39 protein-coding genes are annotated in these 41957 nt (G+C 60.5%); 31 read left to right on the plus strand and 8 right to left on the minus strand.

Annotated elements, in window-relative coordinates:
• The first annotated feature begins 214 nt into the window (after positions 1 to 214).
• From sppA to QD461_RS13850, 3 genes are all read left to right on the plus strand, one after another.
• Positions 215 to 1171 carry a signal peptide peptidase SppA gene (sppA, locus tag QD461_RS13840; RefSeq protein WP_414088309.1) on the plus strand — a complete coding sequence of 319 codons (957 nt, stop codon included), beginning with the start codon at positions 215 to 217 and terminating at the stop codon, positions 1169 to 1171.
• A gap of 27 nt (positions 1172 to 1198) precedes the next feature.
• Complete coding sequence (locus QD461_RS13845; RefSeq protein ID WP_007695350.1) at positions 1199 to 1507, plus strand: integration host factor subunit beta; 309 nt, start codon at positions 1199 to 1201, stop codon at positions 1505 to 1507.
• 157 nt (positions 1508 to 1664) lie between these two features.
• Complete coding sequence (locus tag QD461_RS13850) at positions 1665 to 1997, plus strand: LapA family protein (protein ID WP_414088279.1); 333 nt, start codon at positions 1665 to 1667, stop codon at positions 1995 to 1997.
• On the opposite strand, the gene QD461_RS13855 is transcribed toward QD461_RS13850, so the two are convergent.
• Both QD461_RS13855 and QD461_RS13860 read right to left on the minus strand, forming a co-directional pair.
• Entirely contained in the window at positions 1989 to 2447 is a 459-nt protein-coding gene (locus QD461_RS13855) for an N-acetyltransferase family protein (RefSeq protein ID WP_414088280.1), read from the minus strand. The genes QD461_RS13850 and QD461_RS13855 overlap by 9 nt on opposite strands.
• Positions 2448 to 2482: 35 nt before the next feature.
• A complete protein-coding gene (locus tag QD461_RS13860; RefSeq protein WP_184706461.1) occupies positions 2483 to 2935 on the minus strand; it encodes an SRPBCC family protein in 453 nt (150 codons plus the stop codon).
• A gap of 115 nt (positions 2936 to 3050) precedes the next feature.
• Between QD461_RS13860 and QD461_RS13865 the strand changes: the two genes are divergently transcribed.
• The 5 genes from QD461_RS13865 (at position 3051) to QD461_RS13885 (ending at position 9005) form a co-directional block, all read left to right on the plus strand.
• Positions 3051 to 4178 (plus strand): class I SAM-dependent methyltransferase, encoded by a 1128-nt coding sequence (locus QD461_RS13865; RefSeq protein WP_414088310.1) that lies wholly within the window; start codon positions 3051 to 3053, stop codon positions 4176 to 4178.
• Positions 4175 to 5035 carry a TrmH family RNA methyltransferase gene (locus QD461_RS13870; RefSeq protein WP_414088281.1) on the plus strand — a complete coding sequence of 287 codons (861 nt, stop codon included), beginning with the start codon at positions 4175 to 4177 and terminating at the stop codon, positions 5033 to 5035. The genes QD461_RS13865 and QD461_RS13870 overlap by 4 nt, the downstream gene beginning before the upstream one ends.
• Positions 5032 to 5550 carry a signal peptidase II gene (lspA, locus tag QD461_RS13875; RefSeq protein ID WP_414088282.1) on the plus strand — a complete coding sequence of 173 codons (519 nt, stop codon included), beginning with the start codon at positions 5032 to 5034 and terminating at the stop codon, positions 5548 to 5550. The genes QD461_RS13870 and lspA overlap by 4 nt, the downstream gene beginning before the upstream one ends.
• A gap of 55 nt (positions 5551 to 5605) precedes the next feature.
• A complete protein-coding gene (locus tag QD461_RS13880; protein WP_414088283.1) occupies positions 5606 to 7897 on the plus strand; it encodes a hybrid sensor histidine kinase/response regulator in 2292 nt (763 codons plus the stop codon).
• A gap of 229 nt (positions 7898 to 8126) precedes the next feature.
• Positions 8127 to 9005 (plus strand): GNAT family N-acetyltransferase, encoded by an 879-nt coding sequence (locus QD461_RS13885; protein ID WP_414088284.1) that lies wholly within the window; start codon positions 8127 to 8129, stop codon positions 9003 to 9005.
• 69 nt (positions 9006 to 9074) lie between these two features.
• Here QD461_RS13885 and QD461_RS13890 read toward each other — a convergent pair whose 3' ends face one another.
• Both QD461_RS13890 and QD461_RS13895 read right to left on the minus strand, forming a co-directional pair.
• Positions 9075 to 10484: an adenylate/guanylate cyclase domain-containing protein gene (locus QD461_RS13890; protein ID WP_414088285.1), complete on the minus strand. Its 1410-nt coding sequence runs from the start codon at positions 10482 to 10484 to the stop codon at positions 9075 to 9077.
• A 69-nt stretch (positions 10485 to 10553) separates the two neighbouring features.
• The gene (locus tag QD461_RS13895) at positions 10554 to 12842 is read right to left on the minus strand and encodes an NADP-dependent malic enzyme (protein ID WP_414088286.1); all 2289 of its coding nucleotides are present in this window, start codon (positions 12840 to 12842) and stop codon (positions 10554 to 10556) included.
• Positions 12843 to 12954: 112 nt separating this feature from the next.
• Here QD461_RS13895 and mutS point away from each other — a divergent pair, with 112 nt between their 5' ends.
• From mutS to trmB, 22 genes are all read left to right on the plus strand, one after another.
• Positions 12955 to 15696: a DNA mismatch repair protein MutS gene (gene mutS / locus QD461_RS13900; RefSeq protein ID WP_414088287.1), complete on the plus strand. Its 2742-nt coding sequence runs from the start codon at positions 12955 to 12957 to the stop codon at positions 15694 to 15696.
• Between the two features lie 27 nt (positions 15697 to 15723).
• On the plus strand, positions 15724 to 16029 hold the full coding sequence (locus tag QD461_RS13905; protein ID WP_414088288.1) for a hypothetical protein: 306 nt from the start codon (positions 15724 to 15726) through the stop codon (positions 16027 to 16029).
• 211 nt (positions 16030 to 16240) lie between these two features.
• Complete coding sequence (locus QD461_RS13910; protein ID WP_414088289.1) at positions 16241 to 19156, plus strand: [protein-PII] uridylyltransferase; 2916 nt, start codon at positions 16241 to 16243, stop codon at positions 19154 to 19156.
• Complete coding sequence (gene murJ / locus QD461_RS13915) at positions 19153 to 20757, plus strand: murein biosynthesis integral membrane protein MurJ (RefSeq protein ID WP_414088290.1); 1605 nt, start codon at positions 19153 to 19155, stop codon at positions 20755 to 20757. The genes QD461_RS13910 and murJ overlap by 4 nt, the downstream gene beginning before the upstream one ends.
• A gap of 58 nt (positions 20758 to 20815) precedes the next feature.
• Positions 20816 to 21274 carry a GNAT family N-acetyltransferase gene (locus QD461_RS13920; protein ID WP_414088311.1) on the plus strand — a complete coding sequence of 153 codons (459 nt, stop codon included), beginning with the start codon at positions 20816 to 20818 and terminating at the stop codon, positions 21272 to 21274.
• Positions 21275 to 21456: 182 nt separating this feature from the next.
• Positions 21457 to 21849, plus strand: a complete 393-nt coding sequence (locus QD461_RS13925; RefSeq protein WP_414088291.1) for a VOC family protein — start codon at positions 21457 to 21459, stop codon at positions 21847 to 21849.
• A gap of 110 nt (positions 21850 to 21959) precedes the next feature.
• Entirely contained in the window at positions 21960 to 23024 is a 1065-nt protein-coding gene (trpS, locus tag QD461_RS13930) for a tryptophan--tRNA ligase (RefSeq protein ID WP_184706498.1), read from the plus strand.
• A gap of 72 nt (positions 23025 to 23096) precedes the next feature.
• On the plus strand, positions 23097 to 23930 hold the full coding sequence (locus tag QD461_RS13935) for a PhzF family phenazine biosynthesis protein (protein ID WP_414088292.1): 834 nt from the start codon (positions 23097 to 23099) through the stop codon (positions 23928 to 23930).
• Positions 23931 to 24006: 76 nt separating this feature from the next.
• A complete protein-coding gene (locus tag QD461_RS13940) occupies positions 24007 to 24498 on the plus strand; it encodes a universal stress protein (RefSeq protein ID WP_184706502.1) in 492 nt (163 codons plus the stop codon).
• A 116-nt stretch (positions 24499 to 24614) separates the two neighbouring features.
• Positions 24615 to 25181 (plus strand): NifU family protein, encoded by a 567-nt coding sequence (locus tag QD461_RS13945; protein ID WP_184706504.1) that lies wholly within the window; start codon positions 24615 to 24617, stop codon positions 25179 to 25181.
• Positions 25182 to 25304: 123 nt separating this feature from the next.
• Complete coding sequence (tsaB, locus tag QD461_RS13950; RefSeq protein WP_414088293.1) at positions 25305 to 25961, plus strand: tRNA (adenosine(37)-N6)-threonylcarbamoyltransferase complex dimerization subunit type 1 TsaB; 657 nt, start codon at positions 25305 to 25307, stop codon at positions 25959 to 25961.
• 2 nt (positions 25962 to 25963) lie between these two features.
• On the plus strand, positions 25964 to 26458 hold the full coding sequence (locus tag QD461_RS13955) for a GNAT family N-acetyltransferase (protein ID WP_414088294.1): 495 nt from the start codon (positions 25964 to 25966) through the stop codon (positions 26456 to 26458).
• A gap of 120 nt (positions 26459 to 26578) precedes the next feature.
• Positions 26579 to 27007 carry a Fur family transcriptional regulator gene (locus QD461_RS13960; protein ID WP_037152890.1) on the plus strand — a complete coding sequence of 143 codons (429 nt, stop codon included), beginning with the start codon at positions 26579 to 26581 and terminating at the stop codon, positions 27005 to 27007.
• 30 nt (positions 27008 to 27037) lie between these two features.
• Entirely contained in the window at positions 27038 to 27835 is a 798-nt protein-coding gene (locus QD461_RS13965; protein WP_414088295.1) for a lysophospholipid acyltransferase family protein, read from the plus strand.
• A 61-nt stretch (positions 27836 to 27896) separates the two neighbouring features.
• On the plus strand, positions 27897 to 29309 hold the full coding sequence (miaB, locus tag QD461_RS13970; RefSeq protein WP_414088296.1) for a tRNA (N6-isopentenyl adenosine(37)-C2)-methylthiotransferase MiaB: 1413 nt from the start codon (positions 27897 to 27899) through the stop codon (positions 29307 to 29309).
• A gap of 30 nt (positions 29310 to 29339) precedes the next feature.
• A complete protein-coding gene (locus QD461_RS13975; protein ID WP_414088297.1) occupies positions 29340 to 30392 on the plus strand; it encodes a PhoH family protein in 1053 nt (350 codons plus the stop codon).
• Positions 30393 to 30409: 17 nt separating this feature from the next.
• The gene (gene ybeY / locus QD461_RS13980; protein WP_414088298.1) at positions 30410 to 30916 is read left to right on the plus strand and encodes an rRNA maturation RNase YbeY; all 507 of its coding nucleotides are present in this window, start codon (positions 30410 to 30412) and stop codon (positions 30914 to 30916) included.
• A 25-nt stretch (positions 30917 to 30941) separates the two neighbouring features.
• A complete protein-coding gene (locus QD461_RS13985) occupies positions 30942 to 32114 on the plus strand; it encodes a hemolysin family protein (protein ID WP_414088299.1) in 1173 nt (390 codons plus the stop codon).
• 78 nt (positions 32115 to 32192) lie between these two features.
• Positions 32193 to 33794 (plus strand): apolipoprotein N-acyltransferase, encoded by a 1602-nt coding sequence (gene lnt / locus QD461_RS13990; RefSeq protein WP_414088300.1) that lies wholly within the window; start codon positions 32193 to 32195, stop codon positions 33792 to 33794.
• Positions 33795 to 33945: 151 nt separating this feature from the next.
• On the plus strand, positions 33946 to 34365 hold the full coding sequence (locus QD461_RS13995) for a helix-turn-helix domain-containing protein (RefSeq protein WP_184706522.1): 420 nt from the start codon (positions 33946 to 33948) through the stop codon (positions 34363 to 34365).
• Positions 34366 to 34555: 190 nt separating this feature from the next.
• Positions 34556 to 35809 carry a methionine adenosyltransferase gene (gene metK / locus QD461_RS14000; protein ID WP_184706524.1) on the plus strand — a complete coding sequence of 418 codons (1254 nt, stop codon included), beginning with the start codon at positions 34556 to 34558 and terminating at the stop codon, positions 35807 to 35809.
• Entirely contained in the window at positions 35806 to 36507 is a 702-nt protein-coding gene (gene trmB / locus QD461_RS14005) for a tRNA (guanine(46)-N(7))-methyltransferase TrmB (RefSeq protein WP_414088301.1), read from the plus strand. Before metK ends, trmB begins: the two co-directional genes overlap by 4 nt.
• 157 nt (positions 36508 to 36664) lie before the next feature.
• Here trmB and QD461_RS14010 read toward each other — a convergent pair whose 3' ends face one another.
• Both QD461_RS14010 and QD461_RS14015 read right to left on the minus strand, forming a co-directional pair.
• Entirely contained in the window at positions 36665 to 36922 is a 258-nt protein-coding gene (locus tag QD461_RS14010) for a DUF1150 family protein (RefSeq protein WP_184706528.1), read from the minus strand.
• Between the two features lie 157 nt (positions 36923 to 37079).
• Entirely contained in the window at positions 37080 to 37511 is a 432-nt protein-coding gene (locus QD461_RS14015; RefSeq protein WP_004120834.1) for an Hsp20 family protein, read from the minus strand.
• 225 nt (positions 37512 to 37736) lie between these two features.
• Between QD461_RS14015 and QD461_RS14020 the strand changes: the two genes are divergently transcribed.
• A complete protein-coding gene (locus QD461_RS14020) occupies positions 37737 to 38681 on the plus strand; it encodes a nucleoside hydrolase (RefSeq protein ID WP_414088302.1) in 945 nt (314 codons plus the stop codon).
• A 69-nt stretch (positions 38682 to 38750) separates the two neighbouring features.
• Here QD461_RS14020 and QD461_RS14025 read toward each other — a convergent pair whose 3' ends face one another.
• Positions 38751 to 41096 carry a methyl-accepting chemotaxis protein gene (locus QD461_RS14025; RefSeq protein ID WP_414088303.1) on the minus strand — a complete coding sequence of 782 codons (2346 nt, stop codon included), beginning with the start codon at positions 41094 to 41096 and terminating at the stop codon, positions 38751 to 38753.
• A gap of 192 nt (positions 41097 to 41288) precedes the next feature.
• A partial coding sequence (locus QD461_RS14030; RefSeq protein ID WP_414088304.1) for a PfkB family carbohydrate kinase occupies positions 41289 to 41957 on the minus strand: 669 nt, incomplete at its 5' end.

A 41957-nucleotide genomic window follows, 5' to 3' on the forward strand; every position in this document is an offset into this window, starting at 1 on the left:
TTTTTTTCCGCAGCCAGAGAAATTTGGCGGGAAAATATGCCATAAATCAGTTTCATCCGATGGGACGATATCCTATCTGATGAACCAGCAGAGCGACGTCCCGCCGGCGACATCGAAAATCGAGACGGCTTTTCTCTAAGGATTGTGCCAGTTTCAAGGTGTTGTAATCCGGTTGGTGTCGTATTCAGTTTATTTCAGGGAGAAATAAGGCGTGATGGACAGTTCTGCAATCGCGGATCGGCGACAATTGCGCCGCAAGCTTGGTTTCTGGCGCATTATTGCCGTTTTGCTACTCGTGATGCTCGGTTTTGCGTTCTATCGATTCTTTGCGAGCGACCTGCCGGATACGCGCGGCCCGCAAATCGCCCGCGTCACGATTTCCGGGCTCATCCAGGACGATCCGGAGCTTCTCGATCGGCTGAAAAAGATCCACGACAATGATCAGGTCAAGGCGCTGGTCGTATCCATCTCCTCGACCGGCGGGACGACCTATGGCGGCGAGCGCATTTTCAAGGCGATCCGCGCTGTTGCGGCCAACAAGCCTGTTGTGTCCGATATCCGCACCGTCGCCGCTTCCGCCGGCTATATGATTGCGGCTGCCGGCGATAATATCGTTGCCGGCGATACCTCGATCACCGGTTCGATCGGCGTCATCTTCCAATATCCGCAGCTCAAGGATCTGCTCGACAAGGTCGGCGTTTCCCTCGACGAGATCAAGTCGACGCCGCTGAAGGCCGAGCCGTCCCCCTTCCATCCGGCCAGCGAAGACGCCAAGAACATGATCCGCAACATGGTCATGGACAGCTACGGCTGGTTCGTCGATCTCGTCGCCGATCGGCGCAAGCTGCCGCGCGAGCAGGTATTGAAGCTTGCCGACGGCAGCATTTTCACCGGTCGTCAGGCGCTTCAGAACAAGCTGATCGATACTTTGGGTGGCGAAGACGAGATCCGCGCCTACCTCGAAACGCGTAAGATCAAGAAGGATCTGCCGATCGTCGATTGGAAGCCGGAAGACAAGGCTTCATCCTTCTTTTGGCCGGCTGCGGCTTCCCGATTGCTCAACATGCTGGGTTATGATCCTTTAATTAAAGGAGATGCTCTCCAGAAGATCATGACAGAGAAGTTGTTTCTTGACGGCCTGCTTTCTGTTTGGCAGGGTGCAGCCGATTAATAAATCAATGATTTAAAGGGGGTAGCCGTGATCAAATCGGAATTGGTGCAGATTGTTGCCGCCCGCAACCCGCATCTCTATCACCGCGACGTCGAAAATATCGTCAACGCTGTCCTCGATGAGATCACCGATGCGCTCGCAGCCGGAAATCGGGTCGAACTTCGCGGCTTTGGCGCCTTCTCCGTCAAGAACCGGCCTTCGCGCTCCGGCCGCAACCCGCGCACCGGCGACACGGTCTTCGTCGAGGAAAAATGGGTGCCCTTCTTCAAGACCGGCAAGGAGCTGCGCGAGCGGCTGAATCCGGGCGCAGGCGACGAAGACGACGACGACAATTGATCGGCCGTTTCGACCGGATTTTTCCGTCCATGCCCCTTTGGACATGATTGTGCCGCGACGCCGTGGCACTTGAATTCATCAGCCTCTTTTCTATTCTGCGGCTGAGAGCAGCATGCTTGCAGCCGCAGGGATGCTTGCGATGATGAGGAGCTGCGCAATGGCCAAGAAGATCGTCAATCTACTGATATTGCTGCCGCTCGGCATCATTCTGATCGTATTCTGCGTGGCCAACCGGCAATCCGTGACGCTTGCGCTCAACCCCTTCAGGCCGGACGATCAGGTGCTGTCGCTGAATGCACCGCTGTTCGTATTGCTGTTTGCAGCGTTGATCCTCGGCATGGTCGTCGGAGCCGCCGTGACCTGGTTCAATCAGGGGAAGCATCGCAAGCGCGCCCGCAATCAGACCCAGGAAGCCGTGCGCTGGCAGGCGGAAGCCGACAAGCATCGGACACGCGCCGAACAGATTGCTGGCCAGCTTCCCTCACAATGAGTTGAGGTCGGCAAGCCGCATCTCCTTGTAATCGCCCTCCGGCGAGGCGCCGTTGCCGATGATCTCGAAACCGAGAGTCTCATAAAAGGATACGGCGCGCGCATTCTTGACCAGGCATTTCAGCCGGTAGCGGCGTGTCGGCCAATCCGGCAGCGCGGCAAGCAAGGCTTTGCCCGCGCCGCGCCCCTGAAAAGCGGGCAGAATATAGAGCATATGGATGAAGTCATCCGGCTCCCAGATGGCCGCAAACCCCGCGATCGTTCCATGCCGGTCTTCGCAAACGGATAAGCGCTCGCCATCCGTATGAATGGCGAAATCTTCCAGAGTGAAGTGATCGGGATTGACCCAGGAGAATGTTTGCCGCCGGACGTCGAGATAGATCTCGGCAAGGCGCTGCATATCCTGTTCGCGTGCTGGCCGGATCGACCAGATATCGGATTCCAATGTCATGTCTTTCATATGGGCGCGAAATGCCTTGACGGCAATCAGGCGCTTGCTCGGCCGTTGATCGCGGCGGTGAAATCAGCAAAGAACTGTTGGGCGAGCTTCTTTGCACTGGAATCCACCAGGCGGGAACCGAGCTGCGCAATCTTGCCGCCGACCTGCGCCTTGGCTTCGTATTGTAGGATCGTATCGTTGCCGTCTTCCTTGAGCACGACATCGGCACCGCCCTTGGCGAAGCCGGCAATTCCGCCCTTTCCTTCGCCCGATATCGTGTAGCTTTCCGGTGCATTGATATTGGAAAGCGTGACCTCGCCGTTAAAGGATGCGGAAACCGGGCCGATCTTCAATTTCACGGTCGCGGTCAATTCCGTCGGAGAAATCCTCTCGAGACTTTGACAGCCGGGAATGCATTGCTTGAGGATTTCGGGATCGTTCAGTGCCGCCCAAACGGCGTCCCTGGGCGCTGCGATCCGCTCTTCGCCGGTCATATCCATACGCAATCCTCCCAATGTGACATTTTGTGTATGGATCATCGCAGATCGGAAAGCGCTTTGCCAAGTGGCGGCCAGATGCTATTTGCACGCACATATCAATTTTGAGACAAGCATGGTGAAACATAGGGAAAGCCGGTCCAGCCAGAAAGCTGCGGGCGGTCCAGGGGCAAAACCCCGGCGTGATATGCCCGGCAAGCCACCGGCAAAGCCTGCGCGTGATTCAAGGCCAGCCAAGCCTTCGCGCGATTATGGCGAGCGCGTTGCCGAGCCGCGCACCGTTGCGCCTGCGGCCGCTACGCCCGAACGCCCGCTGATCGCCCGAACCGGCGAGCGCCCGACCGAGCGCGTGCCCGTCATTCTCGAGTCGCTTGGTGCCGGGGATTTTCACCTAATCGATAGCGGCAATGGGCTGAAACTCGAACAGTACGGACCCTATCGCGTCGTCCGTCCGGAGGCGCAGGCGCTGTGGCCGCCGTCGCTTGCCTCGCATGTATGGGACAATGCCGACGCCATCTTCACCGGCGACACGGATGAGGACGGTATGGGCCGCTGGCGCTTCCCGCGCGAGGCGCTCGGCGAGACCTGGCCGCTGCAACTGCTCGGCGTCGATTTTCTTGGCCGCTTCACCGCGTTCCGCCACGTCGGCGTCTTCCCGGAACAGATCGTGCACTGGGCCTGGATGAAGGAGCAGGTCGAGGCCGCGAAAAGGCCGCTGAAGGTCCTGAACCTTTTCGGCTATACCGGCGTCGCCTCGCTGGTGGCCGCCGCTGCCGGCGCTGAAGTGACCCATGTCGATGCCTCCAAGAAGGCGATCGGCTGGGCGCGCGAGAACCAGGCCTTGGGCCGTATGGAAAAGCTGCCGATCCGCTGGATCTGCGAGGATGCGATGAAGTTCATCCTGCGCGAGGAGCGGCGCGGCAACAAATATGATATCATCCTCACCGACCCGCCGAAATTCGGCCGCGGCCCGAATGGCGAAGTCTGGCATTTGTTCGAGCACCTGCCACTGATGCTCGATATCTGCCGCGAGATCCTGTCGCCGAAGGCGCTCGGCCTCGTGCTAACGGCCTATTCCATTCGCGCCAGCTTCTATTCGATCCATGAGCTGATGCGCGAAACTATGCGTGGTGCCGGCGGCGCGGTCGAATCCGGCGAGCTCGTCATCCGCGAAGCTGGCCTCGACGGCCGCACGCCGGGCAGGGCGCTTTCCACTTCTCTCTTCAGCCGCTGGGTGCCGAAATGAACCAGGATTTCCGTAGTGACGGCCCGCGCAAGGTCGGACAGGTCAAGGAGGTCACCTCGCTTGCCAATCCGATCGTCAAGGATATCAAGGCGCTGACGGTCAAGAAGTCCCGCGAGGAAAGCGGTGCCTTTCTCGCCGAAGGCCTGAAGCTCGTCATCGATGCGCTCGAACTCGGCTGGACGATCCGCACACTGGTTTATGCCAAGGCCGCCAAGGGCAAGCCCCTGGTCGAACAGGTGGCCGCCAAGACGGTGGCAGCAGGTGGACTGGTGCTCGAGGTCAGCGAAAAGGTCATCGGCTCGATCACCCGTCGCGACAATCCGCAGATGGTGGTCGGCGTCTTCGAACAGCGCTGGCGGCCGCTTCGGGACGTCAAGCCGAAGACGGGCGAAACCTGGGTGGCGCTCGACCGCGTGCGTGATCCCGGCAATCTCGGCACCATCATCCGCACCGCCGATGCGGCCGGCGCCTCCGGCGTTATCCTCGTCGGCGAGACGACCGATCCGTTTTCGCTGGAAACGGTGCGCGCCACCATGGGTTCGGTCTTCGCCGTTCCCGTCGTCAAGGCGACGCCGGAAGAGTTTATCGCCTGGAAGAAGAAGGCCGACGTCTCCGTCGTCGCCACGCATCTGGCCGGCGCGGTCGACTACCGCACCATCGATTACAAGAGGAAGCCTGTCGTGATCCTGATGGGCAACGAACAATCCGGCCTGCCGGATGTCCTGGCGAAAGAAGCCGATGCGCTTGCCCGCATCCCGCAGGCCGGCCGCGCCGACAGCCTCAATCTAGCTGTGGCGACGGCAGTCATGCTGTTCGAAGCCCGCCGCTACATTCTGACCCTTAGCGAGAGCCGATGATCGAGAGCGAGACCAATACGCAGCCGCCTGCAAAAGTGGCCCTGTTTTCCAGACCCTTGCCGATCCTGATCTTCATCGTCATCGCCGTCATTCTCGATCAAGCAGTGAAGATCATGGTGGATCACTGGCTGCCGTTGCAGGAAATGGTGCCGGTCGTTCCGATGCTGGCGCTTTATCGTACCTACAATCTTGGTGTCGCCTTTTCCATGCTGTCAGGCATGGATGGCTGGTTCATCGTCGGCATGCGGCTCATTATCGTTGCCTTCGTGCTATGGCTCTGGCGGCATACGCCCAATTACCGCTGGCTGGCCCATCTGGGCTTTGCGCTGATTATCGCCGGTGCGCTCGGCAACCTGATCGACCGCTTCCTCTACGGCCATGTGATCGACTACATCCTCTTTCACACCGAGACCTGGTCCTTCGCAGTGTTCAATCTGGCCGATAGTTTCATCACCGTCGGGGCTGCCTGTGTCATTCTCGATGAACTTCTGATGCCGAAAAAGGCCAAAGCGTAAAATTCTACCGAATCCCTGAAGGCATCGGGAACGGTGCTTATGCTAGCCAGATTGCATGAGCACTTTGGCAAAACTGCAGGGAACGCCTGCCGCTGATATCACTCGCGATGAAACGCGATCGATCGAAGGGTTGACCGGGAACGGACTGTCCCGCGCAGAATCGACCGAGACCTTGCGAGAGGCGGAACGGCGCCCGGCGCCGTCTGCACAGCCACGATGGCTGCAACGCCATTGGCTGAATGGCGGCGGTCTGGTTGGCGGTATTGTGCTGCTTGCAATCGGCTTTGCCGGCGGTCCGCTAGCGCTGGCCGGAGTTCTTGGCCTCGTGGCGTTTGCACTGGCAGTTGCCGGCTTCCTGAAGGTGTGGAAGGCAGATGCGACGCCTGCTGTCTCCGTTGCCGATTTCAGCGAGAGCGACCATGACCGTCTTTGGGAGCGCAAGGAAAGTAATAGCCTACTTGCCACCATCCATGATGCGCTTGGCGACATCACCGTCATCCGCAGCATAGATCGGCAGATTCTCGACGCCAATGCCACCTTCCGCAAGCTGACGGGAAAGTCCAGCCCCGAGGGCTTGACGTTGGAAGAGACCGGCATCGTCTTCCGCGCCGTCACCGATGCCAAGCATCAGGATGCCGAGATCGAGACGCTCGAAGGCCGCCGCATCTTTGCCTGGCACGATGTCATATTTCGCGATCCGTCGAGCGGCCTGCTGTGCATACAAAGCGTCGCTCGTGACGTCACGGAAGAGCGGCAGACGGCGCGCAATCGCGAGGATGCCAGGCTGAAAGCCGAATATAACAGCGCAGCGAAATCCAGGCTGCTGGCCACCGTCAGCCATGAGATCCGCACGCCTCTCTCGGGCATTCTCGGTATGAACCATCTGCTTGCCCAGACGCCGCTGACGCTGGAGCAAGCCAATTATCTCACGGGCATCCGTCAATCGGGCCACGCGCTGGTCCAGCTGGTGGAGGACCTTCTTGATTTCTCCACGATCGAAGTAGGGCGCTTCCAGCTGCATCCGCGCAAGGAAGCGCTGCGGCCGCTGCTCGAAGGCGTCGTCGAGATGCTTGCTCATCGCGCCCATGAAAAAGGGATCGAAATCGCTGCGACCGTTGCCGCCGATGTTCCCGAGACGATGGAATTCGATCCTGCGCGGTTGCGTCAGGTTCTGTTCAATGTCCTTGGCAACGCGGTGAAGTTCACCCAGACGGGCGGTGTTCTCGTTCGCGCCACCCTGGAAGGAAACGACCTGTCGATATCCGTGCGGGACACTGGTCCTGGCATGACGGAAGAGGAGCAGGCTCGCATTTTCGGCGAATTTGAACAGGCCGGTACTGTTGTCGAAAGAAGTGCCGGCACCGGGCTTGGGCTCGCGATCTCCGCGCGCATACTGCGTGAGTTCGGTGGCAGGCTCAAGGTTGCCAGCGCGCGCGGCAAGGGCACCGAATTCACCATCAGCTTTCCCATCGGTCTGGCTGACGATGACGCTGGAACCAGCCGGCGCGAAGATGTGCTCAAGGGCGCGCATGTGCTGCTGCTCGCCCCCGAAGGGCCGGCAAGCTCCGCCATCGCACAGACTATCCGCACTCTTGGTGGCGACTGCCACCTGGTCGGTGCCGCCGACATCGATGTCCTGATACGATCCTCCGAGGGCAGCGAGGCTGGACGGTGGACCGATCTCATTGTTGATCATCGCATGGCGCCGCTCTACTTCCGCGAGGGAAATGAGCTGGCGATACCAACATTGCGCAAGATTTTCCTTGTTAATCCGGAAGAGCGCAACACGCATCCGCTCGATCTCTTCGACGCCTGGCTCATCCGGCCGCTGCGGGAGCAATCGCTGATCGACGTGTTGAGCGGTCGCATGCGCGGCATGGAAAAGCGCGACACGATGCTCGACGGCGTGTCCGAGATCGGCATCACAACGCCCGAGGCAGACGATCCCGTGCTTGAGATCCTGCTTGGCGAGGATGATCCGGTCAACGGCATGCTCGTTCGCGCCATGCTTGCCAAGGCCGGCCACAGGGTTCGTCTGGTCGAGGATTTCGATGGCCTGCGTGCCCGTGCGGAGATTGTCGACGCGCGGCCGGACGTGATCGTCACCGATTTCAACATGCCCGGCGGCGCCGGCGCTGCCGTGCTTGCGCAATTGCGCGTACAGGAGCGCCGACAGGGATTGCCGGCACTGCCAATTATCGTGTTGACCGCCGACAGCCGCGAGTCGATCCGTCGGCAGGCATTGCTCGCGGGAGCCGACGCCGTCATCGTCAAGCCGGTCGATCCTGAGCGGCTGATGACCACCGTCCAGAGTCTCTCAAGGCTGGCCTTCGAACGGGCCGTGTAAAGCCCATTCCGTTTTCGCGCCGAGATTGCCGATGCCGGCTCACCAATGTATGGTGGCGAGCCGCTGTCATATTCAACCAGTGGCTATCGCAACGCTAAACTGGGGACGGTTTGTTCATTCGAAAATTTGCAATGGGCACGCTTCTTGCTTTTAGCCAAGCTGCGTGTCACTTTCCTGTCGCACGAATTTGGTTTATGGCGCTATATCGGCCCGCAGGGGGAGAGTCGCCATGTCCATCGAAATTTTGAATCGCGAAGCTCAGGGCGAAATGGTTCAGTCTTCAAAGGCAACGGTCGAACCGGTTGCCAGCGATGTGCTTGGACGCATCGGAAATTTAGAAACGCGCCTTGCACGCTCGGCGCGCGAAATTGATGCCGCTCAGGCTGTTCGCTACCGCGTTTTCGTCGAGGAGATGAACGCGCAGCTGCCGGCCGACGCCATGCGTCGGCAGCGTGATATCGATAGCTGGGACGCAATTTGCGACCATCTTCTGGTGCTGGACCGTTCGCTCGAAGGCGACACGGAAGACCAGATCGTCGGCACCTATCGCCTGCTGCGCCAGGAAGTGGCCATGGCCAATGGCGGCTTCTATTCTTCCTCGGAATTCGACATCGACGCGCTGCTCGCTCGCCATCCCGACAAGCGCTTCATGGAACTCGGCCGCTCCTGTGTCCTGCCGAATTACCGCACCAAGCGCACGGTCGAGCTGCTGTGGCAGGGCAACTGGGCCTATGCGCTGAAGCATGGCATGGGCGCGATGTTCGGTTGCGCCTCCTTCCCCGGCGTTCTTCCGGAGCAGCACGCGTTGGCCTTGTCCTTCCTCTATCATAATGTAGTCGCCAAGGATGAATGGGCTGTCGGCGCTCTGCCGTCGCTTGCCCGCACCATGGATCTGATGCCGATCGAGGCCGTCAACCCGAAGAAGGCGTTGATGGCGTTGCCGCCGCTGATCAAGGGCTATCTGCGCCTCGGCGCCATGGTCGGTTCCACGGCCGTCGTCGATCAGGCTTTCAACACGACCGATGTCCTGATCGTCTTGCCGATCGCCAGCATTTCCGATCGCTACGTCAATTATTACGGCGCGGACGCCGGTCGCTTCGCAAGCTGACACAATTAGAGCGGCTCAGCGTTTCATGGAGACGGCAAGCCGTTCTATCTGTCTTGTGGATCAGCTGTCCTAGGGAATCGCAAAAATATCGATTGCGTCTGTGATGCCGCGCAGCGAGACGTGGTGCGATTGCGGCTTCAGGCCGCGCGTCGTCAGCAGCTCGGCGGCACGGATATTTTGCAGCACTGCGCTCGTTGCGAATATCTCGCTCGACGTTGCCAGATGTTGCACGCGTGAGGCGATATTGACCGTTTGCCCGAAGTAGTCCTGCCGCTCGTTCAGGCTGACGGCGATGCATGGCCCCTCATGGATGCCGATTTTCAGAAGAAGATCATCGTTGCCACGTTCCTTGTTAAGGCTCGACATGGCATCGCGCATCCGCATCGCCGCCGCCAGCGCGCGGTCTGGGGTTGGGAAGGTGGCCATCACGGCGTCGCCGATGGTTTTGACGACGGCGCCGGCCTCCGCCCCTACGATCTCATGCAGGATACTGAAGTGGGTTTTGACGAGGTCGAAGGCCGCGAGATCGCCAACCCGCTCATAGAGTTCCGTCGAGCCGCGCAAATCGGTGAAAAGGAAGGTAAGGCTGGCGATCTTCAGCCTCTGATTGATGTCAATGGTCTCCGTTCGATAAATATCGCGGAAGGTCTGGTTGGAGAGCAGCCGCTTGGCGGTCAGGAATGGCCGACGATTGCCGAGCACGCCATGAAGTGCGTCATTGGCGATGCAGACCGACGGCAGCGTGCGAACCTGGGTATGATTTTCGATGACGATGCGCAGCGGACCCGGTCTGAGTTCCACCGTTTCGCTGAGCCGATGCATGCGATCGAGCACCAGCGATATGCTCTGCCGTTCCTTGGATGGCTCGCCCTTCACATCGAGGAATTGAGCACTGTGGGTAACCGGATCGAAGATAATGACGAATTCGGCCGGCAGCTGCAGCGATACCACAGCCTTTTCGCCCGGCGGCAACTCCAGGGCTTCGATGACGAACTGGTCGATCTTCTCCTCGTAACCCTCGTCCGGAAGATCGATGCCTGAACTCCAGTAGATCTGGCGAAAATACTCCAGAGGCGACAAATGATGCGGATTGTGGGCAGCGATGTGGCGTATGCGCGGACTGACGGTGAAGGTGACTTCGACCATCTCATCGAGCGTCGGCTCATAGCCGGCAGCGCATAAAGTGCAGCTGTAGGATTCGCTCTGGACGGTTCGCAGCGACGTGTTGACGTCCAGCACGCCGCCACATCCCGGGCACAGCACATTCCAGGACATCTCGAACAGACCGAGCCGAGCCGCATGCAGGAAAGTGCTGATGGTTTGTTCTTCATCGAAACCATGGTCGGCAGCGAAGGCGAGGGCATTCACGCGATTGAGCTTGCGGTCAGGTGCCTCAAGAACCATCCGCTCGATTGCATCGACGATTTCAGGCCGCACTGAATGGCGCAGCGCTTCGAATAGGGGCTGAGCTTCACTCATGCCCCTATCCTACACTCATTTTACCGGCCAGCCATCATCTTTGTTCGGCTGTTGGTCCGTCGGCTGGAATTAAGCGCCGGCACCATAGGCGGCGATCGCGGCCATGTTGACGATGTCGGAATCCTTGGCGCCCATCGACGTAATCTGCACCGGCTTGTCGAGGCCGACGAGAAGCGGTCCGATCACCGTGGAGCCACCAAGTTCCTGAAGCATCTTGGTGGAGATCGCCGCCGAGTGGAAGGCTGGCATGATCAGCACGTTGGCCGGGCCTGAAAGCCGCGAGAACGGATAGAGGCTCTCCATGATCTTACGGTTCAGGGCCACATCGGCCGCCATTTCGCCATCGAACTCGAAGTTCACATGGCGCTTGTCGAGGATGTTCACGGCTTCGCGCACGCGCTCGGACCGCTCGCCTGATGGATGGCCGAAGGTGGAATAGGCGAGCATGGCAACGCGCGGCTCGTAGCCCATCCGACGGGCGAAACCGGCCGCTTCTTCGGCAATCTCTGCCAGCTCCTCGGCGCTCGGCATATCGTGGACGGCCGTGTCGGCGACGAAGACGGTGCGGCCGCGGGCAAGCACGATCGACACGCCGATGACGCGATGTCCCGGCTTGGCATCGATGCAGCGGCGCACATCGCCAAGTGCGGTCGAGTAGTTGCGCGTCACGCCCGTCACCATGCCGTCGGCGTCTCCCAAAGCGACCATGCAAGCGGCGAAGTGATTACGGTCGTTATGGATCAGGCGCGTCACGTCGCGGTGTAGATAGCCGTCACGCTGCAGCCGGGCGTAGAGATAGTCGATATAGGTGTCCACGCGCTTGGAAATGCGGGCGTTGACGATTTCGAGGCCTGGGCGGTTGAGGTCGATGCCGGCGCGCTCTGCGGTGGAGTGGATCAGATCCTCGCGGCCGAGCAGGATGGCGGTGCCCAGCCCTTGGTTCGCATAGGAGAGTGCGGCGCGCATGACCTGTTCTTCTTCCGCTTCCGCGAAGACGATGCGCTTCTGGTGCCGGCGCACGCGTTCATAGAGCTGCGACAGCGTCGAGGCGATCGGGTCGCGCCGGGCCGAAAGTTCACGGGCATAGGCCTCCATATCGGGCATTTCGCGACGGGCGACGCCGCTTTCGATCGCCGCCTTGGCAACGGCGACCGGAATGGCCGAGATGAGGCGCGGGTCGAACGGCACAGGGATGATGTATTGCGGGCCGAAACGCGGGCGCGCGCCCTGATAGGCAGCCACAACATCGTCAGGCACGTCTTCGCGTGCCAGGCTTGCCAGTGCGTTGACGGCGGCGATCTTCATCTCGTCGTTGATGGTTGTGGCGCGCACGTCGAGAGCACCGCGGAAGATATAGGGAAAGCCGAGGACGTTATTGACCTGGTTCGGATAGTCCGAGCGCCCCGTCGCCATGATGGCGTCGTCGCGGATGCGGGCCACTTCCTCCGGCGTGATTTCCGGGTCGGGATTGGCCATGGCGAAGATGATCGGCTTGTCGGCCAGGGAGCGGATCATGTCTTCGGAGAAGGCATCCTTCTGCGAAAGGCCGAGAACCACGTCGGCACCCTTCATCGCTTCCGTCAGCGTACGCTTGTCGGTCTTGACCGCATGCGCCGACTTCCACTGGTTCATGCCTTCGCTACGGCCCTGGTAGATCACGCCCTTGGTGTCGCAAAGGATGATGTTTTCCGGGTTGAAGCCCATCGCCTTGATCAGCTCGATACAGGCGATAGCGGCAGCGCCTGCGCCGTTGCAAACCAGCTTCGTGGTCTTGAGGTCGCGGCCGGTCAGTTCCAGCGCGTTGATCAGGCCGGCGGCGGCGATGATGGCGGTGCCGTGCTGATCGTCATGGAAGACCGGAATGTCCATCAGTTCGCGCAGCCGCTGCTCGATGATGAAGCAGTCCGGCGCCTTGATATCCTCCAGGTTGATGCCGCCGAAGGAAGGGCCGAGATAACGCACGCAATTGATGAATTCGTCGACATTTTCGGTGTCGATCTCAAGGTCGATCGAATCGACATCTGCGAAGCGCTTGAAGAGAACGGATTTTCCTTCCATCACCGGCTTGGAGGCCAGCGCGCCGAGGTTGCCGAGGCCAAGAATGGCTGTGCCGTTTGAGATGACGGCGACCATGTTGCCGCGCGACGTGTAGTCGTAGGCCGTGGCCGGATCGGCGGCAATCGCCTTCACGGGAACGGCCACGCCGGGTGAGTAGGCAAGGGAAAGGTCACGTTGCGTCGCCATAGGCTTGGTGGGGTTGATCTCGAGCTTGCCGGGGCGGCCCTGCTTGTGGAAGTCCAGTGCTTCCTGATCCGTGATCCCCGTTCCCGGACGCGACTTGCTCTTGCTGTCAGCCATTGTTCCTCCAAACCTCCTGTGGGCGACCGGTCCCTCTTGCCCGATAGCTGTTGTCTTCTATACCGGCGCGCGGATAGGGTGACACCTCATTTTTTGGAAAAACTGCACCTCCGTGAACGAACGTATAAACACCAGCATCGATGCTTTCTCGGCCGCCGAGCTTGCCTCGGAGGAAAGCCGCGCTTCGGCAACTCCGATGATGGAGCAATATATCGAGATCAAGGCGAACAATCCCGGTTCGCTTCTGTTCTATCGCATGGGCGATTTCTACGAATTGTTCTTCGAGGACGCCATCGATGCGTCGCGCGCGCTCGGCATCACGCTGACGAGGCGCGGCCAGCACATGGGGCAGGATATCCCGATGTGCGGCGTGCCCGTTCATGCCGCCGACGACTATCTGCAGAAGCTGATCGCGCTTGGCTTCCGCGTCGCCGTTTGCGAGCAGGTGGAAGATCCGGCCGAGGCGAAGAAGCGCGGCGGCAAATCGGTTGTTCGCCGCGACGTCGTGCGCCTGGTGACCCCAGGCACGATTACCGAAGAAAAACTGCTTTCGCCTTCGGAATCCAACTACCTGATGACGCTGACCCGCATTCGCGGTGGTGCCGAGCCGCAGCTTGCGCTCGCCTGGATCGATATCTCAACGGGTGTCTTTCGTCTCGCCGAGACGGAAGCTTCGCGACTGCTCGCCGATATCCTGCGCATCGATCCGAGAGAGCTGATCCTGCCGGATACGATGTTCCACGATCCGGAACTGAAGCCGGTTTTCGATATTCTCGGCCGCACCGCTGTTCCGCAGCCGGCCGTGCTGTTCGACAGCGCCAGCGCTGAGGGGCGCATCACCCGCTACTTCGGCGTGTCGACGCTCGATGGTTTCGGCACCTTCAGTCGCGCCGAACTGGCCGCTGCTGCTGCTGCCATCGCCTATGTCGAAAAGACCCAGCTTGCCGAACGGCCGCCGCTCGGCTTGCCGGAGCGCGAAAGCGGCGCTTCGACTCTCTTCATCGATCCCGCCACCCGCGCCAATCTCGAACTAGTGCGAACGCTTTCCGGCGATCGCAATGGTTCGCTCCTGAAGGCGATCGATCGCACCGTGACCGGCGGTGGGGCCCGTCTTCTCGCGGAAAGGCTGATGTCGCCGTTGACCGATCCCCAGCGCATCAACGAACGTCTGGATTCGATCGGCTTCCTGGCTGACGAGCCATCGCTTTCAAGCGATCTTCGAGCGGCCCTGAAGCATGTGCCCGATATGCCGCGCGCCTTGTCGCGCCTTGCGCTCGACCGCGGCGGCCCGCGTGATCTCTGGGCGATCCGCCAGGGATTGGCAGCCGCGACTGACGTTGCCCGCATGCTCGGAGCGGCGCTCCTGCCTGAGGAGTTGAAGGCAGCACTCGCCGGGCTCAGTGCCTTGCCCGCCGATCTCGAAGCGATGCTCGCCGCGACCCTGGCCGACGAATTGCCCTTGCTGAAGCGTGACGGCGGCTTCCTGCGGGAAGGCGCGAATGCGGAGCTGGACGAAGTGCGGGCACTCCGCGACCAGTCGCGCCGCGTCATCGCCGGCCTGCAGCTGCAATATGCCGAGGAAACCGGTATCAGGTCGCTGAAGATCAAGCATAACAACGTGCTCGGTTATTTCATCGAAGTGACGGCCGGCAATGCCGGGCCGATGACGGATACGAGCGAAGCCAAGGCGCGCTTCATCCATCGCCAGACCATGGCGAATGCCATGCGCTTCACCACCACGGAACTCGCCGACCTCGAAAGCCGCATCGCCAATGCGGCCGACAAGGCGCTGGCGATCGAACTGGAAGCCTTCGATCGCATGGTCGCGGCTGTGGTGGTGGCTGCCGAGGCGATTAAGACCGGCGCCCGTGCGCTCTCGGTGATCGATGTCGCGGCCGGGCTTGCTCTGCTTGCCGAAGAGCAGGCCTATTGCCGGCCCGTCGTCGATGGCAGTCGCATGTTTGCCATTGAAGGCGGCCGTCACCCGGTCGTCGAGCAGGCGTTGCGCCGTCAGGCCGGCGGCCCCTTCGTCGCCAACAATTGTGACCTCTCGCCGAAGTCCGATGGCAAGGATGGCGCCATCTGGCTGCTGACCGGCCCGAACATGGGCGGTAAGTCGACTTTTCTGCGCCAGAATGCTTTGATCGCCATTCTCGCGCAGATGGGCTCTTTCGTGCCTGCGGCATCGGCCCATATCGGCATTGTCGACCGGCTGTTCTCGCGCGTCGGCGCGTCCGACGATCTGGCGCGGGGACGATCGACCTTCATGGTCGAGATGGTCGAAACGGCCGCGATCCTCAATCAGGCGACCGAACGCTCCCTCGTCATCCTTGACGAGATTGGCCGTGGCACCGCCACGTTCGACGGCCTGTCCATCGCGTGGGCTGCCGTCGAGCACCTGCATGAGGCCAACCGCTGCCGTGGTCTCTTTGCCACCCATTTCCATGAGCTGACCGTACTGTCGGAAAAGCTCGGGCGGCTCTCCAATGCCACCATGCGCGTCAAGGAATGGGATGGCGACGTCATCTTCCTGCACGAGGTCGGGCCGGGTGCTGCTGATCGTTCCTATGGCATTCAGGTGGCACGCCTCGCCGGCCTGCCAACTTCCGTGGTGGCGCGTGCCCGCGACGTTCTGACGCGCCTCGAAGATGCGGACCGCAAGAATCCGGCAAGCCAACTGATCGATGATCTGCCTCTCTTCCAGGTCGCGGTTCGCCGCGAGGAGGCCGTCGGGCGGCGTGAGCCGTCAAAGGTCGAAGAGAGGTTGAAGACGCTCGACCTCGATGACCTTACGCCGCGAGCCGCCCTCGATGTGCTCTACGAGCTGAAGAAAACCCTGAACAAAGCCGGCTGATCGAAGGCGACTTCCAAGGACACAAGCATGCATCTCGAAAATCTTCTCGCCGAAGTCCGGATTCTGGCCGAGCGCTTTTCTCCGATCGCCGCGCGCGGCAAGATCTGCGGCGAGGGCGAAGCGCCGGATTGTGAGTCCGATCGCGGCCTTCTCAATATCACCTTGTCGTGTAGCCGCATTTCCGACATCTGTTCCAGCATTGCCAAGGCCGGCTACTGGGAGTGCGAGCGCGAAATGGTGATGCAGATCGGTGCCCAGTCGCGCAACATCCTTCATAGCTTGAACGAGCTTAGGCGGACGCTTGAGATGCCTAAAGTGGATTCAAGGAATTAGAGCATGATATCGGCCGAACGCCGCTGACACCTTTTGGCATCATGCTCTCGCCCTAAAACTGCCGATTTCTGCGTTGATTGCGCGTCACGCTTCATCAACCTTGATCCGATAAAATGCCGAGATTGTCGGCGCTGCGGGTTTGGCTCACGCCGGATGATGAATGCGGGCGCAGATTGCCTGTGTCAATCGCCGGACAAAGAGGCTATAGCGCATGCAGACGAAAAGACAGGCGCGCCGGCGGCGGCCCGCCGTCAAAGAACAGGAATCCGGTCGGCAGAGCATGGAAATGCATGACATCGATTTTCCGGCTGTTCTCGACGTTTCCGCGCTAAGGGCGGAATGCGAGGCACTTGCCAAGCGCCATCTGGATAAGAACGACGAACGGTCAGCGCTGCTCGCTCTTCTGAAAAAGGCGAGCCAGGAAGGGCGCGAAGAGGCCCGGCGTCTACTGGATGCTCAGGGCGGCGGCCTGGATTGCGCGCACCGCATATCCTGGCTGCAGGACCAGATCATTACGGTCCTCTACGATTTCACGATCCAGCACGTTTACCTGAAGCAGGCCGGCAGTTTCTCCGTCACAGCCGTCGGCGGTTATGGGCGCGATACGCTGGCGCCGGGTTCGGATATCGATCTTCTTTTCCTGTTCCACCCGAAGCCGGACGGCGAGACCCACAAGGCTGTCGAGTTCATCCTCTACATGCTCTGGGACATGGGCTTCAAAGTCGGCCACGCCACGCGCACTGTCGAGGAGTGCATCCGTCAGGCCAAATCCGACATGACGGTGCGCACGGCGGTTCTCGAAACCCGCTATATCTGCGGCAACGAGCCGTTGACCCGCGAGCTGCAGGCGCGTTTCGACAAGGAAATCGTCACCAATACCGGCCCAGAATTCATCGCCGCCAAGCTTGCTGAGCGTGACGAGCGCCACCGCAAGGCCGGCGATACCCGCTATCTGGTCGAGCCGAACGTCAAGGAAGGCAAGGGCGGTCTGCGCGATCTGCACACGCTGTTCTGGATCTCTAAATATTACTACCACGTCCGCGATCCGGTCGAACTGGTGAAGCTCGGCGTGCTGTCGAAGCAGGAATACCGCTTGTTCGAGAAGGCGGAGGATTTCCTCTGGGCCGTGCGCTGCCACATGCATTTCCTGACCGGCAAGGCGGAGGAGCGGCTCTCCTTCGATATCCAGCGCGATATCGCGGCAGCGCTCGACTATCATGCGCGCCCGGGCCTTTCCGCCGTCGAGCGCTTTATGAAGCACTACTTCCTTGTCGCCAAGGATGTCGGCGATCTCACGCGCATCCTCTGCGCCGCGCTCGAGGACCAGCAGGCGAAGGCGACTCCGGGGCTGACCGGCGTCATCAGCCGTTTCGCTAACCGCTCGCGCAAGATCCCAGGCACGGTTGAGTTCGTCGAGGATCGCGGCCGTATCGCGCTCGCCAACCCCGATGTCTTCAAACGCGACCCTGTCAGCCTGATCCGGCTGTTTTTCGTCGCCGATATCAACGGGCTGGAATTCCACCCGGATGCCCTGAAGCGCGTCACGCGCTCGCTGAATCTGATCGACAACGATCTGCGCGAGAACGAGGAGGCGAACCGGCTTTTCCTTTCCATTCTGACGTCGAAACGTGATCCGGCCCTGATCCTCCGCCGCATGAACGAGGCCGGCGTGCTCGGCCGCTTCATTCCGGAATTCGGCAAGATCGTCTCGATGATGCAGTTCAACATGTATCACCACTATACGGTGGATGAGCACCTGATCCGCGCTGTCGAGGTGCTGTCGGAGATCGACAGGGGCAAGGTCGAGGATATCCATCCGCTGACCAACAAGCTGATGCCCGGCATCGAGGATCGCGACGCGCTCTATGTCGCCGTGCTTCTCCACGATATCGCCAAGGGCCGTGAAGAGGACCATTCGGAAGCCGGCGCCAAGGTGGCACGCAAGCTTTGCCCGCGCTTCGGCCTTTCGCCGAAGCAGACGGAGCTTGTGGTCTGGTTGATCGCCGAGCATCTCACAATGTCGATGGTCGCTCAGACCCGCGATTTGACGGACCGCAAGACGATCATCGATTTTGCCGACCGCGTGCAGTCGCTCGACCGGTTGAAGATGCTGCTGATCCTGACGGTCTGCGATATTCGCGCCGTCGGCCCCGGCGTCTGGAACGGCTGGAAGGGCCAGCTGCTGCGCACCCTCTATTATGAGACCGAGCTGCTGCTGGCCGGCGGCTTCTCCGAAGTGTCGCGCAAGGAGCGCGCAGAGGCCGCTGCTCAGGCGCTCGACGAGGCGCTTGCCGACTGGAGCAGGAAGGACCGGGACAACTACGTCAAGCTGCACTATCAGCCCTATCTGCTATCGGTGCCGCTGGAAGATCAGGTCCGGCATACGAAGTTCATCCGTCAGACGGATAAAGCGGGCAAGGTGCTCGCCACTATGGTCCGCACTGACAGCTTCCATGCCATTACCGAGATCACCGTGCTGTCGCCCGACCATCCGCGCCTGTTGACCGTCATCGCCGGCGCTTGCGCTGCAGCCGGCGCCAATATTGCCGACGCGCAGATCTTCACGACATCGGACGGCCGCGCTCTCGACACCATCCATGTCAGTCGCGAATTTGCCGACGATGCCGACGAGCTGCGCCGTGCCGGCACCATCGGCAAGATGATCGAGGATGTGTTAGCCGGTCGCAAGCGGTTGCCGGAAGTCATTGCGACGCGTTCGAAGAACCGGCGCAAGAACAAGGCCTTCGTCATCCCGCCATCAGTGATCATCACCAACAGCCTCTCCAACAAGTTCACGGTCATTGAGGTCGAATGTCTCGACCGCACCGGCCTCTTGTCGGAAATAACGGCCGTCCTCTCGGATCTGTCGCTCGATATTCAATCTGCCCGTATCACCACCTTTGGCGAGAAGGTGATCGACACCTTCTACGTCACCGATCTGGTCGGACAGAAGATCGCCAACGAAAACAAGCGGGCCAACATTACTGCGCGCCTGAAGGCTGTGATGGCGGGTGAGGAGGACGAAATGCGCGAGCGCATGCCATCCGGCATCATCGCGCCGGCCCCCACGCGTGCCGTTGCCGCCGAAACCCCAGACACTGAAAAGAAAGCCGGTTCAGCCGTATGAGCCTAGTCAAGAAATTCATCACGGTCGGTGGCGCGACGCTCGGCAGCCGCATCTTCGGCTTTGCTCGCGAAACGCTGATGGCCGCAGCCCTCGGCACCGGCCCGATGGCTGACGTCTTCTACGCCGCCTTCCGCTTTCCGAATCTCTTCCGCCGCCTGTTTGCCGAGGGCGCCTTCAATGCCGCCTTCGTGCCGCTCTTTGCCAAGGAGATCGAGGCCAACGGTATCGAGGGCGCGAAACGCTTCTCGGAAGAGGTGTTCGGCGTTCTCTTCTCGGTCCTGTTCCTGATCACCGTCGTGATGGAACTGGGCATGCCGCTGATCGTGCGCTGGATCATCGCTCCCGGTTTTGCCGACGATCCGGACAAATTCTCGATCACGGTGCGCATGGCGGCCGTGATGTTCCCCTATCTCATGTGCATGTCGTTGACGGCGATGATGAGCGGCATGCTGAATTCGCTTCATCATTTCTTCGCGGCGGCCGTGGCGCCCGTCTTCCTCAATGTCGTGATGATCGGGGCGCTGTTTTATTCGCTCTATTTCGGCGCTCTGCCGCTGCAGACCGCCTGGTATCTCTCCTGGGGCGTGCTTGTTGCGGGTGTCCTGCAATTGCTCGTCGTCTATATCGGCGTGCGGTTTGCCGGCATCAATATCGGTTTCCGCTGGCCGCACTTCACGCCGAACGTCAAGCGCCTGCTGATCCTTGCCATTCCGGCCGCCGTAACCGGTGGCATCACCCAGATCAACCAGATGATCGGCCAGGCGATTGCGTCGAGCCGCGAAGGCGCGATTGCAGCCCTGCAATATGCCGACCGCATCTACCAGCTGCCGCTCGGCGTTGTCGGCGTCGCCGTCGGTGTCGTGCTCCTGCCGGAGCTGGCCCGCGCCCTGAAGTCGGGCCATCTGAAGGAAGCCGGCAATCTGCAGAACCGCTCGATCGAATTCGTGCTGTTCCTAACCTTGCCGGCCGCCATGGCGCTCTGGGTTCTCTCGGACGATATCATCCGCGTGCTCTACGAGCGCCGCGCCTTTCATCAGGAAAACACCGTCATTGTCGGCTCAATCCTGGCGATTTACGGCTTGGGCCTGCCGGCCTTCGTGCTGATCAAGGCGCTGCAGCCGGGCTTCTACGCCCGCGAGGATACCAAGACGCCGATGCGCTTCTCTGCCATCGCCGTCGCCACCAATTGCGCGATCGCGCTCAGCCTCTTCCCCTATCTCGGGGCGCCCGGCATCGCAGTCGCCGAGGCGACGGCCGGCTGGATCAGCACGGTGCTGCTCTTCACGACGCTTTTGCGCCGGGGTCACCTTGCCTGGGAATGGGCCCTTGCCCGCCGCACCGCTCTGCTGCTCGTTGCGGCTGGTGTCATGACCGGAGTCATCATCTATCTCCAGCACCGCTGGGGAGAATATCTGGCGTCTGGCACAACTCTCGTCAGCAAGGTCAGCACGCTCGGCCTGCTGATCGCTATCGCCATGGCAGTCTATTTCGTTGTTGCTTTCCTGATCGGGGGCGCCGATCTCGGCATGATCCGCCGCAATATCAACCGCAAGCGCCCGGCGGCCGCTGCTTCCGACGCGAAGACGGTGAACGGGGAGTAAGCAAGATTCTTCGCCCCGCCAAGGGTACGGAACAGCAAGGAAGTGCCTTCACGTGAAAATGCAGATCCATTTGCGTGAGGCACGCGAGGCCGATCTCACCGAGCTTGGCGAGCTCAAGTTTCGTGCGTCTGTCGCGTGGGGAGACTTTGTCGAGGAACTGCAGAACTTGCCGGATGCACGGCACGTCTCGCGGGAGCATCTGCCCCACATCATCGTCGCGGAGCTAGAGGGAACAATCGCCGGGTTTGTAACCATACTGCCTGGAGATGATGCCTCCCACGCTGAGCTGGAGGACCTTTTCGTAGCTCCCTCATTTTGGCGAAATGGCATCGGAGCCAAGCTGCTGGCAACAGCCGAAGCTCGTGCGGTAGTATTGGGAGCCGCTCGGATGCACGTTGTTGCCAATGAGAGGGCGCGCCTTTTTTATGAGGCTGCGGGTTATCGTCTGATTGGCATGGTCCAGACGGATTTCGCCTCGGCGCGGGAACTGTGCAAGTCGCTCCGTCCGGTCCAATAAGGGCCGTCCTCTCAAGCATTTTAGGGCAGGCCGCCTACAGACACATCATCGCGCAGACCTTGAGAGCAAGAACACGGTCAATCCCGTTTGCTGCGCGCTCGCTCTTTGTCCATAGTCGCCTGTCTGTGCTCTCTCCCTGCAAGCTCGGCGGGAGGTGATTTCATCACATGCGGAGATATCCGATGCCTCAGTCCCTCTTTCTGGTTGCTCTCGTCGTCGACGATTATGATCGTGCCAAGGCCTTCTATTGCGATTGCCTCGGTTTCGATTGTCTGCACGATGAGGCGCAGCCGACAGGCAAGCGCTGGGTCGTCGTCAGGCCGAAGGGCGCGGAAGGGGCGGCCTTATTGCTCGCCCAGGCGGCAGACGACAGCCAGCGCGCCGCGATCGGCAACCAGACCGGCGGCCGCGTCGGCTTCTTTCTCAAGACCGATAATTTTGCCCGCGATCACGCCGCGATGCTTGCCAAAGGCGTCAAGTTCCGGGAGGAGCCGCGCCAGGAAGCCTATGGCACGGTGGCCGTCTTTGCCGATCCCTATGGCAACACCTGGGACCTGATCCAGCATTCTTCCTGAGACTGAGGCACATAGCCTCTTGATCCCTGTCGATACCGCGTGCATAAGCCGCTCGAACCAAGGGTTGAGCGCCGCTCACCCAGGCCCTCCACAAGCCTTTTGAGGACGACATGACCGAATTCAAGCCGCTCGTATTCTCCGGCGTTCAGCCTACCGGCAACCTCCACCTCGGCAACTACCTCGGCGCGATCCGCAAGTTCGTGGCCCTGCAGGCCAACAACGACTGCATCTATTGCGTCGTCGACATGCATGCGCTGACGGCTCAGCTCGTGCATGAGGATATGCCAAACCAGACGCGCTCGATCACCGCAGCCTTCCTCGCCGCCGGCATCGACCCGGAAAAGCATATCGTCTTCAATCAGTCGGCCGTGCCGGGCCATGCCGAGCTTGCCTGGATCTTCAACTGCGTTGCCCGCATCGGCTGGATGAACCGCATGACGCAGTTCAAGGACAAGGCCGGCAAGGACCGCGAGCAGGCCTCGCTCGGCCTCTACGCCTATCCGAGCCTGATGGCCGCAGACATCCTGCTTTATCGTGCCACGCATGTTCCTGTCGGAGACGACCAGAAGCAGCATCTGGAGCTGACCCGCGACATCGCCATGAAGTTCAATTTGGACTACATGGAGCATATCCGTCGCACGGGTTATGGCATCGACATCACCGTTGGCGACGAGCCGGTGCATGCGTATTTCCCGATGGTCGAGCCGCTGATCGATGGCCCGGCGCCGCGCGTCATGTCGCTGCGCGACGGCACTAAGAAGATGTCGAAGTCAGACGCTTCCGACCTCTCGCGCATCAACCTGCTCGATGACGAGGAAAATATCTCGAAGAAGATCCGTAAGGCAAAGACCGATCCGGATGGCTTGCCAAGCGAAATCGCCGGTCTTGCGGGCCGCCCGGAAGCCGACAATCTGGTCGGCATCTACGCAGCTCTTGCCGATAAGTCGAAGGCTGACGTTCTCGCGGAATTCGGCGGTCAGCAGTTCTCAGTGTTCAAGCCGGCGCTGGTCGATCTTGCCGTGCACGCGCTCTCGCCGATCACGACGGAAATGCGTCGCCTGATGGCAGACCCGGGCCATATCGACGCTGTTCTGCGCGACGGCAGCGCCCGCGCGCGTGCCCGCGCCGACGTCACCATGAAGCAGGTTCGCGACATTATCGGCTTTCTCTATTGAGACTTTTGATATCTTATCGGTTGGCGCGTCGCCTAAGTGGCGCGCCAAGACCAGCGAACGGATGGGCCGATTTTGAATATCCTGCGGATTGCTTCCTTTTCGGAGAATGGAGCTGGCGGTAATCCCGCCGGCGTCTTGATAGCCGATGTCCTGCCTGAGGCCGCCGAGATGCAACGCATCGCAGCCGAAGTCGGGTTCTCCGAGACCGCTTTTGCCTGCCCCGAAGGGCAAGGCTGGAGAGTGCGCTATTTCTCTCCTCAGTCGGAGGTTCCATTCTGCGGTCATGCGACGATCGCGCTTGGTGCGGCTCTCGCGTTGCAGGAGGGTGACGGGATTTTTGCGCTCGCGCTCAACGAGGCCAATATCACCGTCGAAGGGCACCGGAAAGGCGATGTGCTCACGGCGGCCCTACAGTCGCCGCCCACGCGAAGCAAGGCGCCGACGCACGAGCTGGTGTCGGAAGTGCTGGGACTGTTCGGCTATTCGACCGACGACTTGGATCCGGCCATTCCCGCGGCGCTGATCCACGGCGGCGCCGATCACTTCATACTGGCCCTGAAATCCCGCGATGCGCTTGCCGCCATGACCTACGATCTTGATGCCGGCCGCACTTTGATGGTCCGCGAAGGTTTGGTCACGATCCTCCTTGCCTACGCCGAAATGCGGCAATTGTTCCACACACGCAATGCCTTTGCGTCGGGCGGTGTCTATGAAGACCCCGCGACCGGGGCTTCAACGGCAGCCTTTGCCGGATATCTGCGCGACATTGCCTGGCCGCATGGCGGATCCATCGAGGTCATCCAGGGTGAGGATATGGGAATGCGATCCCGCCTGCATGCCGATATCCCGGCCGTGGCTGGAAGCTCCATCCGAGTGTCGGGCGAGGCAAGGCTCATGGACTTTTAGGTCACTGAACGGCAACCGCCATTGGGTCTAAAAACGGGGCTTGCCACGGCACAGGCTTCGATGTCAGAGTCGTCTCATGGTATCCACGCGACTTTCACGACTAGAAGGCCACCGCCGCAAGTTCATGGCGGTCATTGACGGTACTCCCGAATGCCAGCGCGCCGTTCACTATGCCGGCCGGCGCGCCAAGAATTCCAACGGCGGCCTCGTGTTGCTCTATGTGATCCCCGAGGGCGATTTCCAGCAATGGCTCGGCGTGGAAGAGATCATGCGGGCGGAAGCGCGGGAGGAGGCCGAGGCGGCGACCGCCAAGGCAGCCCAGAGTGTACGCGAGAATGTCGGCATCGATCCCGAAATCGTCATTCGCGAGGGGGCTTCGGCCGAGCAGATCAATGCAGTGATCGAAGAGGATCGGGACATCGCGCTCCTCGTTCTGGCCGCCGGCTCCGCCAAGGAAGGGCCAGGCCCGCTTGTTTCGTCGATCGCCGGCCGTGCCGCCGCTTTTCCGATCCCCGTCACCGTGCTGCCAGATACGCTGACGAACGAGGAAATCGACGCGCTCAGCTGATAAAAGCCAGCCATTTCTTGAGAATCACTCTCTTGAATTGAGCGGCCAAAAGGCCTATTTCTTTTGAAATATTCTAAAGTTGGGACTGGGTTTGTGCCCGCCGCATGGAGATCAATATGTTCATTCAGACCGAAGCGACACCGAACCCCGCGACCCTGAAGTTTCTGCCGGGCAAGGTGGTGATGGAAAGCGGCACGGCCGAATTCCGCAGCGCCGAGGAAGCTGAGGCTTCGCCGCTTGCTGCCCGCCTCTTCGAAATCCAGGGCGTGACCGGCGTGTATTTCGGCTACGACTTCATCTCCGTCTCCAAGGAAAGTCAGGAATGGCAGCATCTGAAGCCTGCCATTCTTGGTTCGATCATGGAGCATTTCATGTCCGGCAAGCCTGTCATGGGCTCCAGCTCAGTTCTGTCCGAAGCGCGGGATGCCGGCGGCGAATTCTTCGATGAAGGCGATGAATCCATCGTGCTGACCATCAAGGAACTGCTCGATACCCGCGTGCGTCCGGCGGTTGCTCAGGATGGCGGCGACATTACCTTCCGCGGCTTCCGCGACGGCAAGGTCTATCTCAATATGAAAGGATCCTGCGCCGGCTGCCCGTCTTCAACGGCAACGCTGAAGCATGGCGTGCAGAACCTGCTGCGCCACTTCGTGCCCGAGGTGCAGGAAGTCGAAGCCGTCTAAACATGGTTCCAAAGGTGTGTGGCGGTTTTTGGATGGGATTATGCCAGAATGTTGCGATGCCATACTGGAGCATTTTAAGACAAGCCAACCGCGCCTCAGGCGCGGCTTTTCGGAAAAATTGATATGATCGTACTGGCGCTCGACACGGCAGGTGTGGATTGCGCTGCCGTTGTGTATGATAGCGGTAGTGATTCTGTGATGGGGGAGGTCACGGAAACGATCGGACGGGGGCACGCCGAACATTTGATGCACGTCGTCGATGAAGCGCTGGCGAAAGCCAACACGGCGCTTTCGGCTGTCGAGCGCGTCGTCGTGACTGTCGGTCCCGGTTCCTTCACCGGCATCCGCATCGGCGTTGCAGCCGCCCGCGGTTTTGCACTTTCCCTCAACGTTCCAGCAATCGGCGTCACGACCCTTGAGGTTATGGCTGCGACTGCAAGAGCACAGAATCCGGGCAAGTCGGTTCTGGCTGCCATCGATGCCAAGCGCGAGGAGATCTATCTCCAGAGCTTCGATGTCGATGGCAACCCGCAGGACGAGGCTCGGGCCGTGACGGTCGACGAAGCGCGGGCAATTGCGGCCGCCTTCGACGGCGTCGTCACCGGAACGGCTGTCGCCCGGCTGAGCGACGCGCCGCCGGCGGAGCGGCCAGACGCATTTCCGATCGCCGTCGTCGCCCGGCTGGGCGCTGGCAAATCTGCCGGCGAAAAGCCGAAGCCGCTTTATCTTCGCGGACCCGATGCCAGACCGCAGGCCGGATACGCAGTTGCCAGGCAGTAGAAATGCTCGAATCCTATCTGACCCTCAAAGCCGAATACGAAATCATCCCGATGGACTTGAAGGATTGCGCCGAAGTGGCGCTCCTGCATGGCGAACGTTTTCCGCGAATCTGGGACGAGTCCGAGTTTCAAAATCTCCTCTCACAGGAGACCACCTTCGGCTTCGTTGCCCGCCAGACCAATGCCATCCTGAAGAAAGCGCTCCCGGGCTTCGTGCTCGCACGGCATGTGGCGGGCGAAGGCGAAATCCTGACGATCGCCGTCAGTGCCAAGCTCGGGCGCACTGGTCTCGGATGGCGGTTGATGCAGGCGGCCCTTCGCGAGGCTCGCAATCGCGGCGGTGAAACCATGTTCCTCGAGGTCGACGGCGGCAACCAACCGGCGCTCGGCCTTTACCGCAAACTTGGTTTCGAGACGGTTGGCGAACGCAAGGCTTATTATGTCGGCGATAATGGCGCGAAATCGACGGCGCTTGTCATGAGCCGCGTTCTTCGCTAGAGCATTTTGCAGCCAAGTGGCATCACTTGGCGTCGCACATATGCGGCAAAACAAGCAGATAGGGCGGCAATCCGGCGCGCTATCCGTTGTCACAGTGCAATAGGCCGAAGACAGTAATTGATGGATGATGCCGTAAAATCCCTTGAGGAGCTTTGCGCCGAGCGCGGTATGCGCATGACGGAGCAGCGCCGGATCATCGCGCGCATCATAGAGAGTTCCGAGGACCATCCCGACGTCGAGGAGCTCTATAGACGCTCCGTGCAGGTGGATGCGAAAATCTCGATCTCCACGGTGTACCGCACGGTCAAGCTGTTCGAGGATGCCGGACTTCTTGCCCGCCATGATTTCCGCGACGGGCGCTCCCGCTACGAAACCGTGCCGGAAGAGCATCACGACCATCTGATCGACCTGAAAAGCGGCGAGGTGATCGAATTTCACTCGCCGGAGATCGAGGCGCTGCAGGAGCGCATCGCCCGCGAACACGGCTTCAAACTCGTCGACCACCGGCTGGAGCTTTACGGCATCCCGCTGAAGAAGGACGAAGCTTGACGTGAAGGCTTTCATGCAGGAGCGAATGATTTGATGACCTGGCTGCGCATCGGCTGTGCTGCCGTGGTCATCTGCGCCGTCAGCGCCGTGATGCTGCCTTTACAGATCCTTTGTCTGCGCCTTGACTGGAAGCTCCGGCGCTATCTGCCGCGCTACTGGCACCGCATTGTCTGCTATTGGCTTGGCGTGCGCATTCATGTCGTCGGCAAGATGGAGACGAGCCGGCCATTGATGTTAGCCTCCAACCATTCGTCCTGGCTCGATATTCTCGTGCTTTCTGCGGTGGCCGACGTCTCCTTCATCGCCAAGTCGGAAGTGCGGGATTGGCCGATCTTCGGCCAGTTTGCACAATGGCAGAAGAGCGTCTTCGTCGAGCGCGAGCAGAAGCGCAAGACGGGCGAGCAGGTGAACGAGATCGCCGACCGCATGGCCGATGGCGAAATCATGGTGCTGTTTCCTGAGGGAACGACCTCCGACGGCAATCGGCTGCTCGAGGTCAAATCCTCGCTGTTTGGCGCTGCCGCAGCGGCCCTGCCGAAGGCACCGGATGCCGTTGTGCATGTCCAGCCGGTTGCGGTCGCCTATACCCGGGTTCATGGTACGCCTATGGGCCGTTATTATCGTCCGCTGACGGCATGGCCCGGCGATATCGAGCTCGTGCCGCACCTGAAGGGCATCGTCCAGTGCGGCGCTATCGATGTCGACGTCTGCTTTGGCGAAGCTGTCGATTATCGCGCTGGCACCAACCGCAAGGAAGTCAGCGCCACCATCGCGCGGCGCATCCGCAATTTGCTCGCTAGCCGCCTGCTCGGCCGCGAGATCGCTTGATTTCCAGGTGATTCCAACTTTTCCATTTTCTCCGAAGGCAAAAGCCACTACATAGCGGCCCATGACCAAGGACAGCCTGACCCTCGATGCCCCGGCGACCGACGCTTTGCAGCTCGGCACCCGCGATGGCTTCAACAGCCGCAAGGTTTTCATCAAGACTTACGGCTGCCAGATGAACGTCTATGATTCCACGCGGATGAGCGATGCGCTCTCCCGCGACGGCTATGAGCCGACCGAGGATATGGAAGAGGCCGATCTCGTTCTTTTGAACACCTGTCACATCCGCGAGAAGGCGGCCGAAAAAGTCTATTCCGCGCTCGGTCGCCTGCGCGAGATGAAGAAGCGCAAGGCCGCGGACGGCCGCGAGATGATGATCGGCGTCACCGGCTGCGTTGCGCAGGCCGAGGGTGAGGAGATTCTTCGCCGCGCGCCTGCCGTCGATGTCGTCATCGGCCCGCAGACCTATCATCGCCTGCCGGACGCGCTTCGCCGCGCCAAGGAGGGCCAGCGCGTCGTTGATACCGAATATGCGATCGAGGACAAGTTCGAGCATCTGCCGATCGCCGAGAAGGCAAAGATCCGCGCCCGCGGTGTCACCGCCTTCCTGACGGTGCAGGAAGGATGCGACAAGTTCTGTACTTTCTGCGTCGTACCCTATACGCGCGGCTCCGAAGTCTCCCGTCCGGTCTCTCAGATCGTCGAGGAGGCGCAAAAACTTGTGGATGGCGGAGTGCGCGAAATCACACTGCTCGGCCAGAATGTCAACGCCTGGCACGGTGCCGGCCCCACCGGCGAAGCCTGGAGCTTGGGCGACCTACTCTATCGTCTGGCCGAGATCCCCGGCCTTGCCCGTCTGCGTTACACCACCAGCCACCCCCGCGACATGGACGATCGCCTGATCGGCGCGCATCGCGATCTGCGCACGCTGATGCCCTATCTGCACCTGCCGGTTCAGGCCGGTTCGGACCGGATCCTGAAGGCGATGAACCGCCGGCACACGGCTGCGGAATACTTGGCATTGATCGAGAAAATCCGGGCTGCACGGCCGGATATCGCACTTTCTGGCGATTTCATCGTCGGTTTCCCAGGGGAGACAGACCAGGATTTTGAGGATACACTGAGGCTGATCGAGGAGGTGAATTATGCACAGGCCTTCTCGTTCAAATATTCCACGCGGCCGGGTACGCCCGGCGCGGAATTGAAGGATCAGGTGCCCGAAGAGGTCAAAACCGAGCGGTTGGAACGGTTGCAGGCATTGTTGCTGAAGCAGCAGCATGCTTTTGCCGAGGCCTGCGTGGGCAAAACAGTGGATATCCTTCTGGAAAAGCCAGGCCGGATGCCGGGCCAGTTGATTGGACGCTCTCCCTGGCTGCAATCTGTGAATGTTGATGCAAAAGCATCGCAAATCGGTGACATTATTAACGTACGAATCACCGGGACCAGCACCAACAGCCTGTTTGCTGATTTGCTCTAGGTTCCGGACCGGCACAAGGAGCCACACCGCTTGAACGGACAGGAATTGGTTTCTTCTTCATCGCGCCAGCCCCGCACCGCGAGCGACGCCAATCACTTCATCCTGACGTTCGAGAACAATCGGTTCGCCAGCGAGCTTTTCGGACAGTTCGACCAGAATTTGAAGCTGCTTGAGGAGCGTCTCGGCATCGACGCGCGGGCGCGGGGCAATTCGGTCGTCATTACGGGCGATGTGCCCGCCACCAATCAGGCGCGCCGGACGCTCGATTACCTCTATGACAAGCTACAAAAAGGCGGCAATGTGGAGCGTTCCGATGTAGAGGGCGCCATCCGCATGGCGGTTGCCGCCGACGACCAATTGACGCTGCCGACCATGGAGAGAAAAGCAAAGTTGACGATGGCGCAGATTTCGACGCGCAAGAAGACCATCATAGCGCGCACGCCGACTCAGGATGCCTATATGCGGGCGCTGGAGCGCTCCGAGATGGTGTTCGGCGTTGGCCCGGCGGGTACCGGTAAGACCTATCTTGCCGTCGCGCACGCTGCCCAGCTTCTGGAGCGCGGCGCCGTGGAAAAGATTATACTGTCGCGCCCGGCCGTAGAAGCCGGCGAGCGTCTGGGCTTCCTGCCCGGTGACATGAAGGAAAAGGTCGATCCCTATCTGCGTCCGCTCTATGACGCGCTCTACGACATGATGCCGGGCGACAAGGTCGAGCGCGCCATCACCGCAGGCGTCATCGAGATCGCGCCACTCGCCTTCATGCGCGGTCGCACGCTCGCCAACGCCGCCGTTATCCTCGACGAGGCACAGAACACGACATCCATGCAGATGAAGATGTTCCTGACGCGTCTCGGCGAGAATTCGCGGATGATCATAACAGGCGATCCGAGCCAGATCGACTTGCCGCGCGGCGTCAAGTCCGGCCTGGTCGAGGCGCTGGAGCTGCTGAACGGCGTCGAGGGCATTACCATCGTCCGCTTCAAGGACACCGACGTCGTGCGTCACGCGTTGGTGGCGCGCATCGTTCGGGCCTATGACTCGACCTATGCGACCCAGGCCGAGGAAAGCAATCCGCAGATCTGATCCGCGGCACAACACTCATGGCAGAACTCGACATACAGATCAGCGTGGAGGAGGGCGATTGGCCCTCAGAGGAAGAGTTGCAGTCGCTTGCCGAGCGCGTGCTGGGCGAGGCTGCAGCCTATCTGAAGAAACACGAAAAGCAGCCCTTTCCGAAAATGGCGCCCGAATTGTCGCTAGTATTCACCGACGACGCCTCGATCCGCGCGATCAACGCGGAATGGCGCTCGCAGGACAAGGCGACGAATGTTCTTTCGTTCCCCGCCTTTCCGCTTGAGCCCGGCGGCAAGCCCGGTCCGATGCTTGGCGATATCATCATTGCCAGGGAGACGGTTGAGCGCGAGGCTATCGATCTTGAGAAGAGTTTTGACGACCATCTGACCCATTTGATGGTCCACGGTTTCTTGCATCTCTTCGGCTACGACCATATGAATAATAGCGAAGCCGAAAGAATGGAGGGGCTGGAGACTCGCATTTTGGCTAGTCTTGGCCTATCTGATCCCTATGCGGGTCAAGACCCCATTTGATTTGAACCCTGTTTGACCAGGAACAATGAGCGACTTTACGACAAGACCGGCCCCCGAGGCCAAAGATGGAGCCGATGCAGCCTCCTCCGATGAGGCAGGCAGTAGTAGCAGCGGCAAGCGATCTCAATCTTCATTCTGGGCGCGTGCAGCGCGCATCCTCCGCCCGGCGCAGGGCGCTGCGCGGCTGCGCGAGGATCTCGCCGACGCGTTGATGACCAACGCAGCCGATGACGACGCCTTTTCGCCCGACGAGCGGGCGATGTTGCACAACATCCTGCGCTTCCGCGAAGTCCGCGTCGAAGACGTCATGGTGCCGCGTGCCGATATCGAAGCAGTGGATCAGAATATCACCATCGGTGAGCTGATGATCTTGTTCGAGGAAAGCGGCCGTTCGCGTATGCCCGTCTATGCCGAAACGCTGGATGATCCGCGCGGCATGGTGCATATCCGCGACCTCCTGTCCTATGTCGCCAAGCAGGCCCGCAACAAGCGTCGCGCCGGCAGCGCCAAGACGGCCGCCGCTGCGACAACCGGTGCCGCCACCGAAAAGGCGCCGCGCTCGGCCAAGCCGAATTTCGATCTTTCGCGCGTTGATCTGCAGAAGACGCTGGCCGAGGCCGGCATCATCCGCAAGATTCTGTTCGTTCCGCCATCCATGCTGGCGTCCGACCTCCTGCGCCGCATGCAGGTCAACCGCACGCAGATGGCGCTTGTCATCGACGAATATGGCGGCACGGATGGACTGGCCTCGCATGAGGACATCGTCGAGATGGTTGTCGGTGACATCGACGACGAGCATGATGACGACGAAGTCATGTTCAAGCGCGTCTCTGAAGATGTTTTTGTCGCCGACGCCCGTGTCGAGCTGGAGGAGATCGCCGAGGCGATCGGTCCGGATTTCGACATCAGCGAGCAGGTGGACGAGGTGGATACGCTCGGCGGCCTGATCTTCTCCGCACTTGGCCGCATTCCGGTGCGGGGCGAAGTCGTGCAGGCGTTGCCGGGCTTCGAGTTTCACATCCTCGATGCCGATCCGCGCCGTATCAAGCGCGTACGCATCACCCGCAAACGCCATGCCGCGCGTCGTCGCCCGACGGTCAAGCTCGAGGGCGAGGCCGCGGGGGGAGAGCGTGACTTGCTGCCACCGGAAGCCATTGCCGAGGAAACATCGGCGGAACGCAACGCAGCCCGGCAATAAATGCCGCTTCGGCAGGACAAATCGTCAATTCTTTGAAAGACTGCCGCCAGTTGATTCGAAGTTTGACGGAGCTGGCGCATGGAATGGCTTTCGGGCAGGGTGATCCTCGTCTGGGGTTTCAAACGTGCGTTGCTTGCGATCTTAGCCGGTGCCATCGGGGTGCTGGCCTTGCCGCCGTTCGGCTTCTTTGCGGCAATGTTCATCTCCTTCACACTGCTGGTCTGGTTGCTCGACGGCGTCGCGGCCAGTCCCGATAGCGGCCTTTTCGGCCGGTTGTGGCCGTCCTTCTTCACGGGCTGGCTCTTTGGCTTTGGCTATTTCGTTGCCGGACTCTGGTGGCTCGGCCATGCACTGCTGATCGATGCCGAGGAGTTTGCCTGGGCGTTGCCGTTGGCAATTCTCGGCCTGCCGGCCTTCCTGGCAATCTTCTACGGTGCCGCGACCGTGCTTGCCCGGATACTGTGGTCCGACGGCTTGGGTCGCATCGCGGCGCTCGCTTTCAGCTTCGGCATTCTCGAATGGCTGCGGAGCTTCCTCTTCACCGGTTTTCCCTGGAATGCCATCGGCTATGGCGCCATGCCCATTCCGCTGATGATGCAGTCCGCACATCTGATCGGCGTGCTTGGGGTGACCGTGCTTGCCGTCTTCGTCTTCGCCGCGCCGGCACTGCTCGGCACGCGGCAAGGGCGGGTCCCCGGCATCGGGCTTGCGATCCTTGTTGCCGCAGCTCATGTGGGTTACGGTTACTATGTGTTGCATCTGCCGGAGGCGCCGGCCGTGAGCGGCAAAACGGCACCTGTCGTGCGCATCGTTCAGCCTTCCATCGATCAGCAGGCGAAGATGGATACGGATGCCGATCGCACCGCCATCTTCGACAGGCATCTGGCGCTCTCCGTGCAGCCGCCGGCAAATGGCGGCAAGCGCCCCGATATCATCGTCTGGCCGGAGACGGCTGTTCCGTTCATCCTGACAGATAACAGGGATGCGCTTGCTCGCATTGCTGATCAGTTGGAGGACGATCAGGTTCTGATCACCGGCGCCGTCCGCGTCGAGGATATGGGGCCAGGCACCCCGCCACGCTATTACAATTCGATCTACGTCATCGATGGCCGCGGCCAGATCATCGACGCCTCAGACAAGACCCATCTCGTGCCTTTCGGCGAGTATGTGCCCTTCGAGCACATTCTGAGCTACCTCGGCATCGAGAACGTCGTCGAGCTGCCGGGCGGGTTTTCAGCCGCCACCAAGCGGCGGCTGTTGACCATGCCCGACGGCATCAAATTCTACCCGCTGATCTGCTACGAGATCATTTTCCCGAATGAGATGACTCAGGAGATTCGGCAGGCAGATGCCATTTTGAACGTTACGAATGACGGTTGGTTCGGAGATACGCCTGGTCCCTATCAGCATTTCCTGCAGGCCAGGGTGAGGGCAGTAGAGCAGGGGCTTCCTCTGATTCGCAGTGCCAATACGGGCATTTCAGCCTTCGTCGATCCGCGGGGGCGCGTACTCTCCGGCATCGGCTATAATCAGCAAGGGTTCATAGATGCTACCCTGGGTGGTGCGTCCGTCTCGAGCGTCGACGGGAAGGCCCGGAAAACATACTTTTGGTTGATTGTCGGCCTAGTCGGCCTCGTTGCTGCCATTTCACGCATGGGTTTTATTCCAAGGGTGAATTGACCAAAAAACCCTAAAATTGCATAGTGCTAGCTATCCGCCTTTTAAACGTAGACTGGAGGCCTTGGGGGCGTCGGCTGCAACGTGGCGTTATAGGGGTGGAGAAGGGTACCGGGTGGCAGGTCCTGAATTCAACCTATGTTAGGGTAAAATGATGATTGAAAACAAAAAGAAGCCGAACCCCATCGACATTCATGTCGGTAGCCGCATACGCCTCCGCCGCACGATGCTTGGCATGAGCCAGGAAAAGCTCGGCGAAAGCCTCGGAATTACGTTTCAGCAGATCCAGAAATATGAAAAGGGCACCAACCGCGTTGGCGCTAGTCGTCTCCAGAACATCTCCAGCATCCTCAATGTCCCGGTTTCCTTCTTCTTCGAAGATGCCCCGGGTGAGCACGCGGCCAATGCGGGTGGCATGGCCGAAGCATCCAGCTCCAACTATGTCGTCGATTTTCTGTCCTCTTCCGAGGGGTTGCAGCTTAATCGTGCCTTCGTGAAAATCTCCGATGGCAAGGTCCGGCGCAAGGTCGTTGAGCTGGTCAAGGCGCTTGCCGCGGAAGCGGACGCTGAATAGGCATTTCGAGGGGGCATCGGAATGCTGAAGTCGAAAGGCGGTCGTTTTGGCCGCCTTTTGTGCGTTTACGGCAAAATTTTATCACTTCAGCCGAGATATAAAGATATATTTATGTCCTTGTTCGTCTTGTTTTTCGAGGCGGAGGCGAATATCAAATGCAGAGATTTTTGTTCTTTGAGGGGAATCCCGCATGCGCGCGAATTATCTGTTTACGAGTGAGTCTGTTGCCGAAGGTCACCCGGATAAAGTTTGTGACCGCATTTCCGACGAAATCGTCGATCTGGTTTACCGCGAGGCTGCAAAGACCGGCGTAAACCCATGGGGCGTGCGCATTGCCTGCGAGACCCTTGCCACCACCAACCGCGTCGTCATCGCCGGCGAAGTTCGTCTGCCGCCGAGCCTGATGAAGAAAGACAAGGACGGCAACGACGTCATCAATCCTTCGAAGTTCAAGGCCGCCGCTCGTCGCGCCATCAAGGATATCGGCTACGAACAGGACGGCTTCCATTGGAAGAAAGCGCGCATTGACGTGCTCCTGCACTCGCAGTCCGCGGATATCGCCCAGGGCGTCGACAATGCTGCCGACCAGCAAGGTGATGAAGGTGCCGGCGACCAGGGCATCATGTTCGGCTACGCCTGCAAGGAGACGCCTGACCTCATGCCGGCGCCGATCTACTATTCGCACAAGATCCTGCAGCTCCTCGCTACAGCCCGCAAGAAGGGCGAGGGCGAAGTTGCCAAGCTCGGCCCGGATGCCAAGAGCCAGGTGACGGTTCGCTACGTCGACGGCAAGCCGTCCGAAGTGACCTCGATCGTGCTTTCGACCCAGCATCTGGACGACAGCTGGGATTCGAAGAAGGTTCGCGCCGTTGTCGAGCCCTACATCATCGAAGCTCTCGGCGACCTGAAGATTGCCTCCGATTGCAAGTGGTACATCAACCCCACGGGCAAGTTCGTCATCGGCGGTCCTGACGGCGACGCCGGCCTGACCGGCCGCAAGATCATCGTCGACACCTACGGCGGCGCAGCCCCGCACGGCGGCGGTGCTTTCTCGGGCAAGGACACGACCAAGGTCGACCGTTCCGCCGCCTATGCAGCCCGTTACCTCGCAAAGAACGTTGTTGCCGCCGGCCTTTCCGACCGCTGCACGATCCAGCTGTCCTACGCCATCGGCGTCGCTCAGCCGTTGTCGATTTATGTTGATCTGCACGGCACGGGCAAGGGCGTCACCGAGGACCAGGTCGAAGCGGCTATCCGTAAGAACATGGACCTCTCGCCGACCGGCATCCGTCGTCATCTTGACCTCAACAAGCCGATCTACGCCAAGACCTCGGCCTATGGTCATTTCGGCCGCAAGGCCGGCCGTGACGGTTCTTTCTCCTGGGAGCGCACGGATCTGGTGAAAGCCCTCAAGGAAGCCGTGAAGGTCAAGGAAGCTGCATGATCGACGTCGAGCGGCGGTCGCGGGCGACGGAAGCATTCTTCGGGCGGCGCAAGGGTAAGGCCTTGCGCGGCCAACAGGCGGAAACGCTGGAAGCTTTGCTGCCGCAATACATCATCGATCTCTCCGCTCCGGCGCCGCAGCCGCTCAACGATCTCTTCCGGGTGCAGACCGAGCGCCTGCGCCTGGAGATCGGTTTCGGCGGTGGCGAGCATCTGATTCACAGGGCACTGGAACAACCGGCGACCGGTTTCATCGGCGTCGAGCCCTTCGTCAATTCAATGCAGAAGCTGCTTGCGCGTGTCGGCGAGACCGGTGCGCGCAATATTCGTGTTTACAACGACGACGCCACCCAGCTGCTGGACTGGCTACCGGATGGCTGCCTGGATCAGATTGATCTGCTCTATCCGGATCCGTGGCCGAAAAAGAAGCACTGGAAGCGCCGTTTCGTCTCGCAGGTCAACCTCACGCGCTTCCATCGCGTGCTGAAGCCGGGCGCTCTCTTCTGTTTTGCCTCCGATATCGACACCTATGTCAACTGGACGCTACAGCACTGCGACGCACATGGCGGCTTCGAGTGGATCGCGCGTAACGCCGCCGACTGGCTGACCCCCTATGAGGGTTGGCCGAGCACGCGCTATGAGGCCAAGGCCCGTCGCGAAGGACGTTCGTCCGCCTATCTGACCTTCAGGAAAATCTGATTGTTTGCTGTCCGGCTGAGATAGTAAACCTCAGATCGCGCATCATGCCTTTTCGGACCGCCATGCAAGGCGGTCTGGATGATGCGCATGCATCGGGCGGCAAAATTCCGCGCCGTCGATGCGAACGGCGAGCGCCACCGTTGAGCGATACCTGCGATCAATGCAGGCTGACGGTCTTCAGTTCATCTTCGGCAGCACGATAGAAGGTGCTGGAGCGATTGTCCGTCAGCAATATCGGGGTGCCGTCAGCGCCGAAAAGCGCCCACAGATCAACCTCCGGGTCGATATCGGGCGCTTCAGGGAAGCAGCGCGATACTTCGTTCCAGTCCATTTTTCTGATGTAAGCAACCTCACCGGCGCCGATATTGGCAAGCTCGGATTGGGTCAGGCGGGCGGTAGCTTCTTTCATCAACATGCTCGTACCTCCAGTATGAGGAACCAACGGCCCAGAGCATGGTGCGGAAAAGTGCGAGCGGCTTTCAGCCGACATCATGCTCTAGTTATCTGATTCTAGAGCGGATTTTGCTTCCAGGCCGATTCGACGTGAAATTATCCGGCTCTAGGCCGTTGTCCTACTGTGAGACCGAAATGTTAATTTTCTTTACTATGCGATCCGGTTCCGGTCGAATGAGATCGACCGAGAGAAGGCCGTTTTTCAGGACGGCGCCGAGAACCTGCATGCCGTCGGCGAGCACGAAGACGCGCTGGAACTGCCGGGCGGCGATACCCCGATAAAGATAATCGCGCTCGCCTTGTTCGATCTGGCGACCGCGAATCAGAAGCTGATTCTCTTCTGTCGTCACATCGAGTTCGTCTTCGGAAAAGCCAGCCACCGCAAGCGTGATGCGCAGTCGCTCCGGCTCGCCGGAGAGCCGGTCCGCCCGCATGCGCTCGATATTGTAGGGAGGATAGCCGTCGCTGGCTTTGGAAATACGCTCCAGCGTCTTTTCCATAGTGTCGAAGCCCAGAAGCAACGGGCTGGCAAAGGGAGTCGTACGGCTCATCGTCAAGTCCTTGGTATCAAGCGACTGTTCCGGGCCTGATCTTCAGCACCCGGTTGTCCTAATATGGGAGCGCGCGCCGATCAGTGCAAGGCATCACATCTTCGCATCCGCGAGATCGGATTCATCCGCGAAAATCGTTCGATGACACGGTATGCGAGCGCTTGACAAAGCCTGACCGGACCCGCGACAAAGCCTCTCAATCTGCACCGGAGGAAAGTTACAGATATGACCGAACCCAGAAAAATCATTATCGATACCGACCCTGGTCAGGACGATGCCGCAGCGATCTTCCTCGCCTTCGGCAGCCGCGAGGAGATCGATGTTCTCGGCATTACCACCGTCGCCGGCAACGTGCCGCTGCGGTTGACGAGCCGCAATGCCCGCATCGTCTGCGAGCTCTGCAATCGCCGCGACGTCAAGGTGTTCGCAGGCGCCGACGCGCCGCTGAAGCGCAAGCTGGTGACCGCCGAACACGTGCACGGCAAGACCGGCCTCGACGGTCCGGAACTGTCCGAGCCGACGATGGAGCTGCAGCCGGGCCATGCCGTCGATTTCATCATCGACACGCTGCGCAACGAGCCGGAAGGCGCCGTCACGCTCTGCACGCTCGGGCCGTTGACCAATATCGCAATGGCCTTCCAGAAGGCGCCTGATATCGTCGGGCGCGTGCGCGAACTCGTCATGATGGGCGGTGGCTTCTTCGAGGGTGGCAACATCACGCCGGCCGCCGAGTTCAACATCTATGTCGACCCGGAAGCGGCCGATGTGGTGTTCCGCTCGGGCGTGCCGATCGTCATGATGCCGCTCGACGTTACCCATAAGCTGCTCACCCGCAAGGATCGCGTTGCCCGTATGGCCGCCGTCGGCACGCCGCCGGCCAAGGCCATGGTCGAAATGCTGGAGTTCTTCGAGCGCTTCGATATCGAGAAGTACGGCTCGGATGGTGGCCCACTGCACGATCCCACGGTCGTCGCCTATCTCCTGAAGCCGGAACTCTTCAAGGGTCGCGAGTGCAACGTGGAAATCGAAGTGACCTCCGAACTGACGGTCGGTATGACCGTGGTCGACTGGTGGCACGTTACCGACCGCAAGCGCAACGCCAAGGTCATGCGCGATGTCGATGCCGATGGCTTTTTCGCGCTGCTGACGGAACGCTTCGCCCGCATCTGATCATCACGGCAAATGAAAAAGGCCGCCGGATCGCTCCGGCGGCCTTCTTACTGATTAAATTCAGGCGGCTCAGAATTCTTCCCAGTCATCCTGTGCAAGGGCCGTGGCGCCATGCGTCTGTGGCTGAGCCCGGCGTGCTGGAGCCGGAGCAGGGGCTGCCGCTCTGCGTGACGAGACCGGGGCGCGCATCTGCTGGGCCGCAGCTCTCAATGCGGCTGCACTGTCCTGCGCGCTGTGCGACGTGCGGAAGCGTGCGACCAAGCCCCGAAGGGTCTGGGCTTCTTCGGCAAGGGTGACGCTGGAGGCCGTGGTCTCCTCGACCATTGCCGCGTTCTGCTGCGTTACCTGGTCCATCTGGTTCATGGCCGAGTTGATTTCCTTGAGGCCGATGGCCTGCTCGCTTGCCGAGGCGGAAATCTGGCGAATGAGACCGTTGATCTCCATCACCTGCTGGGCGATCTTGTGCAGGGCATTGCCCGCGCGACCGACCAGGTTGACGCCTTCCTTGACCTGACCTGCCGAGGTGTTGATCAGCGTTTTGATCTCCTTGGCGGCATTGGCCGAGCGCTGGGCCAGTTCGCGCACTTCCTGAGCGACGACTGCAAAGCCCTTGCCGGCCTCGCCTGCACGGGCAGCTTCCACGCCGGCGTTGAGCGCCAGCAGGTTGGTCTGGAAGGCAATCTCGTCGATGACGCCGATGATGCGCGAGACTTCTAGAGAAGACTGTTCGATGCCGTGCATGGAGGCGATAGCCTTCTGCACGACCTCGCCGGAATGCTCGGCATCCTGAGACGCTGCGTTGACGCTGCTTGCTGCCGTGCGGGCGTTTTCGGCGCTGGAGTTGACCTGTGCGGTCAGCTCGTTGAGAGCCGCTGCGGTCTCTTCCAGGCTCGCGGCCTGCTGCTCGGTGCGGCGGGCAAGGTCGGAGGCGCTGTTGCTGATCTCGCCGGTGCCGCTGCCGATGTTGCCGACGCTGACGTTGACCGTGTGCACGGTCTCTTCGATGCTGGCCAGCGCGGCGTTGAAGTCCTGCTTCAGCTGGGCATATTCGCCCGGGAAGTCGTCGGTGATACGCTGGCTGAGATTACCCTTCGACAGCTCAGCCAGGTTGTGGCCGAGAATGCCGACGATGTGACGCTGCAGGGCGACGCTCTCATTGCGCTCGCTTTCGGAGCGGCGGCGTTCGCCTTCCGCAGCCTGGCGCTGGTCGTTTGCCTCGCCTTCCAGGCGCTTGGTATCGGCAAGCGCGAAGCGGAAGCCCTCCAACGCCTTGGCGACGGAGCCGACTTCGTCAGCCCGGTCCTGGCCGGCGATCGGATCGGCGTAGTTACCGGCGCTGAGGCCCTTGACGCTGGCAACGAGACCGGCAAGCGGCTTCTGCACGAAGCCGCGAACGGCCGCGTAGAGAGCGAGCATGACGGCGATCAGTACCAGAATGCCGGAGACCACCATCGTGAAGGTCTGGTCACGCACTGGCGCTGCAATCGCACTGCGCGGTACGTCGATGAGAACGACCCAGGTGGCGTTCAGACCCGGAACGGCGAAAGGATAGACGACGCGGTCGAATTCTTCGCCGCCCTTTTCCGAGAGGTTCTTGAGGATGCTGGCGGAAGAGGAGGTCAGCGCGGCCTTGATGACGCTTGCGCCGGAACCGTCATATTCCTTCATCAGCTGATCGGCGGTCGGTGCGACCAGCCATTTGTTATCCTGGGAAACCAGCAGAACGCGACCGGAGCCGAACGGATGCAGTTTCTGAAGTTTCGTGTAGAGCGAGGAGAGGGAGATATCGACGCCTGCGACGCCGATCATCTTGCCGCCGGACATGACCGGATAGGCGATAGAGCTCATGGTCGTCGGAACGTCCGTGCCCTGTGCGAGGTAGGGCGGCGTGATCGCGCCCTTGCCGCTGTCGGCGGCGAGTTTCCACCAGGCAGCCGTATAATCGTTGTCGAAGGTCGAGAACTGGATGCCGCCATCCTTTGTCTTCGACCAGTAGGGCGCAAAGGCACCCTTCTCGTTGACGCCCTGATCCTTGTTGTTGGCAAGTTCGGTGGTTTTGCCGTCGAGTGCGCCGAGCTGCTCGCAGAACCAGCTGCCGAAAGCAAAGACGTTCTGCTCAACGTTCGCCTTGAGGATATTCATCATACCCTTTCGGTCGAGGTTGTGGCCCTCATGTGCGCGGCCGACGACGGCGGCCATGGAACGGGCGGCGCTGGCCATTTCGCCGAGATTGGCAGCGATTTCGTTGGAAATAGATTTGGCTTCGGTATTGGCCTGATCCATCGTCAGGGCCTCGACGCGGTCACGCGTCTGCGAGATCAGCAGGAAGTTGGAGACCAGCAGGACGAGTGCAATCGCCAGCCCGGTGACCAAGATCAGCTTGGCCGCAAGCGACTTCATACGAAAGATGAACATCATTTCCTCAAAAAAGCGATGCGTGGGATGCACATTATCCGCATGCAAAGTCGGCGCAGGATGGCCCTGTCATAGAGCCGCCGTGAGAATTGCCGCCGCGGCCGGAAGGGTATACGCGCCAGGCCAGAGGAGAATGATATGGAAGCGCAAAAATTTAATTAATTGCGCTCCACTCTATTTAAGGGGGGATACTTAGAGCTTCTCGGCGACTTCGCTAGCGACCGGGATGGATGGCTGAGCGCCCGGCTTGAGGCAGGCGAGCGAACCGGCGACCGCTGCGCGGCGCAGGCTGGCCTGAAAGTCCATGCCCTGATCGAGGCTTGCCGCGAAATAGCCGCAAAACGTATCGCCGGCGCCAACCGTGTCGATCGGTTCGATTACCAGGCCCTTGGCGCGGGAAACCTCGCCGTCGCGAATGGCAATGACGCCGTCGCCGCCGAGTGTCACGATCAGCGTCTGGCCAGTCTCGCCGTGCAAGCGTACGAGAGCCGCCTCGCGCTCTGCTGCGGACATGTTGTCCTGACCGGCCAGTCTCTCGAATTCCGTCTCGTTGGCGATGACGATGTCGGCGAGCCGGCCAAGGCGCGCGGCCTCGGGGATAAGGGGGGCGAGGTTGAGCACGGTCCGCACACCCTTGGCCTTGGCGGCACCAAGGGCCGTCTCGACGGCGGCGACCGGGACTTCGAGCTGCAGCATCAGCGTATCGTCGGGGTTCAGCGCGGCGACAGCGGCCGTTGCGTGCTCGGCCGTGTTCGTGCCGTTTGCGCCGGGAACGACGGCGATCATGTTTTCTCCGTCGCCGCCTACGAGGATCAGTGCTGTGCCTGTGGGCTCGGAGACGTGCTTGACGGTCGAAAGATC

The sequence above is a fragment of the Rhizobium sp. BR 314 genome, from assembly GCF_047445805.1.
Classification (GTDB): domain Bacteria; phylum Pseudomonadota; class Alphaproteobacteria; order Rhizobiales; family Rhizobiaceae; genus Rhizobium; species Rhizobium lusitanum_B.

Excerpts from the sequence above, each read along its gene's own strand:
- QD461_RS13955 (WP_414088294.1), top strand. The coding sequence starts at position 25,964 with ATGCTCGAATCCTATCTGACCCTCAAAGCCGAATACGAAATCATCCCG.
- trpS (WP_184706498.1), top strand. The coding sequence starts at position 21,960 with ATGACCGAATTCAAGCCGCTCGTATTCTCCGGCGTTCAGCCTACCGGC.
- QD461_RS13895 (WP_414088286.1), bottom strand. The coding sequence starts at position 12,842 with ATGGCTGACAGCAAGAGCAAGTCGCGTCCGGGAACGGGGATCACGGAT.
- QD461_RS14020 (WP_414088302.1), top strand. The coding sequence starts at position 37,737 with ATGACCGAACCCAGAAAAATCATTATCGATACCGACCCTGGTCAGGAC.
- QD461_RS13985 (WP_414088299.1), top strand. The coding sequence starts at position 30,942 with ATGAGCGACTTTACGACAAGACCGGCCCCCGAGGCCAAAGATGGAGCC.
- QD461_RS13920 (WP_414088311.1), top strand. The coding sequence starts at position 20,816 with ATGCAGATCCATTTGCGTGAGGCACGCGAGGCCGATCTCACCGAGCTT.
- QD461_RS13905 (WP_414088288.1), top strand. The coding sequence starts at position 15,724 with ATGCATCTCGAAAATCTTCTCGCCGAAGTCCGGATTCTGGCCGAGCGC.
- QD461_RS13910 (WP_414088289.1), top strand. The coding sequence starts at position 16,241 with ATGCAGACGAAAAGACAGGCGCGCCGGCGGCGGCCCGCCGTCAAAGAA.
- trmB (WP_414088301.1), top strand. The coding sequence starts at position 35,806 with ATGATCGACGTCGAGCGGCGGTCGCGGGCGACGGAAGCATTCTTCGGG.
- QD461_RS13870 (WP_414088281.1), top strand. The coding sequence starts at position 4,175 with ATGAACCAGGATTTCCGTAGTGACGGCCCGCGCAAGGTCGGACAGGTC.
- sppA (WP_414088309.1), top strand. The coding sequence starts at position 215 with ATGGACAGTTCTGCAATCGCGGATCGGCGACAATTGCGCCGCAAGCTT.
- QD461_RS14010 (WP_184706528.1), bottom strand. The coding sequence starts at position 36,922 with ATGTTGATGAAAGAAGCTACCGCCCGCCTGACCCAATCCGAGCTTGCC.
- QD461_RS14025 (WP_414088303.1), bottom strand. The coding sequence starts at position 41,096 with ATGTTCATCTTTCGTATGAAGTCGCTTGCGGCCAAGCTGATCTTGGTC.
- QD461_RS13855 (WP_414088280.1), bottom strand. The coding sequence starts at position 2,447 with ATGACATTGGAATCCGATATCTGGTCGATCCGGCCAGCACGCGAACAG.
- QD461_RS13925 (WP_414088291.1), top strand. The coding sequence starts at position 21,457 with ATGCCTCAGTCCCTCTTTCTGGTTGCTCTCGTCGTCGACGATTATGAT.
- ybeY (WP_414088298.1), top strand. The coding sequence starts at position 30,410 with ATGGCAGAACTCGACATACAGATCAGCGTGGAGGAGGGCGATTGGCCC.
- QD461_RS13850 (WP_414088279.1), top strand. The coding sequence starts at position 1,665 with ATGGCCAAGAAGATCGTCAATCTACTGATATTGCTGCCGCTCGGCATC.
- QD461_RS13885 (WP_414088284.1), top strand. The coding sequence starts at position 8,127 with ATGTCCATCGAAATTTTGAATCGCGAAGCTCAGGGCGAAATGGTTCAG.
- QD461_RS13890 (WP_414088285.1), bottom strand. The coding sequence starts at position 10,484 with ATGAGTGAAGCTCAGCCCCTATTCGAAGCGCTGCGCCATTCAGTGCGG.
- tsaB (WP_414088293.1), top strand. The coding sequence starts at position 25,305 with ATGATCGTACTGGCGCTCGACACGGCAGGTGTGGATTGCGCTGCCGTT.
- QD461_RS13960 (WP_037152890.1), top strand. The coding sequence starts at position 26,579 with ATGGATGATGCCGTAAAATCCCTTGAGGAGCTTTGCGCCGAGCGCGGT.
- murJ (WP_414088290.1), top strand. The coding sequence starts at position 19,153 with ATGAGCCTAGTCAAGAAATTCATCACGGTCGGTGGCGCGACGCTCGGC.
- lnt (WP_414088300.1), top strand. The coding sequence starts at position 32,193 with ATGGAATGGCTTTCGGGCAGGGTGATCCTCGTCTGGGGTTTCAAACGT.
- metK (WP_184706524.1), top strand. The coding sequence starts at position 34,556 with ATGCGCGCGAATTATCTGTTTACGAGTGAGTCTGTTGCCGAAGGTCAC.
- QD461_RS13940 (WP_184706502.1), top strand. The coding sequence starts at position 24,007 with ATGGTATCCACGCGACTTTCACGACTAGAAGGCCACCGCCGCAAGTTC.
- lspA (WP_414088282.1), top strand. The coding sequence starts at position 5,032 with ATGATCGAGAGCGAGACCAATACGCAGCCGCCTGCAAAAGTGGCCCTG.
- QD461_RS13880 (WP_414088283.1), top strand. The coding sequence starts at position 5,606 with ATGAGCACTTTGGCAAAACTGCAGGGAACGCCTGCCGCTGATATCACT.
- miaB (WP_414088296.1), top strand. The coding sequence starts at position 27,897 with ATGACCAAGGACAGCCTGACCCTCGATGCCCCGGCGACCGACGCTTTG.
- QD461_RS13860 (WP_184706461.1), bottom strand. The coding sequence starts at position 2,935 with ATGGATATGACCGGCGAAGAGCGGATCGCAGCGCCCAGGGACGCCGTT.
- QD461_RS14015 (WP_004120834.1), bottom strand. The coding sequence starts at position 37,511 with ATGAGCCGTACGACTCCCTTTGCCAGCCCGTTGCTTCTGGGCTTCGAC.
- QD461_RS13995 (WP_184706522.1), top strand. The coding sequence starts at position 33,946 with ATGATTGAAAACAAAAAGAAGCCGAACCCCATCGACATTCATGTCGGT.
- QD461_RS13945 (WP_184706504.1), top strand. The coding sequence starts at position 24,615 with ATGTTCATTCAGACCGAAGCGACACCGAACCCCGCGACCCTGAAGTTT.